This is a genomic window from Psychromonas sp. Urea-02u-13, from assembly GCF_002835995.1.
Taxonomy (GTDB): Bacteria; Pseudomonadota; Gammaproteobacteria; order Enterobacterales; family Psychromonadaceae; genus Psychromonas.
Window position 1 is genome coordinate 1 of the sequence record NZ_PJBZ01000069.1, and the last position, 57671, is coordinate 57671.

Here is a 57671-nt window from a genome sequence, read left to right on the forward strand (position 1 = left end):
CGTAATGCACCTTCTAAAGGCACAATGATCGCCGTGATCAGAATCGTCCATCCAGTTATTTGTAGATAAGTCGCACCCAGTTCAATCAACTGTGGATCTTGGCTGGAAAGCGTGACAAAGAAACTGGGGTTTAAAGTATAAAAAAGAGCAAAAACAACATTAATGAGCAAAGCCCAAGTGATTGATTGAATCAATATTTTACGGATGCCACCAGACTCGCCTGCACCATAATATTGTGCGCCAAGAATGTTGATAGCACCGGAAATACCAAACACAGCCAACAGGTTAAAAAAGAAGACCTTACCGCCTAATCCAACAGCCGCAACCTCGGCATTACCAAGGGTTGCAACCATGATTACATCAAACATGCCTAGGGCTGCAAACATCATTGATTGCAGTGATACAGGCAGTGCCAAATTAAAAAATTTAGACCAGAAAGGTTTTCCTGTTGATGCTAACCATTTTTCCATATATCTCTCACTTTATTAATGTTTATTAACGGGCCTGAGTGCCACGTTATTATCTTTGTAGTGTATGCCTTTTTTTTAATAAAACTTGTTGCGACATGTTAAAGATTTGTCTTAAACTATCATGGTTAAATAGAACAAAATTGTGAGGTATATATATGCAAGAGTGGCCAGAATTATGTGATGTATCGAGCCTTTGTAAACAGCAGATGTTTAATAAAGCAGATCAATCGACGTTATCGACATTAGGTTATATTCAAGCGGGTTATTGTGATGCAGCTGAGAAGTTCAGTATGTATCGCCAAGACCCTGATTTTCATATGATGTTATTCACCACGCATGGTGAAGGTATTTTGCATACGCCTAATGAAAGTTTTCAGTTGGAAGCTGGGTCGCTGATTATTGTGCCTGCAGGGCAAATGAATGGTTTCGATTTAAATGGCGATCATTGGTCTATTGCTTGGGTGATGTTGGATGCAAAACTAAAATGGCCTTCACTTAAAGAAAGTGGCGTTTATCTGCAAACGACAAATTACGCAGGGGTCTTACGCCACACTATAGAGTCGTTATTGCTGAATATGCAATATAGTCAGTTTGATGATCAAGCATTAGAGAAAATGCTGGTGGATCAACTGCAACATATTGTTGAACAGAGCCTGCACAGAAAAACACAAGTGTCAGCTGTGCAAATGCGCTTGCAACATTTCACTTACCTGTTGAGTCAACAACTGCATAAAAATTGGAATGTAGAGCAAATGGCTGCATTGATATTCTGCTCTCCTGCGCATTTATACCGTTTAACCAATCAATGGTTAGGTAAAAGCCCAATGCAACATTTACAAACCTTACGCATTGAGCGCGCTAAGCAAACACTTGAGTCACAAAACTGGTCAATCAACGATGTTGCATTGCAGGTCGGCTTTAAAGATTTAGCCAATTTTAGTCGTCGTTTTAAAACCCTAGTGGGACAAAGCCCGTCAGCATACAGGGCCTCAAAACGAAGCTAAACCGTAAGATCAAAATGAAATCACCACGAAGCCGCTGCGCTACACAGAGGACACGAAGAAAACACAAAATAGGGTGGTTTTTAATTTCCCTTCTTTTAACTTCGTGCCTTCGTGGTTAATTGCTTTTGATTTTAAATGTGCAAAAAGATAAATCACCACGAAGCCGCTGCGCTACACAGAGAACGCGAAGAAAACATTAAAAGCTTATAGAGTTTAGGTTTTAATTTTTTACCTTACTGATAGCTGACAGCTAAAAACTGACCGCTTATTTTGACCTTACTGATAGCTGACAGCTAAAAACTGACGGCTTGTTTTGACCTTACTGATAGCTGACAGCTAAAAACTGACCGCTTATTTTGACCTTACTGATAGCTGACAGCTAAAAACTGACCGCTTGTTTTCCCTACGGCAATACATCTCTATTAATCGGATTTTGCAGTGAAATAAGCGTTTCGGTAGATTGAATGGCTTCGATCGCTTGTACCTTATTGATTAAGGTCATTTGTAGATGATCAATCGAGCGGGTCATTAGTTTGATAAAAATGCTGTAGTTACCCGTAGTGTAATAGGCTTCGACGACTTCATCTAATGAACGTAGTTTTTCGATGGTGTCCGCGTAATCTTTGGCGTGTTTTAAGTTAATCCCAATAAAACAGCACACGTCGTAACCCAAGGCCTTTTCATTTAAGACGACTTTGGTGCCTTCTATAATGCCTGCCTGTTTCATTTTTTCGATACGTACATGGATTGTGCCTGCGCTTACTGAGAAGTTTTTAGCCAATTCTGCGTAAGCAATACGCGCATTTTCAGTTAATGCTGCCAATATGCTTTTATCGAGATTATCGATCTGATAATTTTCACTCATATATCACGCCTATTTTTATGGAATATTACGATTAATCGTAATTGTATTGTCGATTACAATTATGTAAAGCTATTTATGGTATGGGTTGTTGTAATTAGTTGTTATTTCGTTGAATATACTTGCACAAACTAAAACTAATTATTAAAAGGGATTTACCATGAGCGCAGAATACATTTTAAGCCAACAGCAAATCAGTAAAGCAAAACAACTTTTCTCAATGCAACTTGAAGAGAAATTAGGACTGATTGAAGTTCAAGCACCTATTCTGGCTAAAGTTGGCGATGGTATCCAAGATAGCTTAAGCGGTCATGAACAAGCGGTAGCAGTAAAAGTTAAATCTCTACCTGCATCAGACCAAGATTTTGAAGTGGTACATTCACTTGCTAAATGGAAACGTAAAACCTTAGGTGAGCATGGCTTTGCGGTAGGCCAAGGTCTTTACACACACATGAAAGCATTACGTCCAGACGAAGAAAAACTAAGCCCAATTCACTCTATTTTTGTAGACCAATGGGATTGGGAAAAAGTAATCTGTGAAAGTACTGAACGTTCTTTGGACTTTTTAAAGTCAACGGTAACCACGTTATACAGCGCGATTAAAGAAACTGAGTTACAAATCGATAAACTATACGGTTTAAAGCCATTTCTTGCTGAAGATATTACCTTTGTTTACTCACAAGATTTAGTTGAAAAGTACCCTGGTTTAGACGGTAAAGCCCGTGAGCGTGAAGCCGTTAAAGAGTTTGGTTCAGTATTCTTAATCGGTATCGGTGGTCAACTCTCTCACGGTGATTTCCATGATGTACGTGCACCAGATTACGATGATTGGTCAACACCAACATGTGATAAATACGCAGGTCTAAACGGTGATATTTTAGTATGGAACCCAATTCTTGAAGACGTATTCGAAATTTCTTCAATGGGTATCCGTGTTAGCCCTGAATCACTTAAAGCACAGCTGAAAATCACTGGTGATGAAGAGCGTTTACAGATGGATTGGCACAAAATGTTAGTCGGTTCAAAGCTTCCACAAACAATTGGTGGCGGTATAGGTCAGTCACGTCTTGCAATGTTATTGCTACAAAAACAACATATCGGTCAAGTACAAGTCGGTGTTTGGTCTGATTGTTTGAAGAAAGAAGTAGAAGCTATTTTATAAATTTATGCTAGTCAGTATGAATCATTAAAGATATTAAGCGACGTGGATAAGTGATTATCCACGTCGCATTTTTGTATCATCTATTTAAGTGCTTACCCACTTTAAAATAATGGCACTGCGCGACAAATAGGCACCAAGAAAAAGATCTTAGTTTTTGAACTGACTAAAAGCTGAAAGCTAATAACTGTACCTAAATAACACCCAACTCTCTTAAGCGCTCTAATAAATAACTGTTTTGTGTGTGTCGTTCAGATAACTGTACTTCTGAGCGAGGGTGCAAAAATAGCGGTAATGAGATACGTGATTTATTCACACGTTCACCCGATGGGTTAATCACTCTGTGTGTTGTTGATGGAAAGTATCCATTAGATGCCTCTTGCAACATATCGCCAGTATTAATTACTAAATAGCCAAACTCACAGGGTACATCTAACCACTCTCCTGATTTGTTTAATACTTGCAGGCCAGGTTCATTAGACGCCGGTAGAATAGTTAATAAGTTAATGTCTTCATGAGCGGCTGCACGAATCGCATCGGGATCTGCATCATCAGCAATAGGTGGGTAATGCAAAATTCGTAATAAAGTATTAGGCGTATCTTGAATCATTTTAGCTAACGGTTCACGGTAATTAGCGGCCACTTCAGCTGATGAGTTTTCTTCAACCCAAGTTAATAACTCTTCTGCGAGTATTGATGCTTTTTTATAATAACTGAGGATCTCTTCTTCTAACTGCGCGGGTATACGTCCCCAAGGGTAAACATGGTAATACTCTTTTAAATCTTTTTTAGTCGCCCCTTTAGCCGTCTCCGAGATATCTGGAGAAAAATAGCCATCTTGTTTTTTAGGATCAAAGGTAAAATCATGCTTTTCATCGGTACAGAAAAAGTGATACCAATTATCGTAAATTGATTGCACTAATTGTTTTTGAATTGGGTGATTAACCAGTACGGCAAAGCCTGTTTCACGCAGTGATTCAACAAAAAGTTGAGGTGCATTTTTGGCTTGATAGTTGACAACTTGAACTTGCATGGTAATTCCTTGAGGCTGCGTTGTTTATACCCGTTATCATTCAATGTGCAAAATTCAGCAAGCTATGAGGTGAACAGGTTCTAGGCAGAAAGTTGAAGGTATAACTAGTTCAATCGATACTTTCTAACAACGAATATGTTTGCCTCAAAGCTTGCCCTCTGGGTCTTCAGCTCGGTTCTTATGAAACCATGGTAATTCAGCGTTACAGTGTTCGATAAGGGCTAGCCATTTAATGATTAAAGTCTTTATTTTAATCATACCGGTAGAGGATTAACGTCTTTTTGTTAATCTCTCGTAAGGTCATCACACTGCGCCTTGCCTTAGTGTCCGAGCTGACGACTGAATAAAGCACTTTGATTGGTAACGGGTATTTAAGTATTCGGTAGCATTTATTCTCGTATAGATGAAATACACAAGCAATGTTAACTTGTTATAAGTCACATCAATCATGACTATAAATGCAGATTAACAGCATTGTAGTACATGATTGAAAAGAAAAAATACATCTTATCACAATGCATTTTTTGCTACCGATAGTTGCGACTTACAGCATAGAATTACGCTCACTTACGTTGTCACTAAAATATTGTACGAACTCTACTTCAATGCCATCGGGATCGTAATAATAGTGATTATGGCGAAAAGGATGCTGATTTCCAACAGTATGCGGGGTAAAACCGGCCTCCGCTAAACGACTTTTTAGCGCTTCAAGATCACTGCTTTCAAATCCAAGGTGAGAAATACCGGCTTGGTGACCGTGGTGATCTCTGGCGATGCTATCTGCATCGTCATTAAAAGTAAGGTAACTAGTATCATCACCAAAATGGCACCAATTGCGTTGTACGCCAAACCATTCACTTTCCCCTGAATCCCTTACTTTCCATTCTGGAAAGGCCGCTTGGTAAAAGGTTAAACTACGTTGAATGTCTTTTATCACGATATTAATATGTTCTAATCTGATCATCATTTATTCCTTCTTTATTTTCACGTTATAGCTTTGGTTATTGTGGTGTGGTTTTCAGCTATCAGCTATCAGCTATCAGCTATCAGCTATCAGCTATCAGCTATCAGCTATCAGCTATCAGCTTTTAGCTTACATTCCGTAGGCATACTTACTTTGCAGTTGCTGGTGTTGTGCCTTGAACTGCGCTCTTACTGGTAACATCGCTTGCGCATAACTGTTTAACATCTCTAAACAGTAGCTTATACGCTGGCGTAAACTCTCATCATGTTCATCTACCGCTTGTTCCATATTTAATACTTGGTCGATATAACGCACTATTAAATAGTCTGGCACAGGGATTAATTTAGTGTTTTTTAACGCGTTCATACGTAATTCAGCCACCGGATAAGCACCGCTGATACCACTACTGGTGCCCACTAACATCACGGGTTTGTGCGCGGTATCGGCTAAATCACTCATCAATAATAAATTCTTAATTAACGGTGAGGCAGTGCCTGCCCATTCAGGGGTCATTAAAATCAATGCATCCGCCTCATTAATCTGCGCTGCTACATCATGCCAAACGGGGCTATCTGCTTTGTAGTCAGACATCGCATCCCAGAAGGGTAAATCTAATTCACATAAATCAATGTGTTTGCTTTCTGCGAAACTGTTTTTATTGTTGTTGATATATTTTGCCACTTTCGCGGTTTGTGAGTTTTTTCGGTGGCTGCCGCTAATCACTAATAATTTCATCATATTCCCTTATCGTGTCTGCTTTCGTTTCGTTATTAAGTAAAGTAAACGCTTTACTTAATTATGTAAAGATAAAACTTTACTTAATTTTTAAGTAAGCAATAATCAGCTTATGAATAAACATGAAAAAAACCGACAAAAGACCACCGAAAAAATCTTTCAATTATTGAAAGAGAACGGGGCAATGACCGCCAAGCAACTCTCTGAGCAGTTAAAGATGACAACTATGGGTGTACGTCAGCATTTATTGTTATTAGAAGAGGCGCAAGAGCTTAGTTTTTATGATCAAAAAGCGGCCAGAGGGCGACCAACACGCTTTTGGAAGCTGACTGAAAAAGCTAATAGCCATTTTGAAGACAGGCATGAAGAGTTAACCGTACAATTATTAATATCGGTACGGGAAGTGTTTGGTGAGCAGGGGTTAGATAAACTCATTAGTAAACGCGAAGAAACCATGCTCAAAAGTTATCAGCATGCGATGTCTGGTTTAAATAGTATTGAACAACGCCTTAATAAGCTGGTGGAATTACGCAGTGCAGAAGGTTATATGGCCTCGATTGAAATCAGAGAAGAGCCAAAAATCGATGCGCAGAGTGAAGTAAACCCAGAGCCCCAAAATACTTGCTGGTGGTTTTTGGAAAATCATTGCCCTATTTGTGCTGCCGCCACTGAATGCGCTAATTTTTGTCGTTCAGAATTAGAGATCTTCCAATCGTTATTTGTTGATTTAGCGAGTATTTCTCGTGAAGAGCATATCATTGATGGCGCAAGACGCTGTGCTTACAAGGTGAAGTCACATTCTCGTTAAAAATAATTTACACCTCTAAATGCAATTGATAATTACTTTCATTATCAATTGTGGTAAGTTATTGACTGATTTCAAAAATGAGTAAAGTCAGTGGGCGTAGAAAAACCGTTAAAAAGGTTTAAAAAAGATAAGTCGAAAGACAATATCGACCTGTCAAAATTATTAAAAAAGAGTAACCATAAAATTGACATCTCTTTTTTGAACACACCTTTGAAATCTCCAGCGTGTAAGCGTTGCCCTGCCTTAGAAAAAGGCATCTGTAAATGCGCCAAAAAACGACTTAAGTAATATTAGTTTAACGCATTCTGCCACTTTAGCCTGTTATTTTTATCTCAATAATGGATGGAAAAAGTCCACTAACGGATTGATTTAAAATACCCGATTAACTCCTTTTAATCAGTAACCTTAAAATAAAAGCGACAATTTCACGCCAGCTTGTCTGTTATTAGTGTTTAAGAACATTGATATTAGAGGGAGCAAGGGCATTTATGCAAAAAAGAAATATGTGGCTAGCCATTTTTAGTGTGGTTTTATCTGTTTTTTATATCGGAAGCGCCGTTGCCGAGTATTACGTAGATCCTAATCCTTTATCCTCAAAAGAAGCACTCACCTCATCAAATTCAGCTAAGTCAGAGACTCGCATAACCGTCGCAACGGATGAATGGCCGCCTTTTAGAATAGCCACAAAATCTAAGACATTTGAAGGTTTTGATATTGATCTTTTACAGTCTATTTCTGAGATCACCGATTTAACTTTTGACGTGAAACGCTATCCTTGGGCACGTGCTTTAAAGCAATTAAAACAACATAAAGTTGATATGATGACAGGGCTTGCATATACCGACAAACGCGCCTCATACATCAACTATATCCCTTTTCCCTACTTCGTCTGCAAGCCTGCTTTTTATATGCAAAGATCGCTTCATAAGGATATTCTCAGTTATAAAGATCTCTATCAATATAAAATTGGTTATGTGCTCAACTCTGCTTATTTTGAACCTTTTAATTCAGACAGTAAGATTCGCCGAGATCCTGTTTCGACTGAAACACAATTATTGAAAATGGCACAAAAAGGGCGCTTGGATGTTTTTATTGGCACCGATTGCCAAGTCGATTATGAGATAACCAGACAAGGCTTATGGGGGAAACTGGTAAAAGCGACTTATCAGCCTGAAAAAAGTGTCGAATTGTATTTAGGTGTGGCAAAGCAAAAAAATCCTACCCTTGCGATGAAATTAAGTCGTGCATTAACAGAGTTAGATAAGTCGGGTAAATTAGAGCAGATAAAAAACAAATACTTTGCCTCCTATGAAGTGCAACACGAAACAAATCCATAAATCAGTAAAGCGTAAATAGATGAGCTATTAGCTGTATTATTTACATTGCTAGCACATATTTAGCCCACTCATTATGTGGGCTATGAATCATATCATTTTAACTTTTTATTTTAGCGCGATAGTAATACTTGCTAATAAGTGGTGATAACAATGAAGTTAAAATCATCAATGCCATTAAGCTATATTGATAAGTATTAAACGTCTCATTCATTAGCATCAGCCCCATTAAAATACCTGCCACGGGATTGCTAATGCTACCAAATGAAAACTCCACGACTGTCATGCGACTTAATAACCAAACGTATAAGCTATAGGCTACCACGGTATTTAATAAAATAAGCCACAGTAATCCCAAGCCATTTAATAAACTAAAATTTGTTGCTGCTGCGACATAAGGGGCAGGTGAAATCAGTGCCTGCACACTAGCAAGCAGTGTTAATATCGTCCCTCCAATAATGAGCTGCCAACATAACACCGGCCACCAGTGTATTTTTCCACCTAATGCTTTAGTGACGCTACTGCCAATAACAACACAACTAATTGCACTGACCATTGCGATTAAACCAATTGGATTCAATGTAATACTACTTGGGTCAAATAATAACCAAGCAAGTAATATTAGTAACGCACCCGATAACATCTGATTGATGCTCGGGCGTTTTTTATAAAAAATCCAATAATAGAACATCGCAAAGGCTGGTAATGAGGTCATACCGACACCTGAAATTGCCGAAGGTAGTGTATGTGCCATGACAAATAAAAGGCTAAAGAACAAGGCGATATTAATTGCCCCTAAGCGTATTAATACAGACCAATGTTTTCTCTCTGGAAAATTGGGTTTAATAGCAAGCAATAATAACCCCGCAGGTAAGGCACGCAGTGCGCCTAATAGTAAAGGAGGCCATGCTTCAAGGCTATATTGTGTGACGGCATAAGTCGTGCCCCATAAAAAGGCGACTAGCATGGCTAATAATATATTCATCTGTACTCCTGCTACCTTGTTTTAAAATATGAATGATTAAAATGAATTTTCAAATAATACTTCGTTTACGGGTAGTTGACCTGCTCGCGGATTGGCGGGTTTTAGTGCTTTACCAATAACAATCATCATGCAGATAACATGGTGCTCGGGTAGATTAATAATATTGGCAACCTGTTCATTATCAAACTCTATCATTGGGCAGGAATCATAACCTAATGCCTTTGCAGAAAGCATCAGTGTTTGCGCTGCCATGCCACAGGAGCGCATTGTTTCATCGCGCTGAGTTTGCTTTTTACCCGTATAAAAAGATTCAATCATAGGTAAAATCATCTCTTGTACACTACTCTCGGTATTTGCCCAATACCGTTCAGGTCTATCTGACCAAGCTTGGCTATCAGCACATAAAATTAACACTTCACTGGCGTCTTCAACCTGTTGTTGACCCCAAGCTGCTTGCTTTAGTCTTAATCGCTTGTGTTTGTCGCTGATACGTACAAAGCGCCAGTTTTGAATATTATAAGAGGTAGGGGATAACAATACAGAATCCATTAATTTCTCAAAGTCTTGGGCTGGCATTGTTGCTTTATTATCGTAATGTTTAACGGCGCGTCGTAGTTGAAGAGTAGTAAAAAAGTCCATGATAATCCTTATCTATAAGTAGCTAGCTGTTTGTCGTTGCTTAGTTTAGCGATTGATTGATAGCTTAACGGATTATAATAAAGATGATAACCTCACTTTATAGCAACCTATTGTTGAGCTTAAGGAAACAGTGGGTTGGGAATGAGGGACGCCGCTAGTTAGTAGCGGGTAGGTTAATCGTCCAAGTCCCAGTAGGGAAGCGTGCCACCAAAATAATCGATAGAAAAATCTAAAAAAACACGCACTTTAGCGGGCATATATTGGCGTTCTAGAAACACCGCATAAAAGGTATTTTGTGCCATCTTGTATTCAGGAAATAGCTGTACCAGTTTACCTGATTTGATATCCGGGCCAGCAACAAAAGTAGGCAGTCGTCCAATGCCAAGGCCTTGTAAAATAGCATCGTGTAAGGCCTCACTGTTATTCGCTTGATAGTTGCCCGTGATCTCTATTTCATGCTTTTTTTCGGCATCAATAAAGGTCCAATATTTAATATCATCAGAGTAGCTAAACAATAAGCAGTTATGATCTTTTAGTTGTTCCAATGTGCTGGGAGAACCACACTCTTTTAAATAAGCGGGGGATGCACATAATACGCTATTAAAAGGAGCGAGTTTACGCGCAAATAGTGCTGAATTAGCCAGTTTTCCGGTGCGAATCGCGATATCAAAACCGCCACCGACTAGATCAACTACTTTGTCATCCATGACTAGGTCAATGCTAATTTTGGGGTAACGTTTTAAAAACTCAGGGATAAATGGCGCCACATGCAAGCGGCCAAAAGACATGGGGGAGCTAATGCGTAATCGTCCTCGCGGTTCACCTTGTAATTGTGCCACAGCATCATGTGCATCTTTTGCTGCTTGATTAGCCTTCACAGCATAAGAAAAATAATGTTCTCCCGCTTCCGTTAAACTTAATTTTCGAGTGGTACGATGTAGTAGCTTTTCACCAAGTTCTTCTTCTAATTGCGTTACACGTTTACTTACTGCTGATTTAGTAATACCTAAAAAACGTGCTGCCGCTGAGAATCCACCTTGCTCGATCACCGCTACAAAAATAGGGATTGCGCCAAAACCTTGCATATTACCTGCTCCATAAGTGTAATCTTGATTGTGATGAATGAGCTAGTCCCTGTCAAATGCTTAAAATAAATATCATTGACATTGTTGGACGCCTTGCTCGAAAAAGTGTACTCACCAATTTACCATTACAATTCTTACCATTTTGTTTCAGCTCATACGCAAAACATTTTCTAACGCCAACAGTGAGTAAGCAAATATTTAGGAGAATGCTATGCGTATCGATCACGTCATAAATACTTGGCTTTTAGAAGCCAAAAAACTGCATAAATCAACAAAATAAGATAGAGATAATCCAGCGAAAACACCTCTTACAAATGCTCGCTGCTGAAAATGGTTTTTCCTGCTGGAAAGAGCTTAGACGCGCTATTGAAGTTAAATCACAACATGATGAATTACTACTTCCCTGTAGCATTGAGCTTAAAAACGCCGGTTATCCAAGCTTATGGTTTGCAACGGTAGAAGAAGCACAAACCTATGCCCAGGAACATCGTGTAAAATTGCGTAGTAATCGAGCGTTACTAACGTAAATATATTGTTCATCGTTAATGCACTTCATCACGATTTTAACCTGAGTCGTATTGAAAGTTACCTTGCAATTGTTTTTGATAGTGGTTGTTAATCTATAATTGTATTAAGCAAATAAGAGCGTTGTGAAATGTGGATGATCACTTGATAGCAAGTGGTCATATTGTTAGATACACTAGAATATTATTGGATATTTTTAGCTCCATCATTAGGTTTTGTAAGACCCTATTCGAACTTATTGACCACCGTGAGAGGCCTATTTTTCTGAAGTGGACATCAATCATATTGACTATCTTTTCTATAAAGTGACAAACTAATCAAGTCAGTATTTCATGAACTCTATAAACTGATCAATTATCAATCTGTTTTAATAGAGATTCATAATGCAGTTGTTTGATGCAAATTTTTCCTTTGTATATTTCTAAAAGTTTTTGATCCACAAGATGTTTTACATTTCGATTGATGGTTTTCTCACTGACTCCCACTTCGTTCGCAATAACTTGTCGTGTTTTTCGTATAATTAATTCGCTATTACTCCCTTTTTCACAATAACTATTCACTAAATAATTTTTCAATTTATCGAGACCATTGGTAAATAAGTTATCTCCCAATCGATAGCATTCTTTGTACATTTTTTGGGCTAACTGCTGTGATGTAAAAAATAAGAATTCACTATCAAGCTTTAGCGCATTCAAAAAATCAGATGCTGTAAATTTAAGAAGCATGCAATCTGTTTGAGCAACAAGAGTCGTCGCATTAATTAACTCTCCTGACATGATTTCTAGATCACATAAAAAAGAACCAACAGGCATATCCGTTATCAAATAAATATTTCCGTTACTATGGGGATTTTGGACTGTTATATGTCCGCTTAATACAAAGTATGCGTGTGTTGTCACTGCTCCTTTATAAAAAACAACAGAGTCCTTTTTTAAGTAAACAATTGGTCCTTTTTTTAATCGTTCTGGTAGGGTTTTAATCAAACTTTCAACTTCAACATCCATCATCTCACCTAGTTATGTTTATGTTACATTGCCATTATTATAATTATCTAACCCTCACAAAAATAAAATGTTTCATTAAAGTCAGGAATTGATGTACCCATTCAAAGGGGGGACTATATCGGACTAAAAAACGAAGTTTACTGTCTTTACTGAAATTCTAAAAAACATAATGAGCTTCAGGCATGGCTACCCTCCAATAGAGTTATTAATAAAAATATCAGTTAGTTACAATTTATTGTACTACTACCTATTAGTTTTTTAACTTAGTTTTCGACATTCAGTTATTGAATAAATGTAACTGACTTGATCTGACTATATTGACTTAGCTCCAATGATTTAGGAAGTAAAAGCAAACTTAAAAAATCGTTGACTGATATTTGTAATCTGATTAATTAGATTCAACTTGTGCTCACTTGTCCTTTTTTAAAAATCAATTTGTATTTATCCTCATTTAAAATGTTTGACTCATTTTTATAAAGCTTATCAATTTATGATAGTGCTTCTCCATGATAGTGCTGGTAAATAATGAGTAGATTTTCACCTTCAACAAGAAGTTAAAATACAGTTTGTAACTTGTTAAGGGGGATATCAATCCCTCCCCAAAAGCAGAATATATAAAAGGATAATAATGATGAAACAGTCGATATTTCATATTGCTTTAGTAGTAAAAGACTATGATGAAGCTATTGATTTCTACGTAAATAAGTTGAAGTTTGAGTTGCTAGAAGATACCGCTCAACCAGAACAGAATAAACGTTGGGTTGTTGTTGCGCCTCCTGGCTCAAAAGGAGTTACGTTGCTATTAGCAAGGGCATCAAAACCAGAGCAGCATGACTTTATCGGTAACCAATCTGGAGGGCGAGTTTTTCTTTTCTTAAATACAGATGACTTTTGGCGTGATTATAATCGAATGATATCTGAAGACATTATATTTGTTAGACCACCCCAAGAACAAGATTATGGGACCGTCGCCGTTTTTGAGGACTTGTATGGTAACCTTTGGGACTTAGTTCAATTAAATGAAAACCACCCCATGGCAATCAGAATGGAATAATCGTTAGTCGTAAAGAATCTTCGACTTTTAATTATATTAGTCTCGGCTTGACCTGAAGTTTCATCTTGTAAAACTGAGAGCTACTTCGTTTGATTAAGGTGCCTATATCTTAAATAAAACGAGTTAACTCTCAATGTTCGATATTAGAAATGCAAGCCTATAAAAAATTGATGTTTTTCAATTGTTACTGGCAACCAGCCTTGAATATGGTTACCACCGCTCTATTGATAATGTAGTATAAGTGCCCGCTTGGGATGCGCTAAGCTCTTTAATCGGCAATCACAAAAAAGCCAGAGACGACGAAGCGCCAAGATATTAAAACGTAAATAAATGCTATTTTGTTCAATACCTGCAAAGAAATTGAAAATACCATATCGAATAACAAACACGGCCTCGATTAAGTTTAATTTATACGTCGTCCGGTGTGATTTTTACGTTTAAATACAATCTAATAAGGTCACTCGTTTACTAGTTAGTAGATTTAGTGATATTTCAGCCACGTGTGGCTACAGACAAACTGACTTATTCGACCACTGAAATTAAAATTGGGTTGGTTGCAAAAATTTTATATTATTTCACCTTCAATAAAATACGATCTTCGTTGAGATAAACGAGAGGCCAGCCAAATAGTTGAATTTTATTGTTACCTAACAGTCAGAAAACTGAGTACACTTGTTTTAGGCGTGTTGGACGCCTTCCTCGCAAAAGTGTATTCACCAATTTTCCATTACAATTATTATCATTTTGTTTCAGCTCATACGCCAAAACATTTTCTAACGCCAACAGCGAGTAGGCAAATATTTAGGAGAATGCTATGCGTATCGATCACGATAACGTCATTAATACTTGGCTTTTAGAAGCCAAAAAACTGCATAAATCAACAAAATCAGAGTCACTCACTTGTGTTTTACCTGTCTTACGCCGCTTGCTTAGTAGCAACGTTTTAGTGGATATTTCGCTACCCGAATTAAAAAATAACACAGAGATAATCCAGCGAAAACACCTCTTGAAAATGCTTGCTGCTGAAAATGGTTTTTCCTGTTGGAAAGAGCTTAGACGCGCCATTGAAGTTAAATCACAACATGATGAGTTATTACTCCCCTATAGCATTGAGCTTAAAAACGCCGGTTATCCAACCTTATGGTTTGCAACGGTAGAAGAAGCAAAAACCTATGCCCAGGAACATCGCGGGAAAGTGGTTATTGTCGGTGAGCAAGCTGCTTGGTTACCTGAAATGAGTGAACACCAAGTGCTTTATTCATTGGTTATTGATGGCTAAATATCACTGACCATAAAGCTAAAGGCTATAAAGCTAAAAACCCAAACGTTTAATATTTAACGTTTGGGTTTATCTTGCTGATCTTCTTTAATTAACGACTTATTCGCTCGTTTAGCTATTTCCTTTTACTGCCAAATATATTGACCAGCGCGCCTAAAATAATCAATGCACCACCGGATAACGTCCAGATAGAAGGCACTTCACTAAAAATAACAAAACCTAAGATGATTGAGAACACCACCTGACTATAAGAAAATGCGGTCACTTTGGTGGCTGCTTCACTTTGCATGGCTTTGGTTAATCCTACCTGACCAATTTGAGTGAAAATCCCCACGAATATTAATAAGACTAATGCTTCAGTATTTGGCATCACAAAGTCATCACCTAATAAAATGAGTGATAACGGCAAAGCAATAAGCGGGAAATAAAAGATGATCACTGAGCTATCTTCACTTTTACTAAGTCGTTTTACGATCACATAAGCGATTGCACTGCCTAATGCGCCTAATAAAGCGAGCATAACCCCGAACCAAGGCAACGCCTCGGCGCTGCTAGATTCACCTATCGAAAATAACGATAAATTAGGCATGACCATGACCAATAAGCCTAATAAACTAAGCATGATACATATCAAAGTAGAGCGTTGTATTTTCTCTTTTAAGAAGAAAAATGCCAATATTGCTGTAAACACAGGGTAGGTATATTGCAGTAACGTCGCTTCGGCTAACGGCAACGTAGTCACCGCGTAATACACACAAATCAACGCTAATGTGCCAGTGACACCACGTGCCGTTAATAGCTTTTTATTGTTTCCCCATGCGGATATTTTTTTACGCTTGATATCAAGATAACTGATCAACAAAGAGATAATGCCGCGGGCCGCTACAATTTCAAATACAGGAATATTATGTGTGCTGACCAACTTTACACAGGCGGTCATGAGTGAGAAGGCCAAAGCAGAGAGCAGCATAAAACGCATGCTTGGCGGGAAGTAGGACAATAGAGTATTAGGCATAGGGCTGACTTTATGGAATGAACAAACCGTGAGTTTATAGCAACTCAGGGACATCAGTTATTTATTTATCAGAGTAATTTCACAAAGCTAAAATAGCTTAATATTCGCACTGACTGTTTTTACGCAAAGCCGTATTAAGGGCTGATAATTGTTTTCTCATAAAGCAGATCAAGTAAGGTGACTTAACTGATTGTTTGTGATGTTTTATTATTGTAATGTGCTGTGTACTTTTAATTTAAGCTTCAACGGGATCTTTTAAAACCTTGCTTTCTTAAGGATAAATATTGAAATTTAAATATGCATTAATCATTGCGCTTGTTATCGCTGTGCCTCTATCTGTCGCTTATTATCTCATACCAAAGTCACCTGTTACGTTTGAAGAGATGAAACCAAGGCTGATCGAGTTACCTGAGTTTACTGTGACGGGTTTTGAAATATATGGCAATTTAGCAAAAGGGGATTACCCGACGGCATGGCGAAATATAAGTGATGGAAAACATCTGATTGACGCAAACTGTCAGGATGGTTTTACTTATGGCATTGAATCTTACCAAAAAGAGGTTAAGACCAAATGGTACTACCTTGCGGGTTGTGAAATGTTGTCTGACTCTAACCTCGCTGAAAAAAGAGGCATTGAGCTAACAAGCAAAGTGATACCTAAAAACCGCTATGTGGTATTTACTTATAATGGTGAGATTACGCTTCCAAAAATAGGGGGCTTGTATGGTTATATTTTCAATGAATGGCTACCTAACAATGGTTATCAACCTGCCGGTTTTTATAATTTTGAGCGTTACGATAAACGCTTTTTAGGCGCTAAAAACTCAGGTTCTGAATTTGAGTTATTTGTGCCTATTATTAAAATTCCCACTCAATAGTTTCAGGCTACTATCGACGTATTTATGGACCTTCATATTACGTCGAGTTTCTTTTGGCCATGTTGTTGCTGGTTATATTGAGACTCTTTGGTCAAGCTTATCCCATCGGCAATTAGGCTTATTTAACAAAGGTTTCGCCGTTTGAGCTGATAATTGGCAGGGGCGTGACTAACTGACTACAAGCTGAAATATAAAAATGAAACATAAACACAGCCTCTAACGCTTATTATCTGCCTCTCGTTTCATTAATAAAATGGTCAAATAAATTTTGGTTGGCAATGAAAAAATAAAACCCACTGCAATACAAGCTGCGCTGATAATGATGCCAGTGACACCGAGATTTTGCATGGTTTCGCTAAACATATGAAAATAAATGCCTAACAGCAGCAAACATAAGCCGATGGTAATCGCTATTTTTAGCAGTTTGATTAAGGTTTCTTCTTTCATTACGAATCACTCCTTTACCTTAAAAACTAAGGCATGAAGTTATTATAAGCTTTCTAGTTTGTATTGATTTGACTTGTATCAGCGAAGCAGATTGTTGGTTTGTTCCGAAATGTTTTTAATCTTACTCAATAGGTACTTTTTAATGTACCTGCTCGTCAAGCTCGTCCGGCCGGTAATTCGACTTACCTTGCAGAGGTTTCGCCTCTCGGCGAGTCACTTTTTCTCAACAGCAAGAAAAAGTAACCAAAAAGTGCCGTTCCGAAGCATTTTTAAATCTGTTAAAAAGTATCACTTTTTAACGCTCCGCGTCTGAATGCACATCCTTGTGCATGCAGACGCTAATGAAATCATCCATGATTTCCTTTGCTAAAGTGAGACTTTCCAGCAGAAAAATGTAACGGAATCTCTATGTATACGCATTGTGCTCATTTCAAAGGTTGTTCATTCGAGTTTTAATATTTTTTTAAAAACGAAACAGCCCGATTTATATCCCTGTTCGGCCAGCTCATCTAGTCGGTAATTAGACTTACTTTCAGAGGTTTCGCCTTGTTGGCGACATTACTTTTTCCAAGCAAAGCTACAGTGTAGAGGTGTTAGCGAATGAAGAACCGAAACGCAGTTTCGCAGTCTGAAGTAGCAAGTGAGTGCCGTTCCAAACGTTTTTTTATCTTGCTAAATTAATTCCTTTTTAACGCACCAGTTCGGACCGCACATCCTTGTGCGGAGCCGAACTTAGTTTCGGACAAAGGGCGCGCAGAGCTTAGCCCTGCTCATGACACTATGCTGTCGCATAATTCGCTCCATGCCTCTACTTGCTAAAGGAATTGATTTAACAAGAAAAACGTAACGGAATCTCTGTGTATACGTATTGTGCTAATTTTCAAAGGTTGCTCATTTTAGATTTTATTTTTTAAAACTACAGGATTACAAAGCTGCAGCCTATGTTCTTAGGCGTATATAGCCCCGTTTAAAGGATTGAGGCTATTAATTAATTTAAGATAAGGGACCTGTTTTGATCGAAAAGGACTTTCATGTGGGAGGGATAAAGTATATTTTTAATATTTACTAATTATACGAAGCAGTATAAAATTAAGGTCGCTGACCGACTAGGAGTATCTCCAGTCATTTGAGTTAGCCTCTAAAAGTAATTAGATATGTTTCATCTTGTCTATCACACAATTTTTATGATGTGTGATAGAGCAAGTTGTAACCTCAATATTTAATTAGATTAGACGATTATAATTCTACTCTTTCTTAAGAACTTCTATATGAATGAGATAACTCATACCAATTTTAAAAAAAATACCCTTCAAACAATCTTCGAATCCAATTTTCATGATAAATTTTCATTTCATGATTTTTTACATTTTAATCAAGAAAAAGAATATACGAAAGTAAATATTGGGCGGGAAAAAATTGGAAGTAAAGAAATATTAAAAGCATCTGATAAGTTGCAAAGTTATTTAAGGTTTTTAAATAACTACATATTTCAATATGCAGATATAAATAAAAATGTTGTATATTCATATAGGAAAGGGGCCAACACTTATCAAGCAGTAAAGAAACATTCTGATAATAATTTTTTCTTTCAAACAGATATAAAAGGTTTTTTTAAAAATGTTAAAAGTGCTGATATCAAATTCATTTTAGAGAATAATTTACATAATACCCCTATTTCTGATCTGAAAAAATATGAAGAAAGAATTTTAAGTATTGTTACGGTTAACGATACATTACCAGTAGGTTTTGCTAGCTCACCAATTTTAACCAATTCCTTATTAAAAGATTTTGACAATGAGCTTGAAAATTACTGTACCCAAAACGATATAGTATATACCCGATATTCAGATGATCTAATTCTCTCCTCAAAAGTTAAAGATTCATTAATTGATATAGAAAAAATGATATCTAACATTTTAAATAAGTTCTTTAATGACAGCTTTCAATTAAATAAAGAAAAAACAAAACTTACTCATAAAGGTAATAAAATAAAAATATTGGGTATGGTCATATTACCTACGGGAAAGGTAACTGTAGATATTAAAATAAAAAAACAAATTGAATCCTTATTACATTTTTACATAAATGATAAAGATATATTTATAGATCTTGTTGGCGGTAATTACGATGATGGTTTAGCAATGGTTTCAGGAAAAATTAATTATATTAATACCATTGATCCTGAATACTTAATTAAACTAAGAAAGAAATACGGTAACTACGTTGTAGACTTGTTTTTTCATCAGTCGTTTAAATAGTTATGAAAATACATATTCAAATTCACAATGTTCAGCACATTAAAGAATTAAAATTCTCAGCTGATTTATCTGATAGTAAATTAATTTGTATCGTTGGTAAAAACGGTGTTGGAAAAACAACACTGATTAGATCAATTAAAAATATTCAATCAACTGATACATTTCAAAAAACGGCATCACCGTACATATTTAATGAAAATAGCCAAATTAGTTACTCTATAGATGAAGAGGTATACGATTTCACGTACAACTCCAAACTAAGAATGATTGACTCGAAAGCTATCGTTCCAAAACATATTAAGGATAATATTTTTGTTGAGCTGCCAATGCCTCATGGGAATAGGTTTACCCACTTTCAAAAATTAGGTGATGTAGACGCTGAATTACGAAAAAGTATACCGTTGAAAGATTATTCAGAACCTCATGAATTAATATCTTTCTTAGCAAGTATTTACGGGCATTCGAAGTTTTCTCAATTAAAAGAAGTGACAATAAAAGGGAAAAAGTATTATTTTGTATTGAAAGAAAATGACTTTTACATCAGAGAAGACTATTTAAGCTCGGGCGAGTATTTTGTAATTAATTTATATAAAATGATTCAAAGCAAATGCAAATGCATTGTGATTGATGAAATAGACATTTCTTTAGACTCATCAGCGCAAGTCAACTTGGTGAATGAGTTACGAAGACTTTGCCAACAATATGAAATTAGTATTATTTTTACAACACATTCTCTGGCGTTAATGAAGACTCTTGAAAGTGAAGAATTACATTACATGGAAGCTGATAACAACGTTATTAGTTTAACCAATAAGTCATATCATTATGTTAAAAGTGTACTATTCGGCTTCCACGGTTGGGATAAATACATTCTCACAGAAGATAAAGTATTAGAACAATATCTATTGTACATATTGCCCAGCCAAGACATTACACCTTATAAATACAAAGTTATTTATGTTGGAGGTGGAACTCAGGTCGTTAGTTTAATGGAGAGGAATAGCGACAATAATTTTTTAGCAACTGAGTCTAACGTTATATGTGTTTTAGATGGTGATCAGAGAAATGAAAGGTATTGCCGACACAATGATAAAGTATTATTCATTCCGTTTGAAAGTATAGAGAAAGACTTATACCAGCTATATTGTGAGGGAGATACACGCATACCTAAGGTTGAAATTGAAGAGCGTTGTGTTGCCAAAGATAAAAAATTATTTGAGTTACTGACGTACGTAAAAAGAACCTCTCAATTTACCACTGAGATATTGATGCCAGAAAGTGAAGTTTTTGATTATTTACGTTCAAAGAAAACAGAGCAAGTAGCGACCCTAACAACTCAATTACTTACTTTTCTTGAAAGTTAATATTAAAACTTAAAAGGGTTTTAATATTATGTAAAAATACAGGCAGAATCGTTTTTACTGAAAGCTGACAGCTAAAAACTGTCAGCTTATCTCAAGCTTTAAAGCTCTTTATATTTCCCGTTTTCAATACCATCAAGCGTCCATTCACCAATCGAATAACGAACCAATCGTAATGTCGGAAAACCAATATGAGCCGTCATGCGTCTTACTTGACGGTTACGACCTTCATTGATGGTGATAGCGAGCCAAGTCGTGGGAATATTCGCACGTTCACGAATAGGGGGGAAGCGTTCCCATACTTTGGGTTTATCCATCACTTTTACTTTTGCAGGTAACGTCATGCCATCTTTTAATTCTACACCGTTACGTAATTGCTCAAGGTCAGCATCTGTGGGTGCGCCTTCGACTTGTGCCCAGTAGGTTTTATCTGTTTTTTCGCCAGGTTGGGTTATTTTTGCTTGTAAAATACCGTCATTAGTTAGCAGCAATAATCCTTCACTGTCTCTGTCTAAACGGCCTGCAGCATAAACGCCGGGGATATTAATATAATCTTTTAAGGTTAAGCGATCACCTTCATCGGTGAATTGGCTTAATACGTCAAAAGGTTTGTTAAATAAAACCACTTTTTGCTGTGAAGCGGGTAAACGTTTTTTGGCTGCATAGGTTTTATGTGCCGGTTTTTTAACCGTAAAATAGCTTGAGCTTTTAGTCTTTGAACTGCCTGACTTTGAGGCTGTATTAGATTTTTTATTACTTTTTTTAAATGAAGATTGAGTCACGTGAACGCCTTAAAGCAGACAAAAAGAAGAGTGTAACAGAACTATGAAAATACCGGTTATCATTCAATGCCGATGAGTGAATAATTTAAGGCAAAAAAGGTGTTTTTTGTGCCTTGGTGGTTAATTACTTTTGAACTTATTTAAGCGCTACAGAGTCTATCTGCTGAACGTTATAATGCATTTACGTGGGGGCTTTTCTGATCATGCTTACTGTCGTTTGCTTGCTGAATTGTCAGATAAAGTGATGTGCTTTCGTTAATACCCGTCTTTTATATGTATTAGCCCTTATCTTATTGAGCGAATAAGTGGCTGAATAACGTACTGTAATTAATGGCGGGTAATAAGCGTAGATCACAATTTCACAAAACGTCTCGCATATATTGGGTTAGCAATCGAGCGAAAGTAGACTATTTATTAGTTTTCGCTATGATATGCGAATAATTTATTACGATGTAACAAATTCATAACATTACCATTTTTTTAAAGGAAATAAGATGACCGATAAAACAGCGAAAATTATCTACACTTTAACGGATGAAGCACCAGCACTAGCAACACACTCTCTACTGCCTATTGTTAATGCATTCACTAAAGCAGCTCACATTGCTGTTGAAACGCGTGATATCTCAGTTGCTGCTCGTATTATTTCTCATTTTTCTGATTGTTTAACTGCTGAACAGCAATTACCAGACTCACTAGCTGAACTAGGCGAGCTTGCTAAAACACCAGAAGCTAACATCATTAAACTTCCAAACGTAAGTGCTTCTATCCCACAGCTACAAGCTGCGATTAAAGAGCTTCAATCACACGGTTACGCATTACCAGACTTCCCTGAGGTACCTGCAAATGCAGCTGAAGAAGAGACAAAAGAGCGTTACTCTCGTGTTTTAGGTTCAGCTGTAAACCCTGTATTACGTGAAGGTAACTCAGACCGTCGTGTTGCAGATGCTGTTAAACAGTATGCACAAGATAACCCGCACCGTATGGGCGCTTGGTCTAAAGACTCTAAATCACACGTTGCGAACATGACTGACGGTGATTTCTACAGCTCTGAGCAATCAGTGGTTGTTGCACAAGATGACGATATTAAAATCGAATTCACTAATGCTGCTGGCGAAACATCAGTATTAAAAGCGTCTACTCCAGTATTAAAAGACGAGCTAATCGATTCATCTCGCATGAGTGCACTGGCGCTACGCACCTACTTTGAAAAAGAGATGACTGAAGCGTTCGATAACAACATCATGCTTTCTTTACACCTTAAAGCAACGATGATGAAAGTGTCTGACCCAATTATGTTTGGTCACGCTGTTACTGTTTATTACAAAGACGTATTTGCTAAGCACGCTGGCTTGTTTAAAGAAATCGGTGTTGACGAACGTAACGGTCTAGGTGATGTTTACGCTAAAATCGCAAACCTTGATGCTGCTAAAAAAGCAGAAGTTGAAGCTGACATTCAAGCGGTTTACGCAACACGCCCAAGCCTTGCAATGGTTGACTCTGATAAAGGCATCACTAACCTACACGTACCAAGTGACGTTATCATCGATGCTTCTATGCCTGCGATGGTTCGTTCAAGCGGTTGCATGTGGAACGCTGAAGGCAAGTTAGAAGATACTAAAGCACTGATTCCTGATCGTTGTTACTCAGGTATCTACGAAGAAACAATTAAATTCTGTCGTGAAAATGGCGCATTCAACCCAGCAACTATGGGTAACGTATCTAACGTTGGCCTAATGGCACAAAAAGCGGAAGAATACGGTTCACACGATAAAACATTCCAAATCAAAGAGTCTGGTACGGTTAAAGTTATTAACCAAGCTGGCGACGTATTAATGTCGCATGATGTTGAGCAAGGCGATATCTGGCGCATGTGCCAAGCGAAAGACATTCCTGTTCGCGATTGGGTACGTTTAGCTGTAAGCCGTGCACAAGCAACTGGCCAACCAGCAATTTTCTGGTTAGACGAAGCACGTGCACACGATAGAAACCTTATCGTAAAAGTAAATACTTACCTAAAAGACCACAATACGGACGGCCTAGATATTCAAATTATGTCACCTATTGAAGCGACTAAATTCTCGCTGAAACGTGTTCTTGCTGGTGAAAACACAATTTCTGTAACAGGTAACGTGTTACGTGATTACCTAACAGATTTGTTCCCAATTTTAGAATTAGGCACAAGTGCTAAAATGCTTTCTATCGTACCGCTTCTTGCGGGTGGTGGTCTGTTTGAAACAGGCGCTGGTGGTTCTGCTCCGAAACACGTTCAACAGTTTGTTGAAGAAAACCACTTACGTTGGGATTCTTTAGGTGAGTTTTTAGCATTAGCTGTATCGATTGAAGATATCGCTGCTAAAACAAACAATGCACAAGCGGTTGTATTAGCTGCGGCACTACATGAAGCAAACGGTAAGTTCCTTAAAGAAGATAAATCACCATCTCGTAAAGTGAATGAACTTGATAACCGTGGTAGCCACTTCTACCTAGCTATGTACTGGGCTGAAGCATTAGCTGCACAAACAACGGATGCTGCACTTCAAGCACAGTTTGCACCACTTGCTAAAGTATTAACTGATAATGAAGCGACAATTGTTGCTGAGTTAAACAGTGCGCAAGGTGTTGCTGTAGATCTAGGCGGTTACTTCCAAACTGACCAAGACAAAGTAGCTAAAGCAATGCGTCCAAGTAAAACACTGAATGAAGCATTAGCTAACATTTAAGTTTTACTCTGACATAAATAATAAAAAGGCGCTTAGGCGCCTTTTTTTATGGCTAAATTTTATGCTTGTAGAAAAATGAAGGAAGATAACTTGCGGATGTGAAACTTTAGTTTCGCTTGGTGAGTGGATTGGCCACTCTGCGCAGCTAAAGCAGCACTTCCTAGGTCAAAAGCTACAACCAACGGATTTACCACCGAGTCGCTTCGTTACACAGAGAGCACGAAGAAAACATTAAAAACTATTTAGGTTTGTTTTTTGGTTTTCTTCCAAAACTTCGTGCCTTCGTGGTTAATCGCTTTTGATTTTGATTTAGGCTCTTGAACTGACTCACAGCTAAAAAGTGACAACTACTTAAAGAAACCACGAAGCCGCTGTCGCTACACAGAGAACACGAATAAAAGATTAAAACAGCTTAAAGTTAAGTTTTGATTTTACCTTACCTTCGTGCTCTTCGTGCCTTCGTGGTTAATCGCTTTTGATTTTTAGATTTTGACCTTACTGAAAGCTAACAGCTAATAGCTTACAGCTAACTTTTCCTACCTAATTGTTGATATACACACTCTTGTTAAGTAGAATGCGAATCATTTTTATTTGCATTGGTGGTGTTTGTGTCGCATATCTTAGTCGTTGATGATGATTTACAACTTTGTGAATTATTAACTGAGGTCCTTCAAGAGGAAGGTTACCAAGTACATTGTGTCAATGATGGTGAAAGCGCCTTAAATTATATGCAAACACTGCGCGTTGATTTGGTGTTATTAGATGTCATGCTGCCACATATTGATGGTTTACAAGTGGCACGCCGTATTTGCCAACGCTTTGCCACGCCTATCTTGATGCTCACGGCCTTAGGCGGTGAAAAATCGATGTTGGAAGGTTTACAAGCAGGGGCGGATCAATACCTAGTGAAACCCTTTGCGGTCACTGAGCTCTTTGCACGTATTACTTCCTTATTACGCCGTGTGGCTTTAGAAAAACAGCGTTTTACATTACGGGATTGTAGTGACTCTTTTTCGATTAAATTCTCAGGATTACCGCTCACTGAAACTGAAAAACAATTGATGCAATTTCTCATAAAAAGAGATGGAGAAACGGTGTCTAAAGCGACCTTACAAAAAGAGGTGCTTAAAAAAGACATCTCGGCGTTTGATCGTAATTTAGACATGCATATCAGTAATATCAGACGAAAAATGCTGCACGCAGGTCTGTCTAAATTGCATATAAAAACGGTGCATGGCAAAGGTTATTTGTTTTCGGAAAATGTGAGCTAATGTTTTTAAAATTAGAATTGTTATTTAAATTCCGTGGTCAATCGAGAAGTATTGCCCCGCGTCTTTTTACTTATCTAGGTGCAGTTTTATTACTGATTCTACTGCTCGAAAGTTTAGCTGAAATGGCGCTCGCCCGCGCGATATTATATATCCCCGGTCAAATTCAGGAAGAGATGTTAGAGCTTGCCTACCAAGCGGAAGTTTTGATTGAAGAGGGCGATCTCGATGAAGTGAGTGATTGGGAGCGCGGACAAAAATATTACCTGTTTATTCTTGATGAACGTAATCATGTGCTTAGCGATCGCGATATCCACCCACATTTTGTTTTTAAACTGGCCTATCAGCGTGATCTTCATGAACGAATGGAATCGCAGGTCAGAAAACCTATTATTGTCTTACCCTTAAAAACAGGGCATTTCTTAGCGATTCAGTTACCCAGTGAAGTGCATCCGGCACGCTATTTTTCCTTGTATTCTGCGATCATGAAAGTATGCATTGCGATAATTATTTTAATGCTCTTCTCCATATTGTTAGCACGTTATTTACAATTACCCTTGAACCAACTTAAAGAAGCTAGCCACCGTTTAGCTGCCGGCGATTTTAATGTGCGTGTGAGTGAACAAGTCGGGGAAAGTGTCAGTGAGTTTTCCGATTTAGCGAAAGACTTTGACCATATGGCCAAACGTATTGAGTCACTTTCGAATAAACAGGAACGCCTTATTCGTGATGTTTCCCATGAGTTACGCACACCATTAGCACGGCATAATTTAGCGTTACATTTGTTACGTAAAAGAGTGCCTGCTGAAAGCCAATCGTTGCTGGATAAGTTAGAGCGAGAGTCCGATGAAATGAATAATTTGGTCGGTGAAATTTTAGAATTTAGCCGTTTAGGCAGTGCCTGTTGTACTACTAACTTAGTGCCTATCGATCTTAATGCATTTTGTAAGCAACGCTCACTTGAACATAAAACCTTACTGGGTAAGGAGCAGAACTTATGCTGCGCGCTCGCCAGTGAGCCGGTATGGGTGAAGGCGGATCAACGTTTGCTGGCACGTGTGGTGAACAATTTGATTGTGAATGCGAGTAAATATGCGGGGCAGTTTGCCACTATCGACATCAGTATTCTTAAACCTAATACCGTTGCTGATAACTCACAGGATAATTTTATTACTTTGCTCATTAGCGATAATGGTCAAGGTGTTGCTGAGCAATATTTACAAGATATGTTTACGCCTTTTACACGCATTGAAGATGCACGTGATAAGCAGTCCGGTGGTTATGGTCTAGGCCTTGCCATTGTTAAAGAGTCGATGTTAGCCATGCAAGGTAAGGTCAGTGCTAAGAATGGCTTATTAGGCGGCTTGATTGTGACCCTGTCATTAGTGCAAATACAAGCCGATGAAGCAGGTTAATCATTACCTGCTTGGTATCTCGTTCAGATTATTCAATCGCTTCATTTTATTAAAATAGTCATTTCTGGCTTTCTTGTTTTTCTTCATTTCCTTTATTTTACACGCCCTCAAATGTAAAGAATGTAAAGTAGTTAATAATGATAATTATTCTCATGTACATTCACCTCGATTTCACGAATACGATAGTTTCTCATTAGAAGAAACATTGTTGCTCGTGACTAAAAATAAAACAAAAACTAAAAAAACTAAAGAAACTAAAACTATAAATACTATCAAAATGACTAGTGGAGATAACGGAATATGTTTAAAAAGAATCAGCTCGCTTTATTAATCGGGGCAACACTTGCTTCACCGATGGCTTATGTAAATGCACAAGACGTTGCAGTAAACGCAACGGAAGTGGATGAAAGCATGGTAGTAACGGGTAAAAACTCAAGTTACAAAGCAGATAGCAATACTGGCTCAATGCGCATGGAAATGACGCAGTTAGAAACGCCAGGGCAAGTTACTGTGATTGATGAGCAACTTATCAATGAGCAACGTGCGAGCACACTAGGCCAAGTGTTAAAAAATGATTCAAGCATATCGGCACAGGGCAATAGCCGTAACCGTGAACGTTTCACACTACGTGGTTTTGAGTTAGGCAGCAGCAGTGGTTTCTTACGTGACGGTAAACAGCATTGGTCACATTACCGTCAGCCTATCGAGCTGTTAGAGTCGGTTGAAGTATTAAAAGGCCCTGCAGGTCTGTTATACGGAAAATCAGCACCCGGTGGTTTGATCAACATGGTGAGCAAAAAGCCCACTGCTGAAACACAAATGGAATTCAGCCAAGATATTGGCAGTAATAATGAAACACGTAGCACATTAGATATCAGTGGTTCGTTGAATGAATCACAATCACTACGTAGCCGTTTAGTATTGTCAAAACAAGATTCAGAGTCTTCACGTTCATACAGTGACGGTTCATCACCAAAAACAGATCGTTTTGTGGGTGGTTTGTTTGTTGATTACGACTTAACTGACGACATCATGTTATCGGTTCATTACGATAAAACAATTGATGACAGTAGTGTTGATTCAGGCGCTTACATCAAAGGTGGCGATGTTGTTTTAGGTGATGATTACATTTGGGATGCACAGTGGTCAAACATCAAAAATGAAGTTGAAAATATTGGTTTTGATGTCGCTGCCGACTTATCAACGAATTGGTCACTTAACTTTAGTTTTAATCATCAAGACTTTAAACGCCACGATGTTGAAAGTTACCCGAAAGAAGAAAGTTACGATGCAGCGACAGGTACTTACCAACACAGTGGTAACGATCGTAGCGATCACTGGGTATTCCAAACCGCTAATATCGATTTAATCGGTGAGTTTGAAACGGCTGGGTTAGATCATCAACTGTTAATCGGTACTAACTGGTTAGGCTATAGCTACGACATGCTAAGGTATTCATTTAATCCAATCTCTACAACAGTAGAGCAACCTACGGCTTCGCCTGAAATAAATACAGCTAAAGACCCACGTATTTATAAATCTGAGTCAGATTCTTTTGGCTTATATATCCAAGATATGTTGACTATTAATGATCAGTGGCAAGTACTTGCTGGTCTTCGATACGATCAAAACATCTCTCGTGGTCAGAACGGTGAAGAAGATTACAAAGAAGATGCAATCGTGCCTAAAATGGCTGTGATTTATCATCCAGCTAGCAACGGCTCTATCTATGTGACTTATTCTGAAAGCTTTGAGCCTCAAGGCAAAGTTACGAATGATAAAGCGAATAACTTTGATGAAAAGCTTGACCCTAAATTAGGTCGCTTATATGAGCTAGGCAGTAAATGGGAGCTGTTTGACGAGAAATTATTTGCTTCTGGTGCGATATTTGAAATCACTCAAGAAAACTCATTAATTACTAAAGATCTTGGCAATGACATGGTTGAAGTGACACAAGCGGGTGAACGTGTTCACCGTGGTGCTGAACTTGCACTGCAAGGTTACTTAACTGAAAGCTTATCGTTAAGTGGTAGTGGTACGTACCTTGATGCTGAATACACTAAAGATGAAAATTACCAAGGCAACCGCCCTGCGGATGTGCCTGAGTTCTCTGCAAGTATTTGGTCTCGCTACGAATTCGCTAATAATACTGATGTTAACTTAGGTGCTATTTACGTTGGCTCTCGTTTTGGTGATAACGCAAATACCTTCAAGAAAGATGCTTACACACGTTTCGATCTAGGTGTTGCGCATACTTTACAATACGATCAAAACCTTGAGTTTACAGTTCGTCTAAACGTTGAAAACGTATTTGATACGGGTTATTACGCGGGTGGCGGTTCAACGGGTCGTGGTGATGGTGGTTACGCGAAAAATGGCGCACAAAACGTCGTACTAGGTGAAGGCCGTAACTTTATGGCAACGTTCCAAGTTCGTTACTAAGCACTTTGTAAGCTGATAGGCGTCGCAATTTAAGCTTAGCCCTCAGCAGTTACATATTATAAATGTCACTCACATAATCAAAGATCCCACCTCGGTGGGATCTTCTTTTCGTAAAGAATGTAAAGTTTGTTTTGTTGAAAATGAGAATCAGTTAGATTTGTGTTTTTACACTAACAGTCACTTTAAAACCATGTTTAAAACTACCAATACGTCACTCAAAAACAAGAAAGTACAGCTTTGGGCGCGACGTTTACATATCTATATTTCGATGAGTTTATTACTGATTGTCTTATTTTTCTCCATCACAGGCATCACCTTAAATCGTCCACATTTGTTTGTGAAAGAACAAGCGAATATCGAACAAAGCACATTGCACTTACCTGAACATCTTTTTAGCTCAAGTCAGGGAAAATTTAGCCCCGATAAAACGGTGTTATTAGCGTACTTAAATGACCAAGGCAATTTGTCGGGCACACCTTCTGCAATAGAGCTATTTACCGAAGTAGAAGACGGGCAATTAATCGAGGGAGAAATCTCGCTAGATTACAAAGGGCCCGGTTACAGCAGCAGTGTGTTTATCGATATGTTGAGCCAAGAAGCCAGTATCGAAACCACCCATTACGGTTTAGTCGCGGTATTAAACGATCTTCATAAAGGGCGTAACAGCGGTGAAGTGTGGCGTTGGTTTATCGATATCAGCGCATTCTTGATGGTGTTATTTGTATTAACCGGCGTGTGTTTATTAGTACCTAAGAAAAAGACCTTTAACTTAGCGATGAAATGGACCGCTTTCGGGTCTTTAGTGAGCCTCGCCATTTACCTGTTTGCTGTTCCATAACCTAACGAGAAATTGATCATGAAAAAATTAAGTCTAGTACTTTTCTGCCTGTGTTTTGCATTACCCACTACGGCAAAAATACTAAGTGCAAAAAGTATTCCTGCTAATGCAAAAATGGATGTTGAATTAATTATTCCAACCATTGAAACCAGTATTTATGCACGTCCGTATGTTGCAGTTTGGATTGAAGACGCACAGCGCAAACCGGTGCGCACGTTACAGCTTTGGGTCGGTAAAGACGAATGGCTTAAAGATATACGCAGCTGGTGGCGCAAAGTAGGGCGCTACGATCGTGTGTTAGTCGATGCTGTGACTTCTGCGACGCGACCTGCCGGTAAATACCGCTTTAGTTGGGATGGCCTTGATCACGACGGGCATCGTGTTGAACAAGGTGATTACACCTTTTATGTCGAAGTAGTACGCGAACATGGTGGACGTAACTACTTACGCCAAAAACTAACCTTAGCAGAAGAAAGTTTTACTCATGAGTTGGCTGCCACGGAAGAGACAGGCGTTATTAGACTTCAATATCACAGTAAATAGTTATTCATAAACACTAAAAATTATTACTCAAAATACCTTTAATCATTTTAAAACGGAAAATTAAACATGTTAAATAAAAAGTTAAAAGCCCTTGGCTTAGCTTGTTCAGTATTATCGGGTGTTGCGCTAAGCTGTGTTGCTAATGCACATCCTCGTTGGGTTTTACCGTCACACTTTACCGTATCAAAAGAAGGTGGCGATTGGTTAACCTTTGATGTTACTGCCTCTCACGGTACGTTTGTATTTGATAAACCCGCGGGTAGTCAAAATGCATCTATCACTATGCCAGATGGGCGCAGTGAGCGACCTAATTTCACGCTTACGGGTAAACGTCGTTCGGTATTTGACTTCTTTTTCTCTGAGGAAGGCACCCATAAAGTAAAAATTAATAACCAGCCAAGTTATTACACACAATATAAAGCGGGTAAACGCGACACTGAAAAATGGGTACGTGCTAACAAAGTTGAGCGCGCCAGTGTATTACCTAAGCAAGCGCGTGACGTGGTGACTGTGGTGGGCTATACAAGAGCAGAAAGCTACGTAACGGTAGGCAAGCCAAATGAAAAAGCCTTTGAATTAGAAAATAAGTACTTAGAGTTAAAACCCATTACCCATCCGTCAGATATTGTTGCCGGTGAGCCAGTACGTTTACAATTTTATTTTAATGGTAAAGCACAACAAGGCGTAACAGCAGAAATTACACGTGAAGGGACGTTATACCGTAACCACCAAGAGCAGATCGATGTGGTGAGTGATGAAAAAGGTTTTATGGAGTTTACGCCTGAAATCGCGGGGCGTTATATCATGAAAGCAAGTTATAAAGGTGAGTTGGAAGATAAAACCTTAGCGGATGAAATGAAAGCAAACGTACATTTCACTTTTGAAACGCTACTGCCTTAATGGGGATGTTTATGAGCAATATAAATTCAGTAAAGACGTTGTGTTTTACCTCTTTACTGGTTTTTAGTGGCAGTGCTTTTGCGCACTTTCCATTAATGCACTGCTGGTTTGAAAGTAGCGATATTTCATGTGAAGCGGGTTATAGCGATGGCAGCAAAGCGATCGATTATGAGGTTAAGTTATACGATTACGACGATAATTTACTGGCTAAAAAAAGCACCGATAAACGCTCTATTGCTACCTTTGTAAAACCCGATGCTGACTTTTATCTGGTGTTTGATTCTGGTCATGAAAATCCGGTTGAAGTTGATGTGGTAGAGATCCCTGATAAATGAATACACAAACAGTCCGTTGTGAAGATGGTGGTAAAGAGGGCACGTGGATCGCGTGCTTGATCACCCTTATTCTTTTTGTTGGTTGGGTATTATTACCTTATAACCAGGCTTTTCATGAACAGAGTGCGTTAGTAGAAAGCCAAGTATCGATAAAAACATTAGCGCCGAAACAATTAACCATGGTGGCTGATTTACGTCTGGCACATGAAGAAATACGTAACATTTATCTTGATACGGATCAGTGGGCAACCGTGGAGCAGTTACAGCAGACTTGGCTTGCGCCTTTTGTGCAAGACAAAAGCTGGATTCATCAAGGTCGACACCAATGGACACAAGTAGCAAAAGGGATTTATCAAGGTGTGCCGGCAATAAAGGCATCGCAACAAGGTGATATTAACGGTCGTTTTTTGTTGGTCAGTCGCGCGCAAGAGATTGTGCTTTGGCTAGATACAAAAGGCAGTGCTTCATTGTTGATATCCGATGTGATGGGCAATGCGATACCCGATGCGATAGCTGAAAACGAAACAAGGTTGAATCAGACCTTGATTGACTCTGGCTGGCGACAGGTTGTTTTTCAAAACGATGAAAAACATCAGCATTAGATTTCACGCTTATCTTTTTGAAAGCAAAGATAAGCGTCAAAGCACCACAATTTTTATTAATGAGAATCCCTCTATGTTTAAAATCTTATCTTTAAGTTTCCTTCTACTGTTTAGCACTTTCTCCAGTGCCTCTGAAAAACTCACTATTGGTATTACCTTACAGCCCTATTTTAGTTACGTTAAAGCGGTGGTTGGCGACAAAGCGAACGTACTTGCATTAGTGGATGAAGGGTTTAATCCGCATAACTATCAACCGCAAGCTAATGACCTGCGTCGTTTAAAAAAGATGGATGTGATTGTCGTGAATGGTATTGGTCACGATGACTTTGCCTTAAAAGTAATAAAAGCCGCTGATCGCTCTGATTTAATCGTTATTAAAGCCAATAAGTCAGTGCCACTATTACCTGCAATGGGACAATCTGTGGGTGATGGCGCGGTGAATCCACATACTTTTGTTGGTGTTTCTACGACCATTCAAAAGGTCTACACCATTGCCACTGAGCTTTCCAAAATAGATCCGGCTAATGCAAAAACCTACCGTAAAAATGCACGTACTTATGCGCACATATTTAGGAAAATGAAACACCAAGCGATGTTAGAACTCGGTGAGCTTGATACGGCGGGCATGAAAGTCGCAACAACGCATAATGCCTATGGTTATATTCTGCAAGAATTTGGTGTCGAGGTAACTGCTGTGATTGAACCTGCGCATGGTGTTGAGCCGAGTGCAAGTCAGTTACAAGAAACGATTGAGAAGATTAGAGCCTCAAATATCGATGTGTTGTTTTACGAATTGAATATGCCTAATCGTTACGTCGATACCATTGAAAAAGCAACGGGTGTGCAACTGTATCGTTTTTCACATATGACACACGGCGCTTATGAAGCCGATAAAGTAGAAGTTGAGATGTCTGAGAATTTGAATACCTTAGTGCAAGCAATGAAATTTGTTGCCAGTAAAAGAGAGGCATTATAGTGGGCCCTGAAATAGAGATAAAAGGCGTTTCTTTACAGTATGCACAGCATATTATTTTAGAAAAAATAACACACCGTTTTGAAGCGGGTAAATGTCATGTTGTGATGGGACCTAATGGCGGGGGTAAAACCTCATTATTACGTTCTATTTTAGGCCTAACACCCTTTAAAGGTGAGATAAACATTAACTGGTTAGGTGATAAAGGACGTATTGGTTACGTACCACAAAAAGCGACTTTTGAGCCAAGTTTACCGCTGACAGTGATGGATTTCATTCTACTTAATCAAAGTCGTTTTCCGCTATTTTTCCGCGCTAATAAAAAACATCAGCAGGTCGCATTACAGCAGTTAGCGCGTGTTGGCATGGCTGATCGCGCGTTATTACGTATGGGGCAGTTATCGGGTGGTGAACAGCAACGGGTTTTATTTGCCCAAGCATTATTGGATGATCCGGATCTGTTGATTCTTGATGAGCCTACCACAGGTATGGATGACCAAGGTGTTCGTTATTTTGAATCGTTATTAACTGAATTAGTTAAAGAGAAAAAAACAGTGATTGCAGTGCATCATGACATTAGCGCCGTACGCCGTTTACAGGCACAAGTGCACGTTGTGAATCGCACTTTGTTAGACAGTGGCAGTGTCAGTGAAGTATTACAACCGGCTAAAATCGAGCAACTGTTTAATCATTATGGCAGTGCTAAACGCACCACCAATATGACCCCCGACACAAATAAAAAAGCAGAGGTCGCATAATGGAAACCTTACGTTTATGGGCAAGTTACGGCGCGGAAGCTGGTTGGTTAAGTGATAGTTTTTCTTATGCCTTTATGGTCAATGCATTAGTGGCTGCGCTTTTATTGGGGCCTTTGTTAGGCGGATTAGGCACCTTGGTGATTGCTAAGCGTTTAGCCTTTTTCTCTGAAGCAGTCGGTCATGCGGCTTTAACGGGCATTGCATTAGGTGTTTTGCTTGGCGAGCCTCCTGAGAATCCGATTATTGGCCTATTTTGTTTTTGTATGATTTTTGCGTTGTTATTACATTTTGTGCGTAACAGAACCGCGGTGCCTTACGATACCTTAGTCGGCGTATTCCTCGCTTTTGCATTAGCGGGGGGCGCTGCATTACTCATGTATGTAGCCCGTAAAATCAATATTCATATGTTAGAGAATGTGTTGTTTGGCTCTATTTTAACCATTACTGATTTTGACCTGTTAGTGCTTGCTGTTAGCTGTGGTTTGATTGTAGTGGTGTTGATTCCTACTTTTAATCGTATTTTGTTGAGCTCTATTAGCCCAGATATCGCGCGTGTGCGTGGTTACAATACCCATTTTTATGATTACCTGTTTGTGATGATGATAACCCTAGTCACCATTGCTGCCGTAAAAATTGTTGGCGCAGTGTTAGTCGGTGCATTGTTATTGATTCCCGGTGCAACGGCGCGTTTATTAACTAAAAGCATGGGCAGTTTTGTCTTACTTTCTTCATTTTTAGCAACACTAAGCTGCTTAATTGGCACGGTATTACCCATGGAATTAAAGCTACCGATTCCCTCTGGTGCTTCAATTATTATTGTCGCTGGCGTGTTCTTTTTATTCGCCACCATTTACCGTATTGTACGCAAAGGATAATGATGTTTTCACTTTCTAAATGTATCACTCAACCCAAAATGGCTAATGCTTTGACTCGCTGTTTGTTTGTCTTGTTAGCCGCTAGTTTATTGCCTAATACCTTATTAGCAAAAGATATTCTCACCTCAACGCCAGTGACTTATATGTTAGCAACACAGTTGATGGCGACCACCGACATTAGTACTGTTTACTTGCCACCTAAGCGTTACGGTATTGAACGCCAAGGCAACTGGTTTGCAGGCAAAGGTGAACAGCGTTTACTAACGGCGGGGTCAGAAGCGACCGTTGCTATTACTTTAGGTGCGTTATGGCCTCAAGATTCATTATTTGTATTTGCACGCCAGGGGAATATTAAACTGATTGAGGTTGATGCTTCACAATCGCTTTCGCCACGCGCTAAAAGCATCGCTACGGTAAAATATGAGTCTGGAAAACAGTCTTTATATGCCTGGTTAAATCCAAATAACCTCGGCACTATGGCGAGTATTGTCAGTGCCGATTTACAGCGAGTTTGGCCTAAACACGCTAAGACCATAGAAAAAAATCAACAAGTGTTAATGGTTAAACTTCGCCAATTGATTAATCAGCAACAGCAATTTCTATTGGATAAGCAAATAGATTCAGTGGTGTTGTTATCCGATCAGTTAGAAGACTTTGCCTCAGCTAATCAGTTATTTGTAGTGCATCGTTTAGTGAAAGCGCAGTTAGATTGGACTGAACAAGATAAAAAGTCGTTACAGTTGTTAGTGGAAGAGTCTCCCGATGTCTGGTTATTAACCACTAAAAAAGTGAGTAAACAGCTGCAGGTGTTATTGCCTAATTTTTCAAATATTTTAGTGATTGATAGCCTTGATAGATGGGGCCGTGCAGGTATTACAATTGAGCAACCCTTACTGCGCTGGGAATGTGAGTCGTATTAATTTTATGTAAATAAATGAGGGCCATAGTGACCCTCATTTATTTCCTATTTACTGCCTCGTTATTACCAAGCCATACCAAGTACTAAGGAATAACGTCTATCAGACTCATCACCATATTCAGGGCCAGTTTGCTCTTCATAGGTAGTTAAACCCAATCGAAAAACAGAGGCTGTAAAATCAATGCCTGCTGTTAAACCACCCTGATAAATACCGGTTGCGAGTTCCATTGATGACCAGTGGCTTTCATAAAGTAAACCAGATATACCAAGGCGTAGGCGTTTAAGAAAGTCACTATCGTCATAATCGCTATAACTGACATCATCATTGATGTCATCTAAGTTATAGATGCGATATTTATTAGCGTTAAACAGATCAACATAATCGACGGCAATACGTGTTCTTTTAAGAAAAGGAATAGTGGGTTCAATGGATGCGCCAATGTTGACTGTGGTAGGTTGTCCGCCGTAAGTATCGTTGAAGTCGACGCTACCGATATTCATGATACTTAACCCAAGTGCTGGTTTTAGATCGTTGTCAGTATAAAACTGATAAATAGCGCCTAAATCAATGGCAAAACCACTATTATCTTTTTCCATTTTATCACGTAGCTCATCACCTAAATCGTCACCACTTAGCAGATCTGCGGGTGATAACTTACCTTCAAAGGATTTTTGAGAGAGGAATTTTACACCAAGTCCAAGTTGTAAATCACCATTACCAACTTGTTCAAACGTGTGTGCATATGCCCCTGTTAATCCTCCGTAGGCACGACTTTGTACCTCTAAAATACCATCGAGACTATTGGCATGTGCGGTTAAGTTAATATCAGAGGCAGCCAGTAAACCGACACTCCATGCGTAGTTACCGTGGTTCTTGCTTATTGAACTGTAGTTGGCCACATCAACATGGGTACGCTGACCAGAATATTTCTCTAAGACATCAACAATTTGATCTTCATCATCACTATCGACAGCATCTACTAAGTCGCTGAATACATCACTTGCATTAGTGCTACCGGTTGCACTGAGACCCAATAGTTCTACGATCATACCGTGATCTGTCGGTAGGTTGGCGATACCTGCTGGGTTTGAAAAGAGAGAGCTACTGTAACCACCTGATGCTACGTTTGCGCCACCCATTCCCATAATTCTCATATCTTTATATAAATATGCAAGGTCTGATGCATAGGACAATGGCGCTAATGTAAACGTTGCGAGTGCTGGAATGATCCATTTATTCATTATATTGTTCCTTATTTTTTGTTCAAATAGTCAATAATATCATCCATCTCGAAACAGTCTGTACCGTCTGTTGGGCATCCGTCACTTTTTATTTCTAGTTTAAAGTCATCAATTGACTCCTGAATTTCACCATCTTCATCTTGCTCTGAGTTCTGGATCACTGCTTCAATACTATCAAAGCCACTATTTAATGAATCTAATAGATAATCTTGAATGTTAAGATCTTCAGCCTCTTGGCTAAGTGGACAGGTGTAACAACCATTCACTTCTGTATCATTACAAACGGCATAGTCAATTTGGCAATAGTTTTTTGTGAAAATAGTACTGCCTAATGTAGGTGATTCTAAAAAGTAGTCAGACTCACCGTCATAACTAATGGTTAAGTAGTTGTAGGTTTTTTCACTGCCATTACTGCCTGTAAAAGTAACGACTTCACTATTATCAACCGTGACACCACTTTCACATTGGTTATATGGCAGAGAAAAATTAACATCGTTTTTATGCTCATAACTATATTGAAGTGCACAACTAGAACGTAACATAGTCGGATCATCGCCATTTTCATTGTCAGCCCATGCTGCAACATTGCCCCCTGTCAGAGCGTCAATGGCCATTGTTGTTTTTAATACATCAATAAAACCAGTGATTAAACAAACTGTTTCCTGCGCTGATGTAGGATTTTCAATTGATTTACAACTGTTGTTATTTAGGTAGTCATTTAATGACGTGCGTGAAGTGTCTAAATCAGTCAATACTGAAGAGGTTGCTGACTGTGTTATTTCACTGACAAAGCTTTCAAAGGTGAGATCTTCTGTTGCGTTTTTATCTTCAATCATGGCACGCATAATCACAGGAAGTGGTAAACCTGACTTGCCCAAATAAGCACTGCTCAAATCCACTAAATATTCATTTTCTGGGTAGGTATCTTGGCAATTTTTATCAGCAAGGCGATTAATAGCGGATTCGAAATTACCATTATCTAAATCATTTTGAACGTAATAACGACAGACTTCACTCTCTGTATCATTACAACCATTAATGAATAAAGCGACAGGAAGTAGGGCGAGTAGGTGGACTGGTTTCATGGTAATTTCCTTATACGATGAGAGCTTACTGCTATGTTAAATCTGTCTATTACATTGATTTTTTAAAGTATAGAATAGCTCTAGGAAATTACCTGCTAAATGTCGGTCAAAAAAAGAGCTTTGTTACTTGCTCTGATAAGCGAAAAATAAACCCAAAGGATATTCATGATGTTATTTTATTGCTAATAACATGTCGAATAATCACTTCATTACTGAATCAATTTCTGCTCAAACACATCCACTAAGTTATCGATCATTTTTCGCAGTGCGATAGGCATATATTCGCGTGAACGATAGACCCCATAAATACCAATCGACTTCAGTTTATAATCACCTAGCACTTCAACTAACTCGCCACTTTCTAAATGCGGATGGGCAATATGCAAGGGTACTTGGCAGATTCCTGAGCCTCCGATAGCGGCTTTTAATAATAAACTCGACGAGTTTGCATTAAAGTTGCCATTGATCGGCACAGAGAAATGTTGATCTTCTTTATCAAAATTCCAGATGTTCGTACCAAAGTTTGCGTAAGCCATACAGTTATAATCTTTGAGATCTTCTGGTTGCTGGGGCGTGCCATGTAATTTTAAATATGCAGGGGATGCGCAGGTAACGGAATGACAAATACCAAATGGGCGCGCAATTAAAACCGGATCTAAAGTGTCGGTAATGCGGATCGCTAAATCAATTCTATTTTCGACTAAATCAATCAGCTGATTATTCACCGCGAGTTCAATCGATACCTCTGGGTATTGAACAAGGAATGCTTGTACAGCATCAGCAACAAAATTCTGCGCAGTAAAATAACAGCAGCCAATACGTATTGTGCCTTTTGGGACTCGATTTTTATCACTGCCAATCTCGGGTAACGCGTCGGCGATACTTAATAGCTGTTTGCAATACTGTAAGACTTCTTCCCCGGCGGGTGTTAGGCCTATTTTTCGTGTTGAACGATGTAATAACCTCGCATCGGCCCAGTTTTCCATTTCTGCTAAATAACGTGTCACCATTGAACGGGAGATATCTAATGTGTCTGCTGCTGCTGCCATGCTACCGCGTTCAACGATAGTGATGAATACTTTAGCCGAGGTGATCCTATCCATAATTGCTCCGATTTAAGAAATAATCTATCGACCATATTAGGGTTTATCGTTCGTTATATGCAACCTATTATTGATGCATCTATTAATAAGTCTGTGACTTTTTTTAAACCAAAATTAATTATTCACTTAAAAGGAAATCTAATGAAGAAAATGATCGGTACATTACTGGTGTTATGCACGATAGGCGCAAATGCACAAAGCACACAAAGAACTGCTAGCTATATGCCTGAGGGTGGTTATGCGAGCACCATTAAATCTGAATTCATTAAACCTTCGTTACAAAAGCAGTTACAAGTAGGCCAAAAAATTGAGCATTTAACTAAACGTAACTTTGCAGGTGAAACTACAGTACAGCGTTTAACTGAGCGTAGTTACTGGGTACAAACAGGTTTTTATAACACTGTGTTTTATGTGGGACATCAGGGCGTATTAGTGATGGACCCGATTGGTTACGGTAGTAGCGTTAGTGTCTTAAAAGCGATTCAGTCGATCACTGATAAACCTGTCACCGCGGTTATTTATTCTCACCATCATGAAGATCATATCGGTGATATCGGCCTCTACATCAAACAGGCAAAAAAAGCGTCTGTGAATTTACGTATTATTGCCACTTACGCAACCGCCGCTGCGATGCGCGCTGGAGGCAGCGAATTACCACAACCGACAGAGAAATTAAATTTTTTGTCAGACAGTACCACATTTGAAAATTTAACTATTAAGGTTGAAGGTTTTGCAACGGCCGCTCACAGTAGTGATGCCGCGGTGTGGTTATTAGAGCAGGAAAAAATTGCACATATTCCTGATTTATTAAACCCGAATCAACTGCCGTACCTTGGTTTTGGTGGTTCAGAAACCTATGTTGGTTACAAAGAAAACCTACAAGCATTAGATAAAATGCAATGGAAATACTTATCTGCGGGTCACGGTAATATTGGTAGCCATGGGGATGTGAAATTCATGCTGAACTATCTTGATGATTTAGAAAGTGCAATTCAGGCAGCTTCAAAAGCATCACCTTTTGAAGACTTCTTTATCGCTAAATTTAATAATCACCAGGCATCAGCACATGAGATGCAAGAATCTATTATTAACAAAACAATGGATTCATTACGTGGAAAGTATGGTGAGTTTTATGGTTTTGAAGCATCTGTGCCTTACCAAATCCGTATGGTATTAGATTCTTGGGGTTAATCTGGTTTTGTCCTGAACCGTTTGAATAACCTTGAATCTTAAAAAAGCCTGTCCCACTTTTATGGTGGTACAGGCTTTTTATGTTAACGACTAATGCTCTGGCTCATCTACTTAGGACTATCTACTCAGGCTCATCTACTTAGGCCCATCGGCGAGTTATTTTCTTAATCATGTCTTTTCCATCAAGCTGATAAATCGCTAATCCACTAATCACAAACATGGCCCCTATAATGACATTTTGACTGATAGGTTCATCATTAATCATTGCCCCTAAGCTAATGGCGGTGGTGGGCGTAATTAAGGTGATTAGAGCCACCGTGGTTGCGGGTAACTTTTGTAAGATAAAAAAGTAAGCCAGAAAACCAATTAACGAACCAAAGACACCTAAATAAATAATGGCGCTGATTGAACGTGTTGACCACTGTGCAATATTGAGTTGCCCATCCAATAATAACCAACTAAGAAAAAATAGCGGAACCGAAACGTATAAGGCGCCTAAGGTGGTGGCAAGCGGATGAATGTTGATCTGTACACTTTTTACTAATACCGCGCTTAGGCTAAAGAAAAACATCGCAAATAAAACAAATGCAATGCCCATCAACTCACTACTGCCGGTGCTAATGTTGTGCCAAGAAACAATGCCTAATCCCATCAATGCAACACTAAAAGCAAACCACCGTTGCACACTAAATTGTGGCTCGTTGAGTATCTTTTGTGCTAACAAACCAGAGACGATAGGCGAGAGTCCAAAAATCAATGACATTAGGCCTGAGCTAATATGACGTGATGCTAAATACCCCCAAATCATGCCACCAAACACACCAATAGTAGAATAGCCGTATAGCTTTATCGCTTGTTTATGTAACGGTAAACGAATACGCATAAACACCAAAAAGAGTGTGCCGATGAGTGTTGCTAGCAGCATACGCAAAAATACAGCCATCATGGGATTGACGGTTTCGCTACTCCATACAATGCCAAGCGGAGTCGTAGACCAAATTAGTACTACGGTTAAATAGGCAATAGGGATTTTCATCGGTAACTCCTGTTTCTCTTTTAATAAAAATAGCTTGTGTAATACCAATCAGAATAAATAGCTGATCTATTTTACTGGTTAAAATCACTTACTTCGTCGTTGAAAATTTCGCAAAGGGAACAACCATTTACGTCAACTTTCGCCTTAAATTAAGTGATTTTTCCTGCGTAAAATTTAGATCACATACTTAGTCCAATTGGTATAAATGTATTTTATTAAAAAATTTGCGTTAATCGGGAGCAGTTTTCAAAAGGGGGGATGGCTAGAAAGACAAAACCGCAGTGTGAAAACTACGGTTGGGTATTTATTGTTAGATAAACTTCGACCACAGTAAAACAGAACGTAGGGGGATACGTCGTGTTCGCTTACTGAGTGGTTTAAGTGAAATGTTCATCTAATTCTCATTTATAAAACAGTGATTTATCATACTGTTCTTAATTGATTAAAAAGTCAACGATGTATTTAAATAGCTATATAGGCGCTATTTAAATACCAAGCTCATCGAGTAAGTCTTGATCTATCATCGATTCAATTGGTGATAATTTTTCTTTTTTACTGGTGTTGTTTTTTTCCTGCTCAAGGATAGAGTCAGCATCAAACGCTTCACGTTCTTCAAAGTTAGGTAATTTAATGAATTCTGTTTTATCCATTGCTAACTCTAGGTAGAAAATATTATTTTTCTCTGTCATGAAGGTAACACGACGCGCTTGTGGGCGGTCTAAGTTAGTATCAATAGAAAGCATGACTTGCTTGTTGATAGTTAACATTTTTGGTTGGTTTTGAGTAATAGAGGTATGTAATTCATGACCTACTACGCTGGTGAAATCACCGACAATTTGGTTCATCAACTCACCCATTACATCACTGACTTCATCTGCTGTGTGTGATTTTGCTAATTCGTTTGCAGGAATGCCCATGTGTGTCATGTAGTTGGTATAAATTTCAACGGCTGATTCAGCACTAAAGTTGATAATGACAAGGCCTGAAAAACCACCATCAAAAAGTACAAAACAACCAATGTCTGGCTTCAGACATGTTTTGTTTATTTTTTGTACCATTGACGAATAGTTAATCGGACGATCACTTGCTTTGGTAAGCACGGATTTTATTGAATTACATAAAACCAATAGAATATCGTCGGTAGTAATTGTTTTACTTTTAGCCATGAGAGTCCCTTAAAGAATAAATATTATTATTTGTTTTCTTCAAGGGTAGATTAATCAGGCGATTCCGCCTACTTAGAGAGGCAACTTTTAGGTTATTTTTCTAAGTTTTGCGACTAAATGTTAATTATATTTTTAAAATGCTTCTTTTGGCTGATTAAAAAGTCTACATCTGGCGGGAAGTCTTTGTTTTTCTTTGCATGTTTCATCATATCAAAAATCGTAAATTCAGTTAATACGGCAAATTGGTAAGGCTGAAAATTTTCATTTGCTTGCATTGTAGGATCAAAATACTGATCACCAATTTTGAGGATCGCTTGGTCCAATAATGGGTCTTGGCAAACATAACCTAATACATAACGTTCGCCATGTTTATAAATGACATTCATGTAGCTGTTATAAAAGCTTTCGCCTGCTTTAGTGGTGCATTTTTCAAGCTTGTCTTGTGGCATTGCATTCACGGTAACAAATCGAATTTTCTCCGCTATAAAATTAAGATCGGTGAGTTGTTGATGGATCATCTCAATATTAAGTGTGTTCACGCTGGCGCCTCATTAGCAAAAAAAAGAGGAGTATACCCGTTAGTATTGAAGATGCAAAATTCAGCTCACGCTGAGCGGTGTCGGCTTTAGTGAAGATCAATCAATGGCGCAGTATTAATACAGATTATTTAGCTTATTACCTTATTACCTTTCAAGAGACACTAGTCTATTTCTTGCATTCCTATGTACTCTTCATTGTTTAATTTCTCTTTAGCGACTTACCTTCATTATTTTAAACTCAATAGTGATCCAAGATTCAATCTGCGCCGTATTCATTGAATAGGTGTCATCCATCAGGTACAAGGAATGCAGTAATGATTGAATTAATCGCTAACTCGACGGATAACATATTGAATAATCATACGATAAAGTTGTTAGATGAAGAGCAGCAACAAATAAATGATTGGTTAGACCTAGTGGCAAAGCAGCAAGACAAACGCGCTTTCTCACAATTATTTACCTTTTTTGCTCCCAGAATACGTAGCCACGGACTAAAGAAATTTAGGCAGGAGGCGCAAGCGATGGAATTAGTGCAAGAAACCATGATGCTAGTGTGGCGTAAAGCCTGCCAGTTTAATGCAGATAAAGGTAAAGCCAGCACCTGGATCTATACCATTATGCGTAACTATAGCTTTGATATGTTACGCAAAGTGCAAAGCAATAAAGAGGATCTGATCAGTGAAGACCTATGGCCGATGCTTGACGTAGAAGAAGATACTGATGAGCAAGACCATTTACAGTCACGACATCTATTAAGTTATATCAATACCCTACCTACACTTCAAAAACAGGTGGTTGAGGGGATTTATATTGAAGATAAAACACAGCAAGAGTTAGCCGATGAATTATCGGTACCCGTGGGCACGATTAAATCCAGGTTAAGACTCGCAATGATTAAATTACGCGACATGATGGAGGACAAATCATGATTAAATTTCATCCTAATAAAAAAATGTTAACGGCCTTTAGTGCCGGTGAGTTACCTCTGTCGTTATCAATTGCAGTGAGTGCACATATTGAATTGTGTGAAGAGTGTGCGCAGCAAGCGCAACAAGTTGAAGAAAGCCTATCACATGACACATGGCATGATGAGAGTTTAGAAAATGCTGATTTTGGTGACATGTTGCAATCAATTATGACTACATCCTTTGAACCACTAGAAACGGTTGTCAGAGCTCCTCATGCAAGGGTTCATATTGCGGGGAGAGACTACCAACTACCCACTGCATTTAGACAGTATCAAGATCTAAAATGGTCTGGTTTTGGCGCGATTAGTCGTGCTCGTATTGTTAATGATGAAAAGAATGTGCGTGCAAGTTTATTGCATATTGGTGAGGGCGGACGTATTCCCGAGCACAAACATAAAGGCTATGAACTCACGTTATTATTAGACGGCAGTTTTACTGATGAGTCTGGCACTTATGAAAAAGGCGACTTTATATTATTAGATGGCGATAAAAGTCATAGCCCTTATACAGAAAAAGGCTGTTTGTGTTACGCCGTGCAAGATGCACCACTGCATTTTATGAGCGGTGTCAGCAAAGTGTTAAATCCTTTAGGCAATTTAATTTATTAACGCATCAAAAATGACGTTGATAGGGGCAGGTAAATTATGCAAAAAACACCACATAATGGCATTAAAGTGGGTATTAGTAGCTGTTTATTAGGGGCGAAGGTGCGTTATGACGGCGGACATAAGCAAAGTAGATATTGCCAGAATGTATTGGCTGAATATTTTGACTTTCAACCTTTATGTCCTGAAATGGCGATTGGTTTAGGTACGCCACGTAAAACCATTCGATTAGTTAAAGATGAAGATATTATTCGTATTGTTGCCAGTGATGGCAGTTTTGATGTCACCGATGATATGAACAAGTACTCAAAAGAAGCCAGCTCAACGCTACACCATTTGAGCGGTTATATTCTCTGTGCTAAATCACCAAGCTGTGGAATGGAACGCGTTACGCTTTATCAGGCGGGTACCAATAATGGTCAACGTGATGGTGTCGGTTTGTTCGCAGCACAAATCATGAAAGATCACCCATTATTACCTATCGAAGAAGACGGGCGTTTAAACGACCCGTTATTACGTGATAACTTTATTACCCGTGTTTTTGCTTATCATCAGTGGAAATGTCTAATCGACAGTGGATTAACCTTAGCAAAATTGATCAGTTTTCATGCGCAACATAAGTACTTGTTGATGGCACATAATCCGGCTTTATATTACAAATTAGGGCCCATGTTAGGCGGTAATAGTGATAAAACAGTAGAGCAGATTGCCGATGAATATATTGTCCTATTTATGCAAGTGCTGGGCACATTACCAACACGTAAGAGCCACAGTAATACGCTTGCACACCTACAAGGTTACTTTAAAAGTCATTTAAACAGTGCGCAGCGCATTGATTTGGCGAGTAATATCGATAAATACCGTCAAGGCTTGTTACCTTTAATGGCGCCGTTAACACTGATAAATCATTATTTAGCTTTGTTCCCAGACCCGTATTTAGTGCAACAAGTGTACCTCCATCCACACCCTGAAGAATTAAAGCTACGTTACAGTCATTAACACTTAATGGTTTACAGGATTGCTAATGCAAATAGTTTGGTTTCGTAAAGATTTACGTATCCATGATAATCCAGCGTTAACCCTGGCCTGCCAAAACGGGCCTGTCACCGCGGTTTATTTCGTTACTCCCCTACAATGGCAACAGCATGATGTAGCGCCTATTCAGATAGATTTCATTGAAAAAAGCATTAATCAATTAGCCTATTCTTTAGCGACACTAGGTATTGAACTGATTGTTGAAACGGTTGATCTTTTTGATGATATTCCTGATGCGTTAGCGACGTTATGTAAAAAGCTAAACGCCTCTCAGGTATTCGCCAACAGTGAAGTAGAAGTCGATGAAATAAATCGAGATATTAAAGTACAGCAACAGGGCATTGATTTACAGATTTTTCAGGCTGATTGTATTCTTAATCCTGGTCAAGTACTGACCCAGCAAGGCACTATGTTTAAGGTGTTTACGCCATTTAAAATTAACTGGTTAAAACAAGTTCAGGCGCTAGATTTAAGCCCTTACTGCAAACCTGCGGCGCAAAATGCAGCAAGTGAAATCATCATACCGACAGCGTTCACTATCGATCGACCTAAAAAAGACAGTGCTTATTGGCTGGCATCAGAGGATGCCGCACAAACACATTTAGTCGATTTCTTAGATCAGTTTGTTGAGTATTATCACTTAAAGCGTGACTTCCCAGCTAAACAAGCCACATCTATGTTATCGCCTTATTTAGCCTTGGGTTTAATCAGTACAAAACAGTGTTTACATGCTTTGTTACTGAGATTCCCTGATGCCTTAGATAACGCAAAAAATGGCGTATCAACTTGGGTCAATGAGCTCGTCTGGCGTGAGTTTTACCGCCACATTATGGTGTTAAACCCTAACCTTGGTAAAGGGGATAACTATAATAAACTGGGCAATCAAATACAGTGGCAGAATGATCCCAAGCTGTTCAAAGCTTGGTGTGAAGGAAAAACCGGTTATCCGCTCGTTGATGCTGCCATGCAGCAATTAATTCAGACTGGCTGGATGCATAACCGCTTACGTATGGTCTGTGCGAGTTTTTTAACTAAACATCTATTAATTGATTGGCGTTGGGGGGAACGATTCTTTAAACAACACCTTATTGATGGTGATTTGGCGTCTAACAATGGCGGTTGGCAGTGGGCTGCTAGTACGGGGTGTGATGCACAACCTTACTTTAGAATTTTTAATCCTATTATTCAGAGTCAAAAGTTTGATCCAAATGGTCAGTTCATCAGTATATATAATCAAGCGTTGGCACATTTGAGTGACAAACAGATTCACTTCCCGGTGAACCCGATTGTTGAGCATAAGGTGGCGCGATTAACCGCGTTACAATTATTTTCAGTGCTGAAAAAGGGATAAATAATGAACTCACCATTGTTAACGGATTTTTGTCGAATTTATCAAGGCTTAGAGAGTGGCAATCTTCAGCAGTTAAAAGACGTGTATAGCCCGAAAATTGAGTTTGTTGATGCAGTGGACTCATTACAGGGCATTGATGCGCTGATTGAGTATTTTCAACATCTTTATGAAAACATGAAATATTGCCGTTTTATTATTGAAAATATTATCGAAGAAAACGGCCAAGCCTGCCTGATATGGCGCATGGAATATGCACACCATAAAATTAATTCGGGCAAGATGATCACCGTCGATGGCAGTTCATTTTTAAGGTTTTCTGACAAAATAGATTATCACCGTGATTATGTTGATATGGGGCAGATGTTATACGAGCACTTACCTGTGGTTGGCAGGGTGATTAAAGGTATTAAAAACAGGGTGAAATCATGAAACCTAACCAAGACGGCCGTCCTCAACAAAAAACACTACTGTTAACTGGCGCGGCATCCGGTATTGGTGAAGCGTTATGCGCGCAATATCTTGCATTAGGCTGGAAAGTGATTGCCTGTGGACGTAACCCTGAAAAATTGGCGCTATTAGCCACCAAAGAAAACATTCAAACCCTGCAATTAGATTTAAACGAATCGCAACAAGTATTGGATAACTTTGCACACCTTGAAGGTTTAGATTTAGTCATTTTAAATGCCGGAAGCTGCGAATACATTGATGATGTAAAACACTTTGACGGCAAACTCTTTGAAAGGGTGATTAATACTAACCTCATTTCCATTGGTTACTGTTTACAGGCGCTGTTACCTAAAATGGCTGCCGGTTCACAACTCGCCTTAGTGGGGTCGAGTGCCAGCTTTTTACCTTTCTCTCGTGCGCAAGCTTATGGCGCAAGTAAAGCGGGCATTGCTTATTTAGCGAGTAGTTTAGCGATAGATCTAAAACAGTCTGATATCGATGTGAGTCTAATTAGACCCGGCTTTGTTAAAACCCCACTGACGGATAAAAATGACTTCAATATGCCGATGCGTATTACTAGTGAGCAAGCCGCTACTTATATTGTACAAGGTTTACAAAAACGCCAATTTGATATTCATTTCCCAAAAAAATTCACCTTGATCTTAAAAGCCATCGCTTTTTTACCAGAGCGTTTATGGCGTTCGTTTAGTGCGAGGACATTACAAAAATGACAGATTCAAGCAGTAAAAACAAAAAGAAAATCGCAATTATTGGGACGGGAATTTCCGGTTTAACCTGTGCTTATTTACTTAATAAAGAACACGATATTAGTGTATTTGAAGCTGGCGATTATATTGGTGGCCATACGGCAACCAAGGAAGTCGATTTTCAAGGGCAACAATGGCAAATAGACACGGGTTTTATTGTGTTTAATGACAGAACCTACCCTAATTTTGAAAAATTACTTAAAAAGCTAGGTGTTGACAGATTAGCCACTGAAATGAGTTTTAGTGTAAGCAACCAAGATACGGGTCTTGAATACAGTGGTAGCGGTTTAAATGGATTGTTTGCACAACGCTCCAATATATTTAATGTAAAATTTCTCTGTTTAATCAAAGATATTTTACGTTTTAATAAACTGTGTAAAACCTTGTGGGCCGCTAAACAAGTGAACAGTGAGCAAAACCTCGGTGAGTTTTTAACGCACCATGGTTTTAGTGACTATTTTGCCAATCATTATATTTTACCGATGGGGGCTGCCATTTGGTCCACTAGTTTGACCGAGATGAAAGCCTTTCCTTTATACTTTTTCATTCGTTTCTTTTATAACCATGGTTTGTTAAGTGTTTTTAATCGTCCGCAATGGTACGTAATTTCCGGTGGCTCAAAACAATATATTATTCCGTTAATTGAAAGCTTCAGTGGCAAAATTCACTTAAATTCGCCTGTAACAGCAGTGAAACGCTTAAAAGAAGGTGTTGAACTACAAATTAACAACGCGGGAAGTCAGGGGGAATGGCAGTACTTTGATGAGGTGGTACTCGCCTGTCACAGTGACCAAGCACAAAAGATGCTAGTGGATATTACAGATCAAGAAAAATCGGTGTTAGGGGGTCTTAAATACCAAAAAAATGAAGTGGTGATGCATCATGATGAAAGCTTATTACCTGCTCAAAAAGGCGCTTGGGCTGCCTGGAATTATCATTTAAATAGCGATAATTTACGCCCTGCAGCATTAACCTATAACATGAATATATTACAAAACTTACCCGCGCATGCGCCCACTTTTTGTATCACTTTAAATCAGACCGCATTAATTGATAAACAGAAAATACTGTCGGTATACCATTATGATCATCCGGTATTTAATGCCAGTAGTTTAGCTTCGCAACAAAAACGTAGCGAGATTTGCGGTAAAAACAATACTCACTTTGCAGGCGCTTATTGGTATAACGGCTTCCATGAAGATGGCGTGAACAGCGCGTTAGATGTATGTAAACGTTTTGGCATCTCGTTATGACATCGATACAAGAGAGTGTTTCACAGGTTAGTGCATTAAAGTCTGGTATCTATAAAGGCTGGGTAGGGCACCGACGCTTTAGCCCTAAAAAACACAGTTTTAAATACCAGATGTTTTTACTTGCGATTGATCTTGATGAATTGCAACAAATAAGCGAGATAGGACCTTGGTTTAAAAGTAATAAATTAGCCCCCTTGAGTTTTAAAAGTAGTGATTATTTAAGTCATCAATCACAACTTTCTAAAGCAGATGTCTGGCATAAAATAGAAAGCTTAGGGGCAACACAAGCACCACATCGGGTAATGTTCATCGGCCAGTTACGCTGTTTTGGACTGTATTTTAGCCCCATTAATTTATATTACTGCTTTGATGAAAACGATGCTTTGTTATCGATGTTAGCGGAAGTCAGTAATACCCCTTGGAACGAACGACACTACTATTTAATTCCCGTTAATCAGCAAGCTGAAAAAAATAACCCCCAAAAACTGATCTCTGAGAAGGCTTTCCACGTATCCCCTTTTATGGACTTAAATATGCAATATCAATGGTTAATAAAAAAACCTGATGAGCAGTTGAAGCTACGTATTGAAAACACCCATTTAACGTCCGGCGAAAAGCTCTTTGATGCCAATTTAAACATGACAAGAATGGATTTTACCAATCAAAATTTAAGACGATGTATTGCCAGCATCCCAATGATGACATTAAAAACATTGTGGGGAATCTATTGGCAAGCGATGAAGTTATTTATTAAAGGTGTGCCTTATGTGGCGCATGAAAAAAAATAAAGGGATAAGCGAATGCCATTAGAAAATATACAGGCTGTTGAAGCGTCACAAGATGTGCACCTATTTGATAAAACAGCTAAAAAAATATTGATTAAGCTACTCAGCAATCTAACAAAAAGCCATTTAACGCTAGTGGACAGTGATCAATCAATGTTATTAGGTGATAAAAATGCATCGCTTAAAGCCGTGGTGTTTATCAATAACCCTAAAACCTACAAACGTATTTTATTAGGAGGGTCCATTGCTGCTGGTGAATCTTATATTGATGGCTGGTGGACAAGTCCAGATTTAACTAAAGTAATACAAGTATTGAGCCGTGAACAGGGCATTCTTGAGGGGTTAGAAAAGTCTTTCACTAAAATATTGTCGTTGCCTAAATGGATTTATCATAAAGCACGTAAAAACACTAAAGAAGGGGCTAAAAAGAACATTCTTGCACATTACGATCTGGGCAACGATATGTACAAAACTTTCTTAGACAAAGAAATGGTGTATTCCAGTGCTATTTACCCACATGCAGAGGCTACTCTAGATGAAGCTCAGTTGCATAAGCTGGATCTGATTTGCCAACGCTTGGATCTTAAACCCGGTGAAAGCGTATTAGAAATCGGTACAGGATGGGGGGCTTTAGCTATTTATGCCGTGCAGCATTATGGCGTTCATGTCACCACAACGACGATTTCCGATGCACAGTTTGAATATGCAAAAGCACGAGTTGAGTCTTTAGGCTTAAACGATGAAATTACTTTATTAAGCAAAGATTACCGTGAACTGGAAGGTCAATATGACAAATTAGTCTCAATCGAAATGATTGAAGCGGTAGGGCATGAGTATCTTGCGAGTTTCTTTGAAACCTGTAATAAACACCTTAAACCAAACGGAAAAATGTTGATTCAGGCGATTACCATTGCTGATCAACGTTACGATGAATACCGCAAAGGTGTCGATTTTATACAGCGTTATATTTTCCCGGGTGGCTGCTTACCGTCTATTAATATCATGGCTGATAATGTGACAAACAAAACCGATATGGTGATCACGGGATTACATGATATCGGGCAAGATTACGCCAAAACATTAAAGCATTGGTTTGAGCGTTTTGAGGCTGATCTGCCTAACATTAAAAAAATGGGTTATGGCGATGATTTCATTCGTTTATGGCAATTTTATTTATGTTATTGCGAAGGTGCCTTTTTAGAGCGCATGACCAGTACGGTTCATCTTATTGCTGCTAAACCCGGTTACAGAGATGATTAAGGCAATCGTTAAATCGGTCGTTAAGCCAATTGTTAAGCCGATTGTTAAGCCAATGTTTAATTTAAGCCCACGTGCGTTTATGGTGTTTAACTTTTTGAGCTTTCAATCTGCCTGGTTTGTTGCGGTTACACTGCAGCAACAGGGGATTTTAATTTTAATCACCCTTTTGATCTGTCACTTCTTAATGAGTCGTTATCGAGTGCGTGATTTTTATAGCGTATTTTTTATTACGCTGCTGGGATCCTTGGTTGATTTAATTTGTGCTTTTACAGGGCTATTTTTGTTTGATGACGGGCATCTTTTACCGCTGTGGTTATTACTGCTTTGGGCTAATTTTGCGCTAACGTTTCATTATAGTATGGGCTGGTTAATGCGCAGTCCATTGGTAGTGCAGGCGATCTTGGGTGGTGTTTCTGGTAGCTTAAGTTATTTTAGTGCCTATAAACTTGGCGCCGTTGATTATGCTTTTACAACTGAATTAACTATTTTTGCTTTAGTCGTGATCTGGTCTGTCACATTACCCGTATACGTATTTATAGCATCAACTATACAAGGTAAATGAGGGAAATATTATGAACGTAAAATACGCTTTATTTCATCTCAATGCAAAGTATAACAAAAGCCATTCTGGCCTTACTAGGCTGATTAAAATGTTACAATCAATGCTGTTTTTAGTGACTTTATTGTTTAGCTTATCGGCTCAAGCAAGATTACCACATCAATTAGAAAAAGTAGGTAATGGCACGATGTCGTGGATGTTTCTAGATATTTACCATGCCTCTTTATTTACACGAGATGGTGATTATTCATCGACTGTGTACCCACAAGTATTAACGCTTAATTATTTAAAAAACATTAACAAAAAACGATTAGTTAATGCCACCAAAGAGCAGTGGATATTGCAAGGTTTTGAAGATGCAAAAATGAAGGGGTGGTTACAGTCCTTACAAAAAATTTGGCCTGATATCAAAAGTGGTGACAGCTTAACCTTCTATGTGAGTGAAAATAAAAAAGGTTTTTCTATCACAATAAAACATTATTAGGTGGCATTAATAGTGAAGATTTTTCAGATGCCTTTTTAGCGATTTGGCTATCAGATAAAACATCACAGCCAAAGTTACGTCGACAGTTACTGGGTTTGTAGTGTTGTAATTAGAAAGTCATAGGAATGAAAAAATGAAAAAATGAAAAATTTAAGCAAAAAAATCAAACCTCTGTTGATATTGTTTAGCCTATTTATCATCACTGCTTGTAGTAGCCCCAATATTAATGATTACAGTAATAGCGCGCCTGATTTTGATGTAATGAATTATTTTAGTGGCGAATTAGAAGCCAAAGGGGTGGTCATTAATCGTAGTGGTTTAGTGACGAGACGATTTAGCGTAAAAATGCTCGGTACGCTTGAGGGAAATAAACTAACGCTTGAAGAGTGGTTTATTTTTGATGACGGAGAGAAAACCGAGCGTACTTGGGTGATTAGTCAACTCAGTGAGGGTCAATATACTGGCCGTGCGGGTGATATCGTAGGCACGGCAGAGGGGGAAAGTCAGGGCATTACGCTGGCATTATGAAATGGATTTAACGGTAGAGGGGAGCACTTATCGCGTTTTATTTGATGACTGGTTATACCTTATCGATGAAAGCCATGTGATTAATCGTAGTGTTATCAAAAAGTGGGGTTTAGAAGTGGGTGAAGTTATATTATCAATACAAAAAATATAAAATAAAAAGTAGCGATAATACTTCAGTTAAAAGGCCTTAGTGGAAACACTAGGGCCTTTTTTTATCTGTTCACTCTTATTGATTCACTAAAGAGCATTAACCTCTTAACCTCTTAACCTCTTAACCTTTTAACCTCTTAACCTCTTAACCTTTTAACCTCTTAACCGATAAAGGCAATGTATCCCTGTAAGATAACAAGGTTAGTAATATCGATGAAAAAAGCGCCAACAATTGGCACGACCATAAAGGCTTGCGGTGAAGGACCGTTACGTGAGACCAGTGCGCCCATGTTCATTACCGCGGTGGGTGTTGCACCCATACCAAACCCACCGTGACCACCGTCCATTACGGCTGCATCGTAGGTACTTCCCATAAGACGGAAAGTAATAAAGTAGGTAAACAGGCCCAGTACAAGGGTTTGGCAAAGTAGGATGATTAATAACGGTATCGCTAAATCAAAAATCTCCCATAACTTCAAACTCATTAATGCCATCGATAAAAACAGCGCTAAAGAGACGGTGCCTAAAATATCAACGGTTTCTGCATTTACTTTGTAAAGCTTGATCGACTCCGTCACGTTAGTGATTACTACGCCGATGAATGACGCATAAACAGGGTTTCCGTTGTTTTTTTGGCGGTGACTCGGTCTTCTTCTAATTGGTTATAAGTGACGAGTTCTGGGTGTGTATCGTGATAATTTTCCCCTTTACCAAATTCTGATTCAAGGTTGTTTTTATTGATTAATTGCTGTGCAACGGGGCCACCGATGAGGCCACCCATGACTAAACCAAAGGTCGCAGCAGCCATGGCAAACTCTAATGTTTGTAAACCATAATCATCATTAAAGGTTTGTGCCCAAGCTGCCCCCGTACCATGCCCGATAAAGTAATAGAGCCTGCAATCAAGCCTAATAAGGGATCTAATCCTAACGCAGTGGCGAGTGCCACACCGACACCATTTTGAATGACGATATAAAAACTCACGATACCTAAAAAACAAATACTTTTTTACCGCCTTGGGCTAATAATTTGAAGCTTGCTGCGAGTCCAATGGTACTAAAAAAGAGCAACATAAAGGTTTCTTGAAGGGGAAGATTAAAGTTAACTGTGATGCCATTTTGATATAAAACGGTAATTAATATCGCAATTGCTAGACCGCCTAGAATCGGTTCTGGAATGTTGAACTTAGCTGATTTTGGGCTCAGGGAGTTAATTAATCGGCCAATAAACAACACTAAAATCGCAGTGATTAAAGATTCTGTTACACCAATATCAATGATAGTTTGCATAGTTTTTCCAAGTTAAAGTGCTTGAATTGCTGTCGCAATAAAATGATTTATGATGCGCTAAATCGCCAATGTTTGCAAAATTTGCAAAATTTGCAAAATTTGCAACATTGGTATCAATTATGCAAATTTTTTAAAGCATAGGTTAAGTTGTCGAATGAGGAGAATATTATGTTAAAAAACAGTAACGTTCATCAAATCGACCGCGTTGTTATTGCAACGATTGGTTTATTGAGCATTTTAAGTGAAGGTTGGTTGTCCGATGGTCTACTCATGGCCTCAATGTTACTGTGGTTATGGTTGCCCGAGTGGGAAGCAAAATTATTGCTATTGTTTAAAATATACGTCAATAAAAAGCGTAATAAGTCGGAAAAAGTGAATTAATATTCACATTTAACTTGCCTTTAAGTGACTGATGTTGCTGTTTTGTGTGTTTTATGTTCCCTTTTGTCATTCATTTGACATAAAAAAAAGATGGTTTTGTAATGTTTAGCTGAAGTTTTGACCACCCCGCCTAGTGTAACAAGCGATTAACATCTTCCTGCCCCTGCTTAAAATAAGAAAATTGGATTTTATGCATCTAAAACGTTAGAATACGGCCAAAATTACGCCTGTGTTACGCTTGTTATGTAGGTTTATTTCGATGGAATAGTGTATGAGCCCTGTACTTATAGGGATGCTGTGCGCCTTGTTTATTGATGGGAATGCTGATGATTTGGAGGTTTTACCTCTGAAAAATTTACTTTCCAATAACAAAACTAAAAATGAAACGCCTGTTTTTTAATTTATTCACTAAATAAGATAATGCACTTCGAAAACATTAGAACTGAAATAGTAGTACAAATTGCTATTATTTTATCTTGTAAGGACATGTTTATGACTAATATAGAGCAAAACGCTCAAGGCCTTTATGTGCCAGAACTGGAACATGATGCTTGTGGCATCGGTTTCGTGGCACATTTGAAGAATAGTAAATCACACGCAATTGTGACTCAAGCATTAGATATGCTTGCGCGCATGGAGCATCGTGGCGGTCAGGGTTGCGATCCTTGCAGCGGTGACGGTGCTGGTATCTTGTTACAAAAACCGCATGAGTTTTTAGTAACTGAAGCATTAAAAGTTGGGATTACATTACCTAAGTTTGATCAATATGCTGTTGGTACAGTGTTATTTCCCCAAGATGAAAATCGACGTAAAGAGTGCCGTGAAATTTTAGCACGCACTGCTGAACGTATAGGTCTTGAAGTGATTGGTTACCGTATTCTTCCTACAGATAACTCAATGATCGGTGCTGATCCGTTGAGTACTGAACCGCAGTTCGAACATTTGTTCGTGACCGGTGGAACAGATATGGACCCGGCAGTATTAGAGCGTAAAGCATTTATTTTACGTAACTACGCAACACGCATTTGTTTACAGTCTGTAGCGGGTATCGAAGATAACTTCTATATCAATACATTCTCGTACAAAACAATTGTTTACAAAGGTCAGTTAACGACTGAACAAGTACCGCAATACTTCCTAGATTTACAAAATCCAGGCATGGTAACGGCACTGGCATTAGTTCACTCTCGTTTCTCAACAAATACTTTCCCTCGCTGGCGTTTAGCGCAACCTTTCCGTTACATTGCGCACAACGGCGAAATCAATACAGTACGCGGTAATATCAACTGGATGAAAGCACGTGAAGCGTTGCTTGAAGCTGAATTCTTCACACGTGAAGAGTTAGATATGTTGATGCCTATTTGTACTGAAGGTATGTCTGATTCTGCAAGCTTTGATATGGCATTAGAACTTTTAGTTCTTTCTGGCCGTAGTCTTCCTCATTCTCTAATGATGATGATTCCTGAAGCTTGGCAAGAAAATAAAGCGATGGAACCAAAACGTCGTGCATTCTACCAATACCACGCAAACATTATGGAACCATGGGATGGCCCAGCTTCTGTATGTTTCACCGATGGTGTACAAGTGGGTGCAACACTTGACCGTAACGGTCTACGTCCATCTCGTTACTGTGTAACAAACGATGACTTCCTAATCATGGCATCTGAATCTGGTGTTGTTGATATTGCGCCTGAAAACATTAAGTTACGTGGCCGTTTACAACCAGGTCGTATCTTTGTTGCCGATTTAGAGCAAGGTCGTATCATCTCTGATGATGAAGTGAAAAATAGCATTGCTAGCCAACAGCCGTATGAAAAATGGTTAACTGATAATCAAGTTAAACTTGAAGAACAACCGGCTGCACTTGAGCGTAATATTCAACCAAATGATGGCCAGTTATTACGTCGCCTACAAACATTTGGCGTGACCTCTGAAGAGATCAATGAAATTGTATTACCAATGTTCCGTGATGGTAAAGAGCCACTTGGCGCAATGGGTGTGGATTGGCCTCTGGCTGTTCTATCTCATCAATCACAACATTTGTCGCATTACTTTAAACAGTTGTTTGCACAAGTAACTAACCCGCCAATCGATCCAATTCGTGAACGCATGGTTATGTCACTAAACACTTACTTAGGTAAAGATCAGAACTTGTTGTCTGAAACACCTGAGCAT

Annotated in this window: 57 protein-coding genes and 2 pseudogenes (1 of these 59 running past the window's edge); 40 read left to right on the forward strand and 19 right to left on the reverse strand. The window is 38.7% G+C overall.

Features of this window, described 5'->3' with window-relative positions; genetic code table 11:
• Window positions 1-470, reverse strand: a 470-nt coding sequence (locus tag CXF74_RS13095) for an MATE family efflux transporter (protein ID WP_269800773.1), incomplete at its 3' end; no start/stop codon positions are given.
• Window positions 471-625: 155 nt separating this feature from the next.
• On the opposite strand from CXF74_RS13095, the gene CXF74_RS13100 reads away from it, so the two are divergent.
• Window positions 626-1474: an AraC family transcriptional regulator gene (locus tag CXF74_RS13100; RefSeq protein WP_101082890.1), complete on the forward strand. Its 849-nt coding sequence runs from the start codon at window positions 626-628 to the stop codon at window positions 1472-1474.
• Between the two features lie 403 nt (window positions 1475-1877).
• Here CXF74_RS13100 and asnC read toward each other — a convergent pair whose 3' ends face one another.
• The gene (asnC, locus tag CXF74_RS13105) at window positions 1878-2339 is read right to left on the reverse strand and encodes a transcriptional regulator AsnC (protein WP_101082892.1); all 462 of its coding nucleotides are present in this window, start codon (window positions 2337-2339) and stop codon (window positions 1878-1880) included.
• Between the two features lie 157 nt (window positions 2340-2496).
• On the opposite strand from asnC, the gene asnA reads away from it, so the two are divergent.
• On the forward strand, window positions 2497-3498 hold the full coding sequence (gene asnA / locus CXF74_RS13110) for an aspartate--ammonia ligase (RefSeq protein WP_101082894.1): 1002 nt from the start codon (window positions 2497-2499) through the stop codon (window positions 3496-3498).
• Window positions 3499-3688: 190 nt separating this feature from the next.
• On the opposite strand, the gene CXF74_RS13115 is transcribed toward asnA, so the two are convergent.
• The 3 genes from CXF74_RS13115 to CXF74_RS13125 all read right to left on the reverse strand — a co-directional run bounded on the left by CXF74_RS13115 (window position 3689) and on the right by CXF74_RS13125 (window position 6227).
• Window positions 3689-4528 (reverse strand): isopenicillin N synthase family dioxygenase, encoded by an 840-nt coding sequence (locus CXF74_RS13115; protein ID WP_101082896.1) that lies wholly within the window; start codon window positions 4526-4528, stop codon window positions 3689-3691.
• A gap of 544 nt (window positions 4529-5072) precedes the next feature.
• Window positions 5073-5495 (reverse strand): VOC family protein, encoded by a 423-nt coding sequence (locus CXF74_RS13120; protein WP_332870273.1) that lies wholly within the window; start codon window positions 5493-5495, stop codon window positions 5073-5075.
• Window positions 5496-5621: 126 nt separating this feature from the next.
• The gene (locus CXF74_RS13125; protein WP_101082900.1) at window positions 5622-6227 is read right to left on the reverse strand and encodes an NADPH-dependent FMN reductase; all 606 of its coding nucleotides are present in this window, start codon (window positions 6225-6227) and stop codon (window positions 5622-5624) included.
• Window positions 6228-6339: 112 nt separating this feature from the next.
• On the opposite strand from CXF74_RS13125, the gene CXF74_RS13130 reads away from it, so the two are divergent.
• Together CXF74_RS13130 and CXF74_RS13140 are read left to right on the forward strand one after the other, a co-directional pair.
• The gene (locus CXF74_RS13130; protein WP_101082902.1) at window positions 6340-7035 is read left to right on the forward strand and encodes a helix-turn-helix transcriptional regulator; all 696 of its coding nucleotides are present in this window, start codon (window positions 6340-6342) and stop codon (window positions 7033-7035) included.
• 488 nt (window positions 7036-7523) lie between these two features.
• Window positions 7524-8372, forward strand: coding sequence for a substrate-binding periplasmic protein (locus tag CXF74_RS13140; protein WP_101082906.1), 849 nt, complete (start codon window positions 7524-7526; stop codon window positions 8370-8372).
• 97 nt (window positions 8373-8469) lie between these two features.
• Here the strand turns inward: CXF74_RS13140 and CXF74_RS13145 are convergent, their stop codons facing one another.
• The 3 genes from CXF74_RS13145 to CXF74_RS13155 all read right to left on the reverse strand — a co-directional run bounded on the left by CXF74_RS13145 (window position 8470) and on the right by CXF74_RS13155 (window position 11078).
• A complete protein-coding gene (locus CXF74_RS13145) occupies window positions 8470-9354 on the reverse strand; it encodes a DMT family transporter (protein ID WP_101082908.1) in 885 nt (294 codons plus the stop codon).
• A gap of 36 nt (window positions 9355-9390) precedes the next feature.
• Window positions 9391-9993, reverse strand: coding sequence for a nitroreductase family protein (locus tag CXF74_RS13150; protein WP_101082910.1), 603 nt, complete (start codon window positions 9991-9993; stop codon window positions 9391-9393).
• 173 nt (window positions 9994-10166) lie between these two features.
• Complete coding sequence (locus CXF74_RS13155; RefSeq protein ID WP_101082912.1) at window positions 10167-11078, reverse strand: LysR family transcriptional regulator; 912 nt, start codon at window positions 11076-11078, stop codon at window positions 10167-10169.
• 314 nt (window positions 11079-11392) lie between these two features.
• On the opposite strand from CXF74_RS13155, the gene CXF74_RS13160 reads away from it, so the two are divergent.
• On the forward strand, window positions 11393-11605 hold the full coding sequence (locus CXF74_RS13160; protein WP_101082914.1) for a hypothetical protein: 213 nt from the start codon (window positions 11393-11395) through the stop codon (window positions 11603-11605).
• A gap of 348 nt (window positions 11606-11953) precedes the next feature.
• Here CXF74_RS13160 and CXF74_RS13165 read toward each other — a convergent pair whose 3' ends face one another.
• The gene (locus tag CXF74_RS13165) at window positions 11954-12607 is read right to left on the reverse strand and encodes a Crp/Fnr family transcriptional regulator (protein WP_198552851.1); all 654 of its coding nucleotides are present in this window, start codon (window positions 12605-12607) and stop codon (window positions 11954-11956) included.
• A gap of 631 nt (window positions 12608-13238) precedes the next feature.
• Here CXF74_RS13165 and CXF74_RS13170 point away from each other — a divergent pair.
• Window positions 13239-13661: a VOC family protein gene (locus CXF74_RS13170; RefSeq protein WP_101082919.1), complete on the forward strand. Its 423-nt coding sequence runs from the start codon at window positions 13239-13241 to the stop codon at window positions 13659-13661.
• Window positions 13662-14475: 814 nt separating this feature from the next.
• Complete coding sequence (locus tag CXF74_RS13175) at window positions 14476-14940, forward strand: hypothetical protein (protein ID WP_101082921.1); 465 nt, start codon at window positions 14476-14478, stop codon at window positions 14938-14940.
• A gap of 115 nt (window positions 14941-15055) precedes the next feature.
• Here the strand turns inward: CXF74_RS13175 and CXF74_RS13180 are convergent, their stop codons facing one another.
• Window positions 15056-15955: a DMT family transporter gene (locus CXF74_RS13180; RefSeq protein WP_101082923.1), complete on the reverse strand. Its 900-nt coding sequence runs from the start codon at window positions 15953-15955 to the stop codon at window positions 15056-15058.
• 284 nt (window positions 15956-16239) lie between these two features.
• Between CXF74_RS13180 and CXF74_RS13185 the strand changes: the two genes are divergently transcribed.
• A complete protein-coding gene (locus tag CXF74_RS13185) occupies window positions 16240-16833 on the forward strand; it encodes a GyrI-like domain-containing protein (RefSeq protein ID WP_101082925.1) in 594 nt (197 codons plus the stop codon).
• Window positions 16834-17049: 216 nt separating this feature from the next.
• Here CXF74_RS13185 and CXF74_RS13190 read toward each other — a convergent pair whose 3' ends face one another.
• Window positions 17050-17280: a hypothetical protein gene (locus tag CXF74_RS13190; protein WP_101082927.1), complete on the reverse strand. Its 231-nt coding sequence runs from the start codon at window positions 17278-17280 to the stop codon at window positions 17050-17052.
• Window positions 17281-18548: 1268 nt separating this feature from the next.
• Here CXF74_RS13190 and CXF74_RS13195 point away from each other — a divergent pair.
• The gene (locus CXF74_RS13195; protein WP_101082929.1) at window positions 18549-19538 is read left to right on the forward strand and encodes a reverse transcriptase domain-containing protein; all 990 of its coding nucleotides are present in this window, start codon (window positions 18549-18551) and stop codon (window positions 19536-19538) included.
• A gap of 2 nt (window positions 19539-19540) precedes the next feature.
• On the forward strand, window positions 19541-20902 hold the full coding sequence (locus tag CXF74_RS13200; RefSeq protein WP_101082931.1) for an AAA family ATPase: 1362 nt from the start codon (window positions 19541-19543) through the stop codon (window positions 20900-20902).
• A gap of 98 nt (window positions 20903-21000) precedes the next feature.
• Here CXF74_RS13200 and CXF74_RS13205 read toward each other — a convergent pair whose 3' ends face one another.
• The gene (locus CXF74_RS13205; protein WP_101082933.1) at window positions 21001-21681 is read right to left on the reverse strand and encodes an rRNA large subunit pseudouridine synthase E; all 681 of its coding nucleotides are present in this window, start codon (window positions 21679-21681) and stop codon (window positions 21001-21003) included.
• Window positions 21682-22175: 494 nt separating this feature from the next.
• Here CXF74_RS13205 and CXF74_RS13210 point away from each other — a divergent pair, with 494 nt between their 5' ends.
• From CXF74_RS13210 to CXF74_RS13270, 13 genes are all read left to right on the forward strand, one after another.
• Window positions 22176-24404 carry an NADP-dependent isocitrate dehydrogenase gene (locus CXF74_RS13210; protein ID WP_101082935.1) on the forward strand — a complete coding sequence of 743 codons (2229 nt, stop codon included), beginning with the start codon at window positions 22176-22178 and terminating at the stop codon, window positions 24402-24404.
• A gap of 608 nt (window positions 24405-25012) precedes the next feature.
• Complete coding sequence (locus CXF74_RS13215) at window positions 25013-25675, forward strand: response regulator transcription factor (protein ID WP_101082937.1); 663 nt, start codon at window positions 25013-25015, stop codon at window positions 25673-25675.
• Complete coding sequence (locus CXF74_RS13220; protein ID WP_101082939.1) at window positions 25675-27087, forward strand: histidine kinase sensor domain-containing protein; 1413 nt, start codon at window positions 25675-25677, stop codon at window positions 27085-27087. The genes CXF74_RS13215 and CXF74_RS13220 overlap by 1 nt, the downstream gene beginning before the upstream one ends.
• 300 nt (window positions 27088-27387) lie before the next feature.
• On the forward strand, window positions 27388-29529 hold the full coding sequence (locus tag CXF74_RS13225; RefSeq protein ID WP_101082941.1) for a TonB-dependent siderophore receptor: 2142 nt from the start codon (window positions 27388-27390) through the stop codon (window positions 29527-29529).
• A gap of 94 nt (window positions 29530-29623) precedes the next feature.
• Entirely contained in the window at window positions 29624-30367 is a 744-nt protein-coding gene (locus CXF74_RS13230; RefSeq protein ID WP_232772519.1) for a PepSY-associated TM helix domain-containing protein, read from the forward strand.
• A gap of 18 nt (window positions 30368-30385) precedes the next feature.
• Entirely contained in the window at window positions 30386-30910 is a 525-nt protein-coding gene (locus CXF74_RS13235; RefSeq protein WP_101082943.1) for a DUF2271 domain-containing protein, read from the forward strand.
• Window positions 30911-30976: 66 nt separating this feature from the next.
• Window positions 30977-31810, forward strand: a complete 834-nt coding sequence (locus CXF74_RS13240) for a DUF4198 domain-containing protein (protein ID WP_101082945.1) — start codon at window positions 30977-30979, stop codon at window positions 31808-31810.
• A gap of 11 nt (window positions 31811-31821) precedes the next feature.
• Window positions 31822-32145 carry a hypothetical protein gene (locus tag CXF74_RS13245; protein WP_101082946.1) on the forward strand — a complete coding sequence of 108 codons (324 nt, stop codon included), beginning with the start codon at window positions 31822-31824 and terminating at the stop codon, window positions 32143-32145.
• The gene (locus CXF74_RS13250; RefSeq protein ID WP_101082949.1) at window positions 32142-32747 is read left to right on the forward strand and encodes a DUF6162 family protein; all 606 of its coding nucleotides are present in this window, start codon (window positions 32142-32144) and stop codon (window positions 32745-32747) included. The genes CXF74_RS13245 and CXF74_RS13250 overlap by 4 nt, the downstream gene beginning before the upstream one ends.
• A 73-nt stretch (window positions 32748-32820) precedes the next feature.
• Window positions 32821-33723, forward strand: coding sequence for a metal ABC transporter solute-binding protein, Zn/Mn family (locus tag CXF74_RS13255; RefSeq protein WP_101083090.1), 903 nt, complete (start codon window positions 32821-32823; stop codon window positions 33721-33723).
• Entirely contained in the window at window positions 33723-34478 is a 756-nt protein-coding gene (locus CXF74_RS13260; protein ID WP_101082951.1) for a metal ABC transporter ATP-binding protein, read from the forward strand. The genes CXF74_RS13255 and CXF74_RS13260 overlap by 1 nt, the downstream gene beginning before the upstream one ends.
• Window positions 34478-35353 (forward strand): metal ABC transporter permease, encoded by an 876-nt coding sequence (locus tag CXF74_RS13265; RefSeq protein WP_101082954.1) that lies wholly within the window; start codon window positions 34478-34480, stop codon window positions 35351-35353. Before CXF74_RS13260 ends, CXF74_RS13265 begins: the two co-directional genes overlap by 1 nt.
• A gap of 2 nt (window positions 35354-35355) precedes the next feature.
• Entirely contained in the window at window positions 35356-36273 is a 918-nt protein-coding gene (locus CXF74_RS13270) for an ABC transporter substrate-binding protein (RefSeq protein WP_232772520.1), read from the forward strand.
• 62 nt (window positions 36274-36335) lie between these two features.
• Here CXF74_RS13270 and traF read toward each other — a convergent pair whose 3' ends face one another.
• The 3 genes from traF to CXF74_RS13285 form a co-directional block, all read right to left on the reverse strand.
• Window positions 36336-37514, reverse strand: coding sequence for a conjugal transfer protein TraF (gene traF, locus CXF74_RS13275; protein ID WP_101082956.1), 1179 nt, complete (start codon window positions 37512-37514; stop codon window positions 36336-36338).
• Between the two features lie 11 nt (window positions 37515-37525).
• Window positions 37526-38599, reverse strand: a complete 1074-nt coding sequence (locus CXF74_RS13280) for a hypothetical protein (RefSeq protein WP_101082958.1) — start codon at window positions 38597-38599, stop codon at window positions 37526-37528.
• A 209-nt stretch (window positions 38600-38808) separates the two neighbouring features.
• Window positions 38809-39702, reverse strand: coding sequence for a LysR family transcriptional regulator (locus tag CXF74_RS13285; protein WP_101082960.1), 894 nt, complete (start codon window positions 39700-39702; stop codon window positions 38809-38811).
• A 141-nt stretch (window positions 39703-39843) separates the two neighbouring features.
• On the opposite strand from CXF74_RS13285, the gene CXF74_RS13290 reads away from it, so the two are divergent.
• Complete coding sequence (locus CXF74_RS13290; protein ID WP_157822403.1) at window positions 39844-40893, forward strand: MBL fold metallo-hydrolase; 1050 nt, start codon at window positions 39844-39846, stop codon at window positions 40891-40893.
• 139 nt (window positions 40894-41032) lie between these two features.
• On the opposite strand, the gene CXF74_RS13295 is transcribed toward CXF74_RS13290, so the two are convergent.
• From CXF74_RS13295 to CXF74_RS13305, 3 genes are all read right to left on the reverse strand, one after another.
• Window positions 41033-41929 (reverse strand): DMT family transporter, encoded by an 897-nt coding sequence (locus CXF74_RS13295; RefSeq protein WP_101082964.1) that lies wholly within the window; start codon window positions 41927-41929, stop codon window positions 41033-41035.
• Window positions 41930-42414: 485 nt separating this feature from the next.
• A complete protein-coding gene (locus CXF74_RS13300) occupies window positions 42415-43095 on the reverse strand; it encodes a DUF3334 family protein (RefSeq protein ID WP_101082966.1) in 681 nt (226 codons plus the stop codon).
• A gap of 113 nt (window positions 43096-43208) precedes the next feature.
• Window positions 43209-43634, reverse strand: coding sequence for a hypothetical protein (locus CXF74_RS13305; RefSeq protein ID WP_101082968.1), 426 nt, complete (start codon window positions 43632-43634; stop codon window positions 43209-43211).
• Between the two features lie 314 nt (window positions 43635-43948).
• Here CXF74_RS13305 and CXF74_RS13310 point away from each other — a divergent pair, with 314 nt between their 5' ends.
• From CXF74_RS13310 to CXF74_RS13370, 13 genes and pseudogenes are all read left to right on the forward strand, one after another.
• On the forward strand, window positions 43949-44563 hold the full coding sequence (locus CXF74_RS13310; protein ID WP_101082970.1) for a sigma-70 family RNA polymerase sigma factor: 615 nt from the start codon (window positions 43949-43951) through the stop codon (window positions 44561-44563).
• Window positions 44560-45210 carry a ChrR family anti-sigma-E factor gene (locus CXF74_RS13315; RefSeq protein ID WP_101082972.1) on the forward strand — a complete coding sequence of 217 codons (651 nt, stop codon included), beginning with the start codon at window positions 44560-44562 and terminating at the stop codon, window positions 45208-45210. The genes CXF74_RS13310 and CXF74_RS13315 overlap by 4 nt, the downstream gene beginning before the upstream one ends.
• Window positions 45211-45246: 36 nt before the next feature.
• Window positions 45247-46206, forward strand: coding sequence for a YbgA family protein (locus CXF74_RS13320; protein ID WP_101082974.1), 960 nt, complete (start codon window positions 45247-45249; stop codon window positions 46204-46206).
• Between the two features lie 25 nt (window positions 46207-46231).
• Window positions 46232-47593 carry a deoxyribodipyrimidine photo-lyase gene (phrB, locus tag CXF74_RS13325; RefSeq protein ID WP_101082976.1) on the forward strand — a complete coding sequence of 454 codons (1362 nt, stop codon included), beginning with the start codon at window positions 46232-46234 and terminating at the stop codon, window positions 47591-47593.
• A 3-nt stretch (window positions 47594-47596) separates the two neighbouring features.
• Window positions 47597-48022 (forward strand): nuclear transport factor 2 family protein, encoded by a 426-nt coding sequence (locus CXF74_RS13330; RefSeq protein ID WP_101082978.1) that lies wholly within the window; start codon window positions 47597-47599, stop codon window positions 48020-48022.
• A complete protein-coding gene (locus CXF74_RS13335; protein WP_101082981.1) occupies window positions 48019-48771 on the forward strand; it encodes an SDR family NAD(P)-dependent oxidoreductase in 753 nt (250 codons plus the stop codon). Before CXF74_RS13330 ends, CXF74_RS13335 begins: the two co-directional genes overlap by 4 nt.
• Entirely contained in the window at window positions 48768-50060 is a 1293-nt protein-coding gene (locus tag CXF74_RS13340) for an NAD(P)/FAD-dependent oxidoreductase (protein WP_101082983.1), read from the forward strand. Before CXF74_RS13335 ends, CXF74_RS13340 begins: the two co-directional genes overlap by 4 nt.
• Window positions 50057-50848, forward strand: a complete 792-nt coding sequence (locus CXF74_RS13345) for a DUF1365 domain-containing protein (RefSeq protein WP_101082985.1) — start codon at window positions 50057-50059, stop codon at window positions 50846-50848. Before CXF74_RS13340 ends, CXF74_RS13345 begins: the two co-directional genes overlap by 4 nt.
• A gap of 12 nt (window positions 50849-50860) precedes the next feature.
• Window positions 50861-52105 (forward strand): SAM-dependent methyltransferase, encoded by a 1245-nt coding sequence (locus CXF74_RS13350; RefSeq protein ID WP_101082987.1) that lies wholly within the window; start codon window positions 50861-50863, stop codon window positions 52103-52105.
• On the forward strand, window positions 52098-52667 hold the full coding sequence (locus CXF74_RS13355; RefSeq protein WP_101082989.1) for a DUF2878 domain-containing protein: 570 nt from the start codon (window positions 52098-52100) through the stop codon (window positions 52665-52667). The genes CXF74_RS13350 and CXF74_RS13355 overlap by 8 nt, the downstream gene beginning before the upstream one ends.
• 10 nt (window positions 52668-52677) lie before the next feature.
• Window positions 52678-53148: a hypothetical protein gene (locus tag CXF74_RS13360; RefSeq protein ID WP_101082991.1), complete on the forward strand. Its 471-nt coding sequence runs from the start codon at window positions 52678-52680 to the stop codon at window positions 53146-53148.
• A 5-nt stretch (window positions 53149-53153) separates the two neighbouring features.
• The gene (locus CXF74_RS23100; protein WP_101083092.1) at window positions 53154-53249 is read left to right on the forward strand and encodes a chalcone isomerase family protein; all 96 of its coding nucleotides are present in this window, start codon (window positions 53154-53156) and stop codon (window positions 53247-53249) included.
• Between the two features lie 40 nt (window positions 53250-53289).
• Window positions 53290-53827, forward strand: a pseudogene (locus CXF74_RS13370) (DUF3833 domain-containing protein).
• Window positions 53828-53987: 160 nt separating this feature from the next.
• Here CXF74_RS13370 and CXF74_RS13375 read toward each other — a convergent pair.
• Window positions 53988-55115, reverse strand: a pseudogene (locus CXF74_RS13375) (sodium/glutamate symporter).
• Window positions 55116-55283: 168 nt separating this feature from the next.
• Between CXF74_RS13375 and CXF74_RS13380 the strand changes: the two are divergent.
• From CXF74_RS13380 to gltB, 3 genes are all read left to right on the forward strand, one after another.
• Window positions 55284-55496: a hypothetical protein gene (locus tag CXF74_RS13380; protein ID WP_101082993.1), complete on the forward strand. Its 213-nt coding sequence runs from the start codon at window positions 55284-55286 to the stop codon at window positions 55494-55496.
• A gap of 271 nt (window positions 55497-55767) precedes the next feature.
• Window positions 55768-55896: a hypothetical protein gene (locus CXF74_RS22880; protein WP_269800774.1), complete on the forward strand. Its 129-nt coding sequence runs from the start codon at window positions 55768-55770 to the stop codon at window positions 55894-55896.
• A gap of 92 nt (window positions 55897-55988) precedes the next feature.
• A protein-coding gene (gltB, locus tag CXF74_RS13385; protein ID WP_198552853.1) for a glutamate synthase large subunit crosses the window boundary here: on the forward strand, window positions 55989-57671 show its start. It continues 2835 nt past the right edge of the window; the window shows 1683 of its 4518 coding nt (coding positions 1-1683); it begins with the start codon at window positions 55989-55991; its stop codon lies beyond the right edge, outside the window.

Excerpts from the sequence above, each read along its gene's own strand:
- CXF74_RS13100 (WP_101082890.1), top strand. The coding sequence starts at position 626 with ATGCAAGAGTGGCCAGAATTATGTGATGTATCGAGCCTTTGTAAACAG.
- asnC (WP_101082892.1), bottom strand. The coding sequence starts at position 2,339 with ATGAGTGAAAATTATCAGATCGATAATCTCGATAAAAGCATATTGGCA.
- asnA (WP_101082894.1), top strand. The coding sequence starts at position 2,497 with ATGAGCGCAGAATACATTTTAAGCCAACAGCAAATCAGTAAAGCAAAA.
- CXF74_RS13115 (WP_101082896.1), bottom strand. The coding sequence starts at position 4,528 with ATGCAAGTTCAAGTTGTCAACTATCAAGCCAAAAATGCACCTCAACTT.
- CXF74_RS13120 (WP_332870273.1), bottom strand. The coding sequence starts at position 5,495 with ATGATGATCAGATTAGAACATATTAATATCGTGATAAAAGACATTCAA.
- CXF74_RS13125 (WP_101082900.1), bottom strand. The coding sequence starts at position 6,227 with ATGAAATTATTAGTGATTAGCGGCAGCCACCGAAAAAACTCACAAACC.
- CXF74_RS13130 (WP_101082902.1), top strand. The coding sequence starts at position 6,340 with ATGAATAAACATGAAAAAAACCGACAAAAGACCACCGAAAAAATCTTT.
- CXF74_RS13140 (WP_101082906.1), top strand. The coding sequence starts at position 7,524 with ATGCAAAAAAGAAATATGTGGCTAGCCATTTTTAGTGTGGTTTTATCT.
- CXF74_RS13145 (WP_101082908.1), bottom strand. The coding sequence starts at position 9,354 with ATGAATATATTATTAGCCATGCTAGTCGCCTTTTTATGGGGCACGACT.
- CXF74_RS13150 (WP_101082910.1), bottom strand. The coding sequence starts at position 9,993 with ATGGACTTTTTTACTACTCTTCAACTACGACGCGCCGTTAAACATTAC.
- CXF74_RS13155 (WP_101082912.1), bottom strand. The coding sequence starts at position 11,078 with ATGCAAGGTTTTGGCGCAATCCCTATTTTTGTAGCGGTGATCGAGCAA.
- CXF74_RS13160 (WP_101082914.1), top strand. The coding sequence starts at position 11,393 with ATGCTCGCTGCTGAAAATGGTTTTTCCTGCTGGAAAGAGCTTAGACGC.
- CXF74_RS13165 (WP_198552851.1), bottom strand. The coding sequence starts at position 12,607 with ATGGATGTTGAAGTTGAAAGTTTGATTAAAACCCTACCAGAACGATTA.
- CXF74_RS13170 (WP_101082919.1), top strand. The coding sequence starts at position 13,239 with ATGAAACAGTCGATATTTCATATTGCTTTAGTAGTAAAAGACTATGAT.
- CXF74_RS13175 (WP_101082921.1), top strand. The coding sequence starts at position 14,476 with ATGCGTATCGATCACGATAACGTCATTAATACTTGGCTTTTAGAAGCC.
- CXF74_RS13180 (WP_101082923.1), bottom strand. The coding sequence starts at position 15,955 with ATGCCTAATACTCTATTGTCCTACTTCCCGCCAAGCATGCGTTTTATG.
- CXF74_RS13190 (WP_101082927.1), bottom strand. The coding sequence starts at position 17,280 with ATGAAAGAAGAAACCTTAATCAAACTGCTAAAAATAGCGATTACCATC.
- CXF74_RS13195 (WP_101082929.1), top strand. The coding sequence starts at position 18,549 with ATGAATGAGATAACTCATACCAATTTTAAAAAAAATACCCTTCAAACA.
- CXF74_RS13200 (WP_101082931.1), top strand. The coding sequence starts at position 19,541 with ATGAAAATACATATTCAAATTCACAATGTTCAGCACATTAAAGAATTA.
- CXF74_RS13210 (WP_101082935.1), top strand. The coding sequence starts at position 22,176 with ATGACCGATAAAACAGCGAAAATTATCTACACTTTAACGGATGAAGCA.
- CXF74_RS13220 (WP_101082939.1), top strand. The coding sequence starts at position 25,675 with ATGTTTTTAAAATTAGAATTGTTATTTAAATTCCGTGGTCAATCGAGA.
- CXF74_RS13225 (WP_101082941.1), top strand. The coding sequence starts at position 27,388 with ATGTTTAAAAAGAATCAGCTCGCTTTATTAATCGGGGCAACACTTGCT.
- CXF74_RS13235 (WP_101082943.1), top strand. The coding sequence starts at position 30,386 with ATGAAAAAATTAAGTCTAGTACTTTTCTGCCTGTGTTTTGCATTACCC.
- CXF74_RS13240 (WP_101082945.1), top strand. The coding sequence starts at position 30,977 with ATGTTAAATAAAAAGTTAAAAGCCCTTGGCTTAGCTTGTTCAGTATTA.
- CXF74_RS13245 (WP_101082946.1), top strand. The coding sequence starts at position 31,822 with ATGAGCAATATAAATTCAGTAAAGACGTTGTGTTTTACCTCTTTACTG.
- CXF74_RS13250 (WP_101082949.1), top strand. The coding sequence starts at position 32,142 with ATGAATACACAAACAGTCCGTTGTGAAGATGGTGGTAAAGAGGGCACG.
- CXF74_RS13255 (WP_101083090.1), top strand. The coding sequence starts at position 32,821 with ATGTTTAAAATCTTATCTTTAAGTTTCCTTCTACTGTTTAGCACTTTC.
- CXF74_RS13265 (WP_101082954.1), top strand. The coding sequence starts at position 34,478 with ATGGAAACCTTACGTTTATGGGCAAGTTACGGCGCGGAAGCTGGTTGG.
- CXF74_RS13270 (WP_232772520.1), top strand. The coding sequence starts at position 35,356 with ATGTTTTCACTTTCTAAATGTATCACTCAACCCAAAATGGCTAATGCT.
- traF (WP_101082956.1), bottom strand. The coding sequence starts at position 37,514 with ATGAATAAATGGATCATTCCAGCACTCGCAACGTTTACATTAGCGCCA.
- CXF74_RS13280 (WP_101082958.1), bottom strand. The coding sequence starts at position 38,599 with ATGAAACCAGTCCACCTACTCGCCCTACTTCCTGTCGCTTTATTCATT.
- CXF74_RS13285 (WP_101082960.1), bottom strand. The coding sequence starts at position 39,702 with ATGGATAGGATCACCTCGGCTAAAGTATTCATCACTATCGTTGAACGC.
- CXF74_RS13290 (WP_157822403.1), top strand. The coding sequence starts at position 39,844 with ATGAAGAAAATGATCGGTACATTACTGGTGTTATGCACGATAGGCGCA.
- CXF74_RS13295 (WP_101082964.1), bottom strand. The coding sequence starts at position 41,929 with ATGAAAATCCCTATTGCCTATTTAACCGTAGTACTAATTTGGTCTACG.
- CXF74_RS13300 (WP_101082966.1), bottom strand. The coding sequence starts at position 43,095 with ATGGCTAAAAGTAAAACAATTACTACCGACGATATTCTATTGGTTTTA.
- CXF74_RS13310 (WP_101082970.1), top strand. The coding sequence starts at position 43,949 with ATGATTGAATTAATCGCTAACTCGACGGATAACATATTGAATAATCAT.
- CXF74_RS13315 (WP_101082972.1), top strand. The coding sequence starts at position 44,560 with ATGATTAAATTTCATCCTAATAAAAAAATGTTAACGGCCTTTAGTGCC.
- CXF74_RS13320 (WP_101082974.1), top strand. The coding sequence starts at position 45,247 with ATGCAAAAAACACCACATAATGGCATTAAAGTGGGTATTAGTAGCTGT.
- phrB (WP_101082976.1), top strand. The coding sequence starts at position 46,232 with ATGCAAATAGTTTGGTTTCGTAAAGATTTACGTATCCATGATAATCCA.
- CXF74_RS13330 (WP_101082978.1), top strand. The coding sequence starts at position 47,597 with ATGAACTCACCATTGTTAACGGATTTTTGTCGAATTTATCAAGGCTTA.
- CXF74_RS13335 (WP_101082981.1), top strand. The coding sequence starts at position 48,019 with ATGAAACCTAACCAAGACGGCCGTCCTCAACAAAAAACACTACTGTTA.
- CXF74_RS13340 (WP_101082983.1), top strand. The coding sequence starts at position 48,768 with ATGACAGATTCAAGCAGTAAAAACAAAAAGAAAATCGCAATTATTGGG.
- CXF74_RS13345 (WP_101082985.1), top strand. The coding sequence starts at position 50,057 with ATGACATCGATACAAGAGAGTGTTTCACAGGTTAGTGCATTAAAGTCT.
- CXF74_RS13350 (WP_101082987.1), top strand. The coding sequence starts at position 50,861 with ATGCCATTAGAAAATATACAGGCTGTTGAAGCGTCACAAGATGTGCAC.
- CXF74_RS13355 (WP_101082989.1), top strand. The coding sequence starts at position 52,098 with ATGATTAAGGCAATCGTTAAATCGGTCGTTAAGCCAATTGTTAAGCCG.
- CXF74_RS13360 (WP_101082991.1), top strand. The coding sequence starts at position 52,678 with ATGAACGTAAAATACGCTTTATTTCATCTCAATGCAAAGTATAACAAA.
- CXF74_RS13380 (WP_101082993.1), top strand. The coding sequence starts at position 55,284 with ATGTTAAAAAACAGTAACGTTCATCAAATCGACCGCGTTGTTATTGCA.
- CXF74_RS22880 (WP_269800774.1), top strand. The coding sequence starts at position 55,768 with ATGAGCCCTGTACTTATAGGGATGCTGTGCGCCTTGTTTATTGATGGG.